The following is a 56,279-nucleotide window of genomic DNA, read 5'->3' on the forward strand; positions in this document are numbered from 1 at the left end:
CAGACGTTAACATCATGCAACCGTCCCCGCCGTCAGGCTACAGCCGGTAAGCCGGCCGCCCCCTATTTTCGACCCCCACGGCGCGGCAGCGCCCCTGGACCGCTGAAAACGGCTTCCCGGGCCCGCGAACGCGCAGCCCACGCCCGTGCCGTTGCTGGTGCTAAGGGAAAAGGATCGGCCGGCCAGCGTGGTCGATCCAGCGAAACTAGCCCTACGCCGCACACCTTCGCGACCAGGAGGATGTGTCCATCTCCGAGATCGTCAAAGCTACGGGTATCACCCGCTCCAGCCTCTACCGTCACCTGCCGCCCCGGCCCCCAGAAACGCTGACCGCCGAGCACCAGCAGAACGCCTAAGAGAACGGCCCCAGCGTCCGGATCGGTTGGTGCACGCGACTTCGAACAAAACGACGGCCGGTGCAGACGACTTCGAGTGCTTCCGTGTCCGGAGTCGCCTGCACCAGTCCCGTACTTCCGCAGGAGCCAGTGCAGACGACTTCTGAAACTGACAAGTCGGCTGGTTTGTAGCGAATACGGTCCTTTCTGGACCAGGTAATCCCGGTGGGTTGTTGAGAGCCCCGGGCACCGGGGGCATACTGGAAGGCACGAGCGGCGAAAGCGGGTCTGCGATGGTTGACCGTGATGCGGTGCGGCAGGTCGCCGTGGCGGCGGCGTTGGGCGGGGGATTTCTTGCCGGGATCTCCGGCGACTACGGGAGTGCCGCCCGGAGTCCGAGTCTGGTGCTGCCCGCTGATTACTCTTTCGCTATTTGGGCGCCGATCTATGCTGGCGTGCTGAGTCATGCCATTTATCAGATTCTGCCGTCCCGGCGGCAGGACCCGGTGCTGCGCCGCACAGGATGGGCGACAGCGTCAGCGGTAGGACTGTCCGGGACGTGGGTGTGGGTACAGGACATCCCGGTGTTGCAGTTCCCTCTGAATGCGGCCACTGCCGCGGCTGCCGGCCGGGCATATCTGCAGGCGGCACCGGTGGACGAGATGGAACGAGCCTCGGTGGGCGGGCGGTGGCTGGTGCGGGCGCCGTTGGGATTGTTCGCTGGGTGGATCACGTTGGCTTCGGTTGCGGCCACCACGGAAATCCTGATCACCATTGGGGTGAAAGCCCCGTGGCCTGGCCCGGAGGCTTGGAGTGCGGTGGCGCTGACAGGTGTGGTCGGGGCCGTGGCCGCGGTGGCCTGGTGGCGGCCGGTGTCCTTGGGCTATCCCTTGGCTGTGGCCTGGGGGCTCGCGGGAGTCGCGGCCCGAATCCTGCCTTCACACCGGCTCCCGGGGGTGACGGCTGTACTTGGGGCGGCCGCCGTAGCCTTCGCCGGCCGGGGCGGGGCCCCACGGGCGCAGTCCCGCCGCGGACATATATTTGGATGATGTCCTCCCGAGTAAGAGTCCTGCGCTCCGTCCTGCAGAAGTACCTGATGATCCCCAGGCTCATCAGCCTGTCCCGCGCCGCGCCCAAGAATCGGAACGTGGCCTGGGATAGGTACTGGGCCGGAATCGACCACACAGGCGCCCAAGGTGAGGTCCTGTGGGACGCCGGGAACGACCAGGAACTCATGGGCTACCAGGAGATCCTGCAGCGCCACCTGGACCCTGAGCTTCCGGTGGTGGATATTGGGTGCGGCCACGGCAGCTTCACCCGGGCACTGGCCGCATTCTTTCCCCAGGTCCTGGGAGTTGATGTCTCCGCCCATGCCGTGGCGCGGGCAACGGCCGAATCCGCCGGAATGGAAAACATCAGCTACTTGGCCCGCGACATGACGGCACCGGGGGCCGGCTCCGGCCTGACCGGCTCAACCGACGCCAACGTCTTCATCCGCGGGGTACTCCACGTTCTGGACAGCGTAGGCCAGGCGGCCCTGGTTGCGAATCTGCGGGAAATCGTCGGAACCCGCGGCACCGTGTTCCTGGTCGAAACCAATTTCCGGAAGAATCCTGTGGAGTACGTGGCACATCTGGGTGCCACAACGCGGGCCATCCCTGCACCGCTTGAACGAGCCATCCGTGAGCTGCCCATGCCCGGCCACTTCGGCCCTTCAGAACGCGCGACGGTGATGCCGCAGGAAGCCTGGGAACTGGCGGATGACGGGCCCACGACCATCCAGACAAACCCTATGACCTCAGCGGCGGGCGCCAGCCTGATCCCCGGATATTACGCCGTGCTGAGAGCCCGGCCAGGGGCACGGCACTAGCGCAGCCACCCCGGAATCGTCCGGCACTCATTGTCGCCGTACTGGTGACAATGTCGAAGGCTACCAGGCAGCACATCCGGTACGGGCCGATGTGTAGCGGCTGATCAGTTGCGTACGCCCGCCGCTGTAAGGCGGTGCAAGAGCAGGGAGAATGCTCATGCGCCGGCCGGTTTCAGTCTCCTTCGCGGATATTCACTGCCCGGTGGCAGAAGCCTCCACTGGCAGAGCGTGCTGGCACAGTTCCTGATCTCGGCCACCGGCCGGATGTTAGCTGTCGGCCGCGAAGGGTGCCTGCTGCGTGTATTGGTGTGTGGTTGCAAAGTCCAACAGGAGTGTCGCCAGTGCTGCCCGGTGCAACGCCGTTCCGTGGGGCGGGGTGTGTGGGTCGATGACGGGTGGTGTGCTGGTTTCGCCGTCGACGAGGCGGGGGACCGGATCAGCGTCCACTGCAGTCCGCTGGAATGCCAGGCCTGGTACTCGCGTTTCCTGTCAGCCGATGCTGCTCCTGCGAGGGTCCGTGCCAGGGCTTCTATGAACCGGTCCCGTGGGCCTTTTTGGTCGCCGGGGACATCGAGGCCGCCCACACTGACGCCGACGAACCGGCTGACGCCCGTGGTTTTAATCGCCGTGATGGTGTTCCTGGCGAGAATGGTATGCAGCTCCTGGTTGCGGCCCCGGGCGCCCACTGCCGAGATCACGGCGTCGGCGCCTTTGATGACGCGGGCGAGGGTTTCCGGGTCGTGGACGTCGCCCTCGACCAGGGTGACGTCTTCGCTGCGGAGGCTCACGAGGCTTTCGGGGTTGCGGGCGAGAGCGGTCACCTGGTGGCCGCGCGCCACGGCTGCGGTGAGGACAGGGCCGCCGGTTCGTCCGGTGGCTCCGAGCAGTGCAATTCTCATGGGGTTTCCTTGCCGGTGAGGGTGGGGTTCCAGGTTTCGCGTTCCCGGTGGGCGAATTCGGCGAAGCTGATCGGGTCCCGGCCCAGTACGTGGTGCACGGTGTCGGTCAGGCTGCCAGCCAGCCCGAGCCGGGCTGTGGTGTAGATGGCGGCCGTGACGATGACCATGCCCCAGGGCATTCCCAGGGTCCGGCGGGCGTGCCGGAGGTAGCGGAAGATGCCGGGCCGGGCATACCGGATGGGGCGGCCGAGCTCGTCAGTCAGGATCTGAGCGATCTGTTCGTACGTTAGCGCTTCGTTCCCGGTCACAGTCCACGCGGTGTCCCGGTGCGCGGCGGGATCCAGCAGCGCTGCGGCGACGACGGCGCCGACGTCTTCGCCGTCAACGAACGCGGTCGCGCCGCGGCCGGCTGGAACCACGATCTCGTCGCGGTCGCGGATGTCGGTCAGGTGGGTGGTTGAGAGGTTTTGGTGGAAGAAGGAGGCCCGCACGAACGTCCAGGAGGCACCGGAGGCGCGGAGCCATGCTTCGATGGCGGCGTGCGGGACGGCCTTGTTCTTCCCAGCACCCTGGAGGGAAAGGAACACCATCTGTTCGACCCCGCAGGCGCGCGCGTACTCGAGGGCAGGAATGATCTGAGTCTTCGGCTTGCCCAGATGCGGCGGGCGCAGCAGAAACATCTGGCGGACCCCGTCTAACACGCCCGGCCAGGTCATCTCATCGGTGAAATCGAGGGAGACGGCCTCAACCCGCTGCCCGAACATCCGCCTTACCGACTCCGTGCTGCGGCCGGCCGCACGGACTCTTCGCCCAGAAGCCAGCAGTTGTTCCACCACGACCCGGCCGATATTGCCTGTGGCCCCGGTAACCAGGATCACCTCACCCGCCATCAAGCGCCTTCCTTTCTGCTGATCCTGAGGCTAACAAACCCACCGTGGTGTCGGCTTGGCCAGCTGGCCGACGTACCACTACCTCATCGTTGGCGGCGTCGTACCTTCGAGGGCTGTTGTCTGTGCTGCGCCAGACATTCGTACTGGGTCCAGGTATGGCCTGAAGCTGACGCCTCGTGAAGAAGAAAAGACGCGCACGGGACGCTAGGGCCGCTTGTGAGCTCGTCGAGGCAGAGGCCGAAAAGGTCCCGGCCAAAACAATCGCCCGCTACGGACGGGTGGATCTGCTCTACATCGGCGAACTCGGATGCATGGAACCGGACAAACGCGGAGCGGAACTTCTCTTCCAGGTCCTCACCGAACGCGAAGAAAAAGCCTCGGTGGCGATCGCCACCAACGAATCCTTCTTCGGATGGACGAAGACCTTCACCGACACGCGCCTGTGCGCCGCGATCTTGGACAGGCTCACGTTCAAAGGAACCAATATCGAAACCGGCGCGGATTCCTACGCCTCGCCCACACCCTGCAACAGCATCCCGGCCGCTAACTGGCTTCCCTGTGGACCTGACCTCTACCTGCTTGAGTGTGCTGTACGGGACACCCGCTCCCTGTAAAGCCCCCTTTTGGATTGGCACCGATCGGCGCAGCTCACGGCACAGGAACAGCGCGGACCGATCGGCTCCCCGCCACCAGACCATCGTAAGGCCGGAACGATCACCCGCCCGGGCCATTGTGGCGCTCCCCGGCCGCGGCTTACACTCAGGAACGCTACCTAGCCCTCTCAACGCGTTCTGATGGAGTCACAGTGAACAGCATCCACTGCAGTCCCCATATCCGAGACACCGCACGATGACAACGCTGCAGCTGTCCCACCTCATCAACGATCCCCGCGGACCGGAAAAGGTCCTCCCCACCCTGACGGCCCAAGAGCTCAGCAAACTCATCGATGCCCTGTACCGGAACCTTGACACACCCTCACCCGCACTCGAGGCAGAGACCTGGTACGAACTCGCGGTCGAGGAAGACCTCCGCAGGTCCACCCCAACCGAAAACGCTACCCGCGGCCTGGCCTAGGCTCGCCAGCCCGGCTTTTCCGACCGACCGGCCGCGCCACTCTTGGCGTGGGAGGCCTCTGCTCTGCGGAGGGTCCTCTTACATACGGCCCGCGACAAGGTCCGGGTCACCCTCGAAATCCGCACTGCCAGCCTCCTGCACAGGTGCCGAGGACGCGGGCCCTTCATCGGGCGTCCTCAAGTACCGCCACACGCCTAACCCGACGATAGCCAGCAAACCGGCGATCCACCACACCTCCGGTGAAGACCTCGTAGTCCCATCCGGCGGCCTCGCAGGCTTCGCGGGTCAGGCCGAACTGGCGCTCCGCGGACCGGACACGGCCTGCCGGCTTAACGTCGACGACCCGGCCCGTGCCGTCCCGCAGCCGGACGAAGAAGTCGGGCGCGTGCCCCCGTGCGCCCTCGGTCCCGCGCGGCCACAGGAACGCGAACGGCTGGGACGCGACCCCAACGACGTCCCGGTCATGGTCCGCCGAGAGCGGGAAGTCGCGCTCCAGCAGGCTCTCGAACCCCACATGGGACCGCACCGTGCTGGACCACCACATGCCCTCGTAGTTCCGCTTGCCCGGCCACGAGAAGAACGCCCGCACCGGAAGCGCCGACTCAAGCGCGAGCGATGCCAGAGCCGCAGAAAGCGGCGCATTCGCCATCCGCCCGTCCAGGCGCGCCAGCACACGGGTCTCGTCCGTCATGTTCGAAGGCATCGACCTCAGCGCGCGTGCAGCATCCATGGTGGCCACATTAACTGAGACAAACCCCAGAAACCCGTAGGTGGCCAGGTAAGTTGCGAAACTCGCCAACTAAATTGAGACAGGACAAGCGGAAGCCCTATCGGAGACCCCTCTTGGCCGCAGGCTTACATAATGTAGATTATCGGCGTTATTTGAGCGGTTGGAGCGGCCAACGTTAAGCCGACGTTAAGCGGTGGCATTCCGGGCCTCCGTCCGATATTGCCGCAGATCAGGTCCGGCGTGCCGCTCGTACGGCTAAATCCCCGGTTCAAGCCGCCTGGAGGCGACACGCCAGGGATTGGCCTGTTCCGCGCCGCGCAAGGTAACGTTTAGGTCACCGGTCGGCGCACACGCCGAAAAGATCGCCCCAAATGCTCTTGCGTGTGGTAAGTCCCCAGACGGCAACGCCATTGCGTTTCCGCAGACCGTGTCTCCTCCGGGCAGGGCATCTCCCATGGGAATGCCCGTTCCGCACTCCCATGAAGAGGCAATTTTCCATGCGCAGAAATAATCTGCTGGCCGCCGGCATGCTCACGGTTCTACTCGCCACATCGGCCTGTGGCGCCGTCACCGGCGCCCCAAACTCACCGGCTCAGTCTTCGGGCTCGGCCGGCGACGGCGTTGAAGCCAGCTCCAGCACCCAGCCCGACAAATCGTCCGCAGAGGTTGGCGCCTCGCAGCGGGCCGCCGCCGAGAAAGCCGAGGCAGCAGCCGCAGCAAAGGCCGAAGCTGATGCCGCGGCCGCCCAAAAAACAGATGTAGAGTCGCTGGCAGCGAGCCCAGTCCCGGTTGCTGTTCCCGCGCCCGCCGTCGTACCTGCCGTAGTGGCAGCGGCCCCGAAGCCGGCACCGGCACCCGTCCAGCCGGCGTCGTCCTCCGAGCACATTGTCAACACCACGTACACAACGGCGTACACCTGGCATGACAACACGCCGGCGGGCTCGGTTGCCATCAGCCACCCGGTACTGCACCAGACTGCCGGGGGCGCCGGCACCTACGCCGACCCAATCACGATCGCCGTGGGGCATACCCTCGCCACCGGCGAGGACGTGCTCGACTTCCCGGCCGGCACGAAGATCTACCTTCCGGACGTCCGCCGCTACTTTATCGTCGAAGACACCTGCGGCGACGGCAACGATCACCAGGGCGGCCCGTGTCACCAGGGTGTTAATGCCAACGGCACCAACTCGACCATCTGGATCGACATGTGGATCGGCGGCCAGAGCATGAGTGCTGACGGTGCTGGTAACTGTGCCAGCTAGGTGACAGACGTCCAGACCGCCGTCTTCAACCCGGCAAGCAACTACGCAGTAGCACCGGGGGCAGGTGTCATCCATGACGGCAAGTGCGATGCCGGCTATGGCAACTCGCTCCTGAAGCAGTAAGTAGCAGGGAACTGGCCGCCGGATACAACCGGAGGCCAGGAGGGGGCCGGCGATAATTCGCCGGCCCCCTCTTTTTTGCGTCCGGAACACCTGCCGGCGGCATAGGAACCGGCGGCCCGCCAGCCGGGCCATTGTCTAATCCCGCGTGCTCGCCAAGAATGAACCAATGACGGTCTACCTGCGTTCACTTGAAACTGCTGTTCCGCCGACTGTACTTGTCCAGGCCGAAGCCCGTGATGTTTTTGCGGCCCAGCCGGGCCTGACAAGGTTGGGCTCACGGCTGGTGAGCACCTGCTTCGAGTCAGCCGCCATCGATACCCGCCATACCGCTGTCGAAGAAATGACCATGGCGTTCCGCTCGGACGATCCGCAGTTCTTTGATCCCGCCACGGGCCTGCTCCTGAACCCCACCACCAAGGTGCGCAACGAGATCTTCGCCCGGGAAGTCACCAAGCTTTTCATCGAGTCCGCGCAGGCTGCCGTGGACGCCTGCCCGGATCTCTCCGTGCTTGACATAACCCACGTCATTACCGTCTCCTGCACCGGGTTCTTCAACCCCGGCCCTGACTATAAGATCGTCCGCGCGTTGGGGTTGGACCCGGCCGTCCAGCGTTATCACCTCGGATTCATGGGCTGCTATGCCGCCTTTCCGGCACTGCGGGCCGCCAAATCCTTCTGCGAAGCAGATCCGCAAGCGGTGGTCCTGGTGGTCTGTGCCGAGCTGTGCTCCCTGCACGTACGGACATCCAATGATCCGGACACCATCATGGGTTCGGCACTTTTCGCCGACGGCGCGGCGGCAGCCATCATTACGGCCCGGAACGATCCGGACGCACCTGCCCTGATGCGGCTGGACCACTTCGAAACCGTCCTTACGCCTGTGGGCGAGGAATCCATGGCCTGGAACATCGGCGACCACGGCTTTGAGATGGTGCTGGGCAACTACGTCCCCCACATCATCGACGATCACATCATCGGCGCCCTCACGCCGCTGCTGGCCCGGGATCCCTCGTTGCGTGGACTCCCCTACCGGGACATCCGCCATTGGGCCATCCATCCCGGCGGCCGGAGCATCCTGGACAAGGTCCAGACGCGCCTTGAACTCACGGACCAACAACTCGTTCCGGCACGGGATACCCTGCGGGACTACGGCAACATGAGCAGCGCCACCGTGCTGTTTGTCCTCCGGCACATCCTGGAGCAGCCACCGGTGGAGGGTGAGGAACGCATCTGCTCCATGGCGTTCGGCCCCGGACTCACGGTGGAAACCGGGCTCTTTACCAAACTCCGCCAGGCCGCCACCGAGAAACGGGCGGTGCAGCCCGAGGCGGCCTCGTCACTGGCCTGAACTGTGTCCCTGATGCGGCAACGGGCTGTGGACGCCGTGGAAATGATGGACTTGCCGGACTGCGACCCCACCAAACTGGAGCTCACGTACCAGCAGTTCGGACTGGTGAACCGGCTCTTCTCCGGCTGGCGGCGGCTGTACTGTCGCGAGCTTCGCCCTCTGCTCTCCCACGAAACTGTAACCACGCTCCTCGACATTGGATGCGGCGGAGGTGACCTGGCACGGCAGCTCACCCGCTGGTCCGCCCGGGACAAACTGCTGCTCGACGTCACCGGCATTGACCCGGACGCCAGGGCATACAGCTACTCGTCACGCCGCCCCCACCACGTCTCCATCCGGTTCCGCCAGTCGGACAGTGCCGACCTGGCCCGCGAAGGCCACCGGTTCGACGTCGTGATCTCGAACCACGTCATCCACCACCTCCAACCAGCGGACCTGGTGCAGCTCCTGACAGATTCGCAGGCCCTGGCGCGCCGGCTTTCCCTGCACAATGACCTGCGCCGGAACATCGCGGCCTATGCACTTTTCTCCCTGGCGGCCCTCCCCTTCCGCGGCTCGTTCATTCGTGCAGACGGCCTGACCTCGATCAGGCGCAGCTACACCCCGGCAGAACTCACCGCCGCCGCTCCCCCGGGCTGGCAGGTGGCGCGCCACTCCCCTTTTCACCAAGTCCTCATGCGCCGCCTGGACCATCCCGATGGTTGACGTGGTGATCGTGGGCGGCGGACCCGTGGGCCTCTATCTCGCCGCCCTGCTGCTGCAGGACGGCGTCACGGTGCGGGTCCTTGAACAGCGGCTCCACCGGGAACCTCACTCGCGGGCCATCGGCATCCATCCCCCCGCCCTCGCGGCACTGGACAGAGTGGGTGTGGCCAGCGCCATGGTCGGTGCCGGCGTGCAGATCCGCGGCGGGATTGCAGTCAGCGGCGGGAAGACCGTGGGGTCAATGTCCTTCGCTTCGGTCTCGGAGCGTTTTCCGTTTGTCCTGTCCCTCCCCCAGTTCACAACGGAATCCCTGCTGGAGCAGCGGGTACACGAACTCGATGGCGCAGCGCTCGTCAGGGGCGCCAGGGTGACGGAAATAGCGGACGACGGCGGACTGGTCACCGTCCACGCTGAGGCCACCAAGGCGGGCGGTGCCGGCAGCCGGATTACCTCACGTCTTTTGGTCGCCGCCGACGGCTCGCGGTCCCTGATGCGCAGCCTGCTGGGCATCCAGGTCACGTCCCGAAGTTATCCCGACCACTACGTGATGGGTGATTTCGCAGGTTCCGGCGAAAATCTGCACGAAGCCGTCCTGTACCTCGAAGCCGAAGGGATAGTGGAATCCTTTCCGCTGCCGGGCGGTCTCCGTCGCTGGGTGGTGAGGATTCGCCGGCCCGAACCGGTCCCGGACGCCGTCGAGCTGGCGCGGATGGTCCACCAGCGCACGGGGATCCGGCCGGACCCGGCCACCAACACCATGCTCAGTAGCTTCAGCCCCCGGTCCACGGTGGCGTGCCGATCGGTCGAGGGGCCGGCGGTCCTGATCGGTGATGCCGCCCATGAAATAAGCCCCATCGGCGGCCAAGGCATGAACCTTGGCTGGCTGGACGCCGCGGAACTCGCACCGATCATCTGTGCTGCCTTGGCCGGGAAACCGGTAGGCCGGCGCCTGCGCGCCTATTCCACGCGGCGTCGGAAAGCCGCCTCGGTGGCACGATGGCAGTCCGAAGTGAATATGACGCTGGGACGCCCGCTGGCGCCGTCGTTCCTGGCGTTGAGGAACCGCGCAGTCAGCGCGGCGTCCGGCATTCCGGCCGCCAACAGGCTGGTGGCCCGCCGGTTCACCATGCAGTGACCCCGGGCCGGAGGGCACCGCCGGGTCAGGAGTTCACGAAGTAGCAGTCGTAACTGTCCTGGCTGATGATCAGGCCGTCCCGGACTTCAAAGACCGACGACGTTCGGGCCCGAATGGTCTCCCCGGCATCCCAGTACCGCAGGTCCATCAGCGTCCTCGCCGACCAGTCAGCCTCCACCACAACGCGGCCGCCTTCGCAGGTAGTGCGGCGGATCTCAAACTTCTGGTCCGCCACTACTTCGCCGCTTTGATCGAGGCCGGCCATTGCCTGGCCCCGCGTCCGGGTGGAGCCTTCAGCCGCGAGCAGGTGCGGCGCCTCGACCAGCACGAAGTCCGCAGCGAGGAACGGCCCGATGGCCCCGCCGTCACCGCCGGCTTCCAGGGTCCGGATAAAGTCCAGGACAAGTTCCAGCGCGTTGGGTTCGGACTCCATCAGTTCAGCCATGGCATCGACATTAGCCGACGCGGCCGCCGCCGTGCGGCGTCCGCCGCTAGGCTTTCCGCATGACCGCCGTATCACCGCCCACTTCATTCACTTCTGCACAGCTGAGGGAACGGGTGCAGGAAATCCTGTCCGCAGGATCTCTGCCGCCCATCGTCCAGGCCGGGAATCCCGTACTCCGCCAGCGGGCCGCGGCCTTCGACGGCCAGATCAGCGCCGGCGAGCTGGACCAGTTGATTGCCCTCATGCGCGAAGTGATGCATGAGGCCCCTGGTGTGGGGCTGGCCGCCCCGCAACTCGGAATCCCGCTGCAGCTGGCTGTCCTTAAGGACCAGTACGACGTCGACCCAGAGGCCGCTGCACTGCGGCATCGTACTCCGCTGGAATTCCTCACCATCATCAACCCGCACTGCACCGCCGTCGGAACGGAAACCGCGGCGTTCTTTGAGGGGTGCCTCTCGCTGAGCGGCCTGCAGGCAGTGGTGGTACGCCCTGAACGGGTGCTGCTCCGGTTCGACGCCCCCGGAGGCCTGGCGTCGGAACGGGAGTTCGAGGGGTGGCAGGCGAGGATTGTGCAGCACGAGACCGATCACCTCCATGGCTCCCTGTATGTTGACCGTGCCGAGTTGAGGTCCTTGAGCTCCAACGCCGAGTACGCCGCTAACTGGGCCGAGCCGGGGATTGGAAAGGCCCGCGCCGCCTTGGGATTCCTGCCCGGGAAGCCCTAAAACGCCCACGCGTCATGCGGTACAGCTGCCGGATTCGCGTCGGTCGGGAGGAGCCTGGCCCACCATCGCAGGATGTGCTCGAACCTCTGCCGCCGGTGCTGTGGCCTGCCTGACCGGGAAAGTTCATGGTCCTCACCCGGGAATACCAGCAGCTGGGCTTCCACGCCCATCCGCTTCAGGGCCGTGAAATACCGCTGGCCCTGCTCCAGCGGACACCTGAGATCGTTTTCGCTGTGGATGACCAGCGTCGGAGTCTGCACGTTGCCCACGTGCTCGAACGGGCTTTGGGCGGCGACCTCCACCGCCGAGCCACCGAGGTATTCGCCGCTGAAGTACCAGCCAATGTCGGCCGAGCCCTCGAAACTGACAGGGTCCAGGAATCCACGCTCCACGATGGCTCCCTTGAACCTGTGGTGGTGCGCTATGGTCCAGGCGGTCAGGTATCCGCCGTACGAGCCGCCCATGATGCCCAGCCGGCCCGCGTCCAGCGCCGGAAATTTGGCCAGGGCGCCGTCCAGGAACGCGAGGACATCCGCCATATCATCGGTGCCAAAGCGGCCCTTGATGGCCAGCCCGTGGTCCCTGCCGTAGCCTGCAGAGCCTCGTGGATTGCACATCAGCACGGCGTACCCGGCTGCCGCGTAGACCTGGGCTTCGTCGAACAGGGCAACGGTGAACTGGGCGAAGGGCCCGCCATGGATGTTCAACAGGACCGGGTGCGGACCCTTGCCGGCAGGCCTGACCAGCCAGCCATGGACGGGATACCCATCGGACGCCGCAAACGTCAGTTCCTGCGGAACCACAATGTCCGACTGGGTCCGCAGAACGGCCGAAAAGTCTGTCAGCAGCCGCAACTGCCCGTCGTCGAGCACTGCAACGTCCCCGTGGGTGGACGGATCGCTGAACACCACGAGCAGCGAACCACCCGCCCAGGCAGCCCCCGTCACCACCTTGTCACCGTGCACCAGCAGGGCATGCCCGCCCGTCGCCCCCAGCTCGAGGAGCTCAACAGTGCCCTGCGCATTGTTCAGGACCAGGGCCCGGTCCGGCCCGCGGAGCTCAATCCGTGCACCCGGGGCTGCCACGTCCATCAGATCAGGGTCGGTCAGCTCAACCGGCACGCCGCCGTCGGCCGCGACACAGTACAAAACGGCGTTACGTGCCACGAAGTCCCGGCCCGAGCCGCCCAGGTCCCGGGCAATGTAGAACAGCCAATTGCCGTCCCGGGACTGCCGGACCTCCGTGACGCTTTGAGATGCGGCTGCTCCCGGATCGATCGGGACAGGGTCGCCGCCCGTGACCGGTACCCTGTAGATCAAGGCGGCCAGGTCGTCGTCGTTCTCCGGCGGTCCTGAAACAAAGTAGACGGACGATCCGTCGGCACTGAAAACCCCGGAGCTGGCGTCCGTGGCGAGCGATGTCAGCTGCCGGGCTGCCGGCAGCGACGGAGCCGCCGGCGGTGTCTGCGGCTCGCCACCAAGTTCCGGGACGTCCACGATGAACAGTTGCTGTGGTTTGTCGCGCGTGTAGCCAACGCCGTTCAGCCTGTACTGGTAGGAGGAGATCAACCGTGGCTCCTCCGCCTCCGCAGTGACGGCTTCGCTGCTGCCGTACCGTCCGGGGTCGGGCTCGCGGGAGCTGAAGACTATCCGGTGCGAATCGGGAGACCAGGCGAAGGACTCCACTCCGAGCAGCCTGTCGGTTATGACTTGGGGTTCGCCGCCGCCGGCCTCCACCACAACCAGCTGCGCTTTCGACGACGGTCCGCCCGTCCGGAGGAAGGCGAGGACCAGCCCGTCAGGAGAGAAGGCAGGGGCGGTGTCCCGAAAGCCCCTGGTAATTCGCCGCGGCAGCTGTTCGTGGTTCAGCGGGATGTTCCACAGCTGGCCCACGTAGGAATCAGTGTTGAAATCCGGCCTGGTTACCGACACAACAGCACGGCTGCCGTCCGGGTGAACGGCCGGCGCGGAGACGGAATTGAGCAGTGGGAGGTGTTCTGGCTTCACCCACGTGAGCCTAACGTGCGGCTTTCCCCCAGGCGAACACCCGGCCTGAACACTGGCGCGGCCGCAGCCGGGGCCCGCTCCCCGCCCTAAGATAGTCCGTATGCCATCAAGCCCTCGCCCTCCGCTGCGCTGCCCGTTGTGCGGCGCCGCACTGAATGCCCAGGGCGGCGCAGCTGACGCTGCCCGCAAGGCCCTGGTCTGCGGGTCCGGGCACAGTTTCGATGCGGCGAAGCAGGGCTACTTCAACCTGCTGGTGGGTAAGGGGACTGTCTTTGAAGCCGACACCGCCAAGATGGTGGCGGCCCGCTTCGCTTTCCTCGACGGCGGGCACTACCGTCCCCTGGCAGACGCTGTTGCGGCCGCCGTTGTGCCCGGGATAACCCCTGGTGAACCATTCACTGTCCTCGATTCGGGCACGGGTACTGGCCACTATCTCAGGGTGGTGCTGGATGAGGTGCAGCGGACTACCGGCAGTTGCACCGCCGTCGCGCTCGACATCTCCAAGTTCGCGCTTCGGCGCGCCGCGCGCCTCAACCCCGAGGCCATCAGCCTCGCCTGCGATGTGTGGCAGCCGCTTCCGGTGGCCGATGCCGCCGTCGACGCCATTACGGTGATCTTCGCTCCCCGCAATGCCGCCGAATTCGCCAGGGTCCTCCGCCCCGGCGGAAGGCTTGTGGTGGTGACGCCGCGCGCCGGACACTTGGCCGCCGTCGCCGCCGAGGCAGGGATGCTGTCCATCGAGGACGACAAGGACGCGCGGCTCGCAGAATCCCTCTCGGCGCACTTCGTCGCAGAGTCCACGCGGGACCTGGATATCCGGATGATACTTACGCCCAGCGAGGTGGCTGACCTGGTCTTTATGGGTCCGGCCGGGCACCACTTGGACCGCGCGGCCATCGCGGCCAAAATCGGTAACGGCGGGGTGTCCACCGAGGTGGAGGCACGATTCAGGATCACGGTCTTCCGCCTGGCGCTGTCCGCACCGTAACGACTTGGCCACGTTCAACGGACGCCCTTCACGCATCCTGCCGTCCTGCTTTCCGGCGGACTAGGATAATTAGACAGCTACCGGAAGGTCAAGGGGGACGGAATGTTTGAATGGCTCGGCGAAAACTGGTGGGCCCTCTGGCTCACAGCCTTCCTCGCGTTCGCAGTGATCGAAATGATCACCCTTGACCTGTTCTTCATCATGCTCGGCGGCGGAACACTTGCCGCGCTGGTCGCAGATTTTGCCGGCGCTGACCTGTGGCTGCAGATTGTGGTCTTCTGCGTCGTCTCACTGCTGATGATCGCCTTTGTCCGGCCGGTGGCACTAAGCCACCTGAAAAAGGGACCCGCCGACCAGCGCACCAACATCGACCGGCTCATTGGCGAGCAGGCCCTTGTGATGGAAGCAGTCAGCTCCACCGGCGGCCTCGTCAAGATCGGGGGCGATGTCTGGAGCGCCAGGTCCGCCGGCGGCGTCCTTCCTGCCGGCCAGAAGGCAGTGGTCTCCGCCATCGACGGCGCCACGGCAGTTGTCTCCCCACCGCCGGAGCAGTCCACACAGTCCTAAGTACAGCCTAACAATTGGGGAATAGGAGACGTATGGATAACGCAGGAGGAGCCGCCTTGGCCATTGTGCTGGTGGTCCTGATCGTGTTCGTGATTATTGTTTTGGTCCGCTCAGTGCGGATCATCCCGCAGGCGAGGGCCGGCGTCGTTGAACGGCTCGGCAAATACCAGCGGACCCTCAACCCGGGACTCACCATCCTGATCCCGTTCGTGGATCGGCTCCTGCCGCTCCTGGACCTCAGGGAGCAGGTGGTGTCCTTTCCACCGCAGCCGGTCATCACCGAAGACAACCTGGTGGTGTCCATCGACACCGTGGTGTATTTCCAGGTCACTGATCCGCGCGCCGCCACGTATGAAATTGCCAACTACATCCAGGCCGTGGAGCAGCTCACCACTACCACCCTGCGTAACGTCGTGGGCGGCCTGAACCTGGAAGAGGCACTCACCTCCCGCGACCAGATCAACGGCCAGCTGCGCGGCGTATTGGACGAGGCAACCGGCCGCTGGGGCATCCGCGTCTCGCGCGTGGAACTCAAGGCCATTGACCCGCCCCACTCCATCCAGGACTCGATGGAGAAGCAGATGCGGGCCGAGCGCGACCGCCGCGCTGCGATCCTCACCGCCGAAGGCACCAAGCAGTCTGCCATCCTCACGGCCGAGGGCCAGCGGCAAGCATCGATCCTTGCGGCCGAGGGCGACGCCAAGGCAGCCATCCTCCGTGCAGACGGTGAGGCACAGGCCATCCAGAAGGTCTTCGATGCCATCCACAAGGGCAACCCCGACCAGAAGCTGTTGGCCTACCAGTACCTGCAGACGCTTCCGAAGATCGCAGAGGGATCATCGAACAAGCTCTGGATCATTCCCAGCGAAATTGGTGAGGCACTCAAGGGCATCGGCCAGGCACTCGGCGGCAGCAATCCTGACCCGAGCGCGGGCGGCAGCGGGCTGTTCGACGAGGAACCCGCGAAACAGCCTGGGTCCTGACACGGATCTGCCTCATACAGGCCGGGAGGGGATTCGCGATTCGTCGCGGGTCCCCCTCCCGTTTTGCGGCTTGGCCCCACGCCGGTATAATTGGGTATTTGTCCGGTCGGACCAGATCCGCTGGAACAAGAATGCTTCGCAATGCGTTGAATCTTATGATGCAGCACAGTGCACACAGTAGTCCGGGGCGGTTATGCTGCACCGGCTTGCGTGGAGTCCTGCTCCGCGAACCGACCAGAGGGAGAAAACATGAGCGATCGCAGCCTGCGGGGTATGCGCCTTGGCGCGCAGAGCATGGAGACCGAGTCCGGCGTTGAGCCGGCTCCGCGCCAGCGTGTCGAATACCGGTGCGAGGACGGCGAGCAGGTCTTCGTGACGTTCTCTTCAGAGGCTGAAATTCCTCCTGTGTGGGTTTCAAAGACCGGCAAGGAAGCGCTCCTCGTTGATGGCGAACGTCCGGACACCAGCAACGAAAAGGCTGTCCGAACCCACTGGGACATGCTCCTGGAGCGCCGTTCCCTTCCGGAACTGGAGCAGATCCTCAAGGACCGGCTGACTATCCTGCGCGAACGCCGTGGCGAACGGCGCACTGCCTGATCCACTGGCGGCCAGAGTCTGGCTGACTGAGGTTTTCTGAACCAATTGATAAGGGCCGGTCAGGTAACGTGATCACGTTGCCTGACCGGCCCTTGTCATAAGCGTTTACTTCCGCTGCCCTTGCGGCGGATGTTAGCCCTGTGCCGGATCCTTCTTGCCCGTGAGCTTGTTCCAGCGTGCCTGCAGGCCCCACCTGGTGACGTTGACCATGGCCTCAACAACGATGTTGCCGCTCATCTTTGAAGCGCCGAGCTCGCGCTCCACGAACGTAATGGGGCGTTCCTCGATCCTGAGGCCCAGTTTGGCCACGCGCCACGCCAAGTCAACCTGGAAGCCGTAACCCACCGAGTCGACCTGATCGAGGTTCAGCTTTTCCAGGGTGGTCCGCCGGAAGGCGCGATAGCCGCCGGTGACATCCTTGATCTTCAGGCCCAGCATCAGCCGGGCGTACGTGCTGCCAATGCGTGAAATCGCCTGCCGGTACAGCGGCCAGTTGACCACGCTGCCACCGGGAACCCAGCGGGATCCCATGGCAAGGTCTGCCCCCTGTTCAACGGCTTCCAGCAACTGGGGAAGTTGTTCGGGCTGGTGGGAGCCGTCCGCATCCATTTCCACCAGGACGTCGTAGCCCGCTTCGAGTCCCCATTTGAACCCTGCGATGTAGGCGGCTCCCAGGCCTGCCTTGCCTTTGCGGTGCAGCACGTGGACCTGCGGATCCTCGGCGGCAAAGCCGTCCGCAAGCTGTCCGGTGCCGTCCGGGCTGTTGTCGTCCACCACCAGTACGTCCGAGGCAGGTACGGCTGCCCGGAGGCGTTGAAGAGTCTTGGGCAGCGATTCCAGCTCGTTGTAAGTAGGAATAATGGTGAGGACGCGCACAAAGGGCCTTCCTGGACGGGAGCGGTCGGAGCGGCTGATCTGAAGCGGAGTAGCTGGCGGTCAGGCGCAACTACCTATTATAGGGCGCTTTAGAGCGGCGCCGGCCGGTGTGTCCTGTCAGGACCGCAGTGCCGGACTGGAATACAGCTCGATGCCATCCTTCACGGTTTGCAGGCACACCGGGTCCACGCCGGTGTCCAGTGCCGGGAGAAGGGGCGTCCGGGCGCGCGGATCCGTGCTCCAGGACTGGACGCGTCCGTCAGCCACCTGGACCATCAGCTCCTCAACGTCCCAGACGGCGAAACTGGCTGGTGCGCCGGGAACCAATTGCCCGGCCATCGGGTTGTGGTACTTGGCTGCCCGCCACCCCGCGCGGGTGTGGCCAAGGAATGCTGCCCGGGCCGAGATGCGTTCAGCGTGGTTGTGGTGTTCCAGGCAGGCGCGGACGCTGGACCACGGGCGAAGCGGTGTTACGGGGCTGTCGCTGCCGAAGCAGATAGGGACCCCGGCAGCGTAGAACGAGGCAAACGGGTTCATGGACCGGCTCCGGCTCCCCAGGCGCTGCTCATACATTCCGCCTTCGTTCCCCCACGCAGCGTCGAAGCGCGGCTGGGCGCTGACGGTGACGGCGTAGCGGGCCAGCTGCTGCACAGCGTTGGCGTCTGCCAGTTCCACATGCTCGAAGCGGTGGCCGGCGGCACGGATCCGCTGCTCACCCACTTCGGCGGCCGCGAGTTCCAGGGCCTCAAGCGCGGCGTCCAGTCCCGCGTCGCCGATGACGTGGAAGCCGCCCTGGATGCCCAGCAGAGAGCAGGCCGCCAGGTGGGCGGCGGCCTGTTCTGCCGAAAGGTAGAGGCTGCCCCGGTCCCCCGCCGCGTCGGTGTAACCGGACCTCAAGGCTGCTGTCCGGGAGCCGATGGAACCGTCAATGTTCAGATCGCCTGCCAGACCGCGCACAGAGACGCCCAGTTCGTCCAGCAGCGCCCGGGCCTGATCCTCCGAGGTCGCCAGCTCGCCCCAATAGGCCAGGACCTCCGGGACAGCCGCTGGCATTGCCTCGTCGGCGGATGTGTTCCACGCGGCAGCAAGGCGAAGGTCGGAGACTCCGCCGATATGCGGCGCGGCCATCTCCGCCAGTGCCACGTAACCGTTTTCGGCCGCCTCGGTCAGAGCGCGCCGCTGATAGGCCAGGAGACTGGCCTCCGGGAGCCGCCGCGCTTCCTGACGCGCCGCCGTATGGGCAGCCCGCTTCACCTGTGACCCGGTGGTGTAGCCGTCGAGCCCGCCAAGCCCGGCGGCGGCAGCCAACGAGGACGAGACCAACGCCGAATGCGCATCCACCCTGGCCAGGAACACGGGCCTGCCCCCGGCCGCCTGCTCGAGTTCCTCGGCCGCCGGCAGGGCAGGGTCCTCCCACGTGGATTCATCCCAGCCGTGCCCCAGCAGCGGGCCGTCGCCTTTGGATGCAGCGACGGCATCGAGCAACTGCCGTGCGGAACGGATCCCGCCCAGCTGAAGGGAACCCAGCGCGATGCCGGTTTCCGTGAGGTGGACGTGGGAGTCAACAAACCCCGGCGCTACAAGGGCCCCGCGGAGGTCAATGATCTCCATGGAGCTGTCGGCAATGGATGATGCCGCCTGCTCGGAGCCGACCCAGGCAACGGTGTCTCCGTCAACTAGCATGGCGGTGGCAAAGGGGTCCGCTGCCGTGTAGACCGAGCCGTTGCGGTACAGGACCACCTTCCGCTCGTGCGGCGCGGGTGTGGTGGAACGTTCAATGGACATACGGGCGAAGCTCCTGGGGCTAGGGGGAAGAAGGCAGGCTGCCGGCACACCAGTGCCGGTACGTCAGAGTACGGAAGAGTAGGCCACGACGCCGCGGCGGATAAGCGATATGGCTTCTGAGCAAAGCCTGGACACGCGCGGATCCAGGCCGGGAATTTTGGCGAGCTGGTCCAGGAGGTCGATGACCTGTTTGACCCAGCGGACGAAGTCGCCCGCCGCCAGGTCCGTGCCGTTAAGCACCTCCTGGAGGTGCCGTCCCTTGGCCCATTTGTACATGGGCCAGACGAGACCCAGCTCGGGTTCGCCAGTCAGCGGAAGTTTGTTGGCCTCTTCCACGTCCTCCAGGGCCGACCATTCCCGGATCACCACATCCACTGACGATTCAAGCGAGACGCTGGGCATCCGCGGGCGGAGGCCCCTGTCCTCGCGTTTGGCCTGGTAGACCAGGACGCTGGCCAAGGCTGCTACTTCGACGGCGTCCAGGTCGTTAAGTGCGCCCAGCCGCAATGCTTGCGAAATCAGCAGGTCTTTCTCGCCATAGATCCGGCGGAGCCGCTGGCCGTCTGCGCTGATCGCCAGGCGCCCGTCAGCCCCCGCTTCCAGGTAGCCGTAGGCGGAAAGGACATCGCAGACACGATCGAAGGTCTTGGCAATGGTGTTGGTCCTGCCCTGGATCTGCCGGACCAGGGCATCCGTCTCCCGGCGCAGCTTCCACCACCGCTCAGACCAGCGCGCGTGGTCTTCACGCTCGCTGCAGCCGTGGCAGGGGTGGGCCCGGAGCGCCCTGCGAAGCTCTGTGATGCGTTTCTCCTGATGGGGCAAAACGGATCCCAGACCAAAATCGGTGCTGCGCCCGGGGGCCGGCGGGCGGTTCTCGCGCAGCGCATTCCGGGCCGACGATGCGAGGTCGCGCCGGGACTTGGGGACCTTTGCATTGAACGACTTCGGAATCCGGATCCGCGTCAGGGGCGCGATGGGGCCTTCAAGATCCTCCGTGCCGATGCGCCTGAGCTGGTTGTCGAGTGTCAGGATGGCGGGCCGCGGCTCCCTGCCGCCGTGGTCCGAACTCAGCACAATCGCCGGCCCGGGCGCCCGCCCTCCCGGGACGTCCACCACATCGCCCGGCATCAGCCGCGCCAGCGAGTCTTCATTCAGGGACTTGTGGGCCCGGGACTTGCTGCGCGAGGTGACATTTTCGGCGTCGGACAGTTCACGGCGCAACCGGGCATACTCGGTGAATTCTCCGAGGTGGCAGGTCATGGATTTCGCGTATCCCGCGAGGGACTCTTCGCGGCTGCGCACCTGCTTCGCAAGACCAACAACGGACCGGTCCGCCTGGAACTGCGCGAAGGACGATTCAAGGATTTCCCGGGCACGGGCGCGGCCAAACTGCGCCAATAGGTTGATGCTCATGTTGTACGTCGGCCGGAAGCTTGAGTTCAGCGGATACGTACGCCGCGAGGCGAGGCCGGCAACGGCGGCAGGGTCCGTGCCGGGTTGCCAGAGGACAACGGCGTGGCCTTCGACGTCGATGCCACGGCGGCCGGCGCGGCCGGTCAGCTGCGTGTACTCCCCCGCGGTGATGTCCACATGGGCTTCGCCATTAAACTTTTCGAGCTTTTCCAGGACCACGGAGCGGGCAGGCATGTTGACGCCCAAGGCCAAGGTTTCGGTGGCGAACACAGCTTTGACCAAGCCCTCGACAAAAAGTTTCTCCACCACTTCCTTGAAGGTGGGCAGCATGCCGGCATGATGGGCCGCGAAACCACGGAGGAGGCCGTCCCGCCACGTCCAGAAGCCCAGGACGTCCAGGTCCTCCGACGGGATGTCCTGCCCGGCCTCGTCCACGCGCTGGGCAATGATCTGCTGCTCCTTCTCCGTGGTCATCCAGAGTCCGGACGAAACACACTGGGCAACGGCGGCGTCGCAGCCTGCCCGCGAGAAGATAAACGTGATGGCAGGCAGGAGGTCCTGCCGGTCCAGGCTCGCGATGACCTGCGGCCGGCTGGCCTTACGCACTACGCCGGGCTGGGCGCCCTGCCTGGGGCGGTCCTCTGTCCGTTGCCGGTGCTGCCGGCGCTGGCTTCGTCCGCCGTGGCCGAAGCGTCCGGCGAAACTTTGCTGGCCTTCGCTGCGGGCCATCTTGAGCAGGTCCGGATTGACCTCGAACCCTTGGCGGTCGGCGTCAGTGGCGGCCGCGGTGAGCCGCTCCTGGACCGGTATCGGGGCTCCGGTCTTCGCATCCGCAGGTGGCGCGATTTCGTCAAAGGTGGTTTCTCCGGCGAACAGGTCCACGATGTCCCGGCCCACCATAACGTGCTGCCACAGGGGAACCGGACGGTGCTCGGAGACGATGATGTCGGTGTCGCCGCGCACGGTATCGAGCCAGGCGCCGAATTCTTCTGCGTTTGAAACTGTGGCGCTGAGCGACGCTACCTGGACTTCGCTGGGGAGGTGGATGATGACTTCCTCCCAGACGGCACCGCGGAAGCGGTCCGCGAGGTAGTGGACTTCGTCCATGACCACAAAGCCGAGGTCATCCAGGGTGTCCGAGTCTGCGTAGAGCATGTTCCGGAGGACTTCCGTGGTCATGACCACCACGGGGGCGTCGCCGTTGATGCTGGTGTCTCCGGTCAGGAGGCCGACGTTTTCCGCCCCGTACTTTTCGGAAAGCTCCGTGAATTTCTGGTTGCTCAGTGCCTTGATCGGGGTGGTGTAGAAGGCCTTGAGGTTTCGTTCCAATGCGAGGTAGATGGCAAATTCGCCCACGATGGTCTTGCCGGCACCGGTGGGGGCAGCCACCAGCACGCCCTTGCCCTCCTGGAGGGAACGGCAGGCGAGGCGCTGGAATTCGTCAAGTTCAAAATCCAGGGTGCGGACAAACCCGCCGAGGTAGGTGCCCGCTTCGGCCGTGCGTTCCGCGCTGGCCCGGTAGCTTTCAGAGGGCGAGAGTGGCCCGGAAATGGAGGACATGCCTCAAGCCTAGTGCGCCGCGCGCTACAGGTTCTTCAGTTCGCTGCCGGGCGTCGCGATGTCGGCTGTCGCGTCCGTCTCAGCAGCCTGTTTGGCCACGCGCTTGTCACGGCGCTTGTCGTTGAAGATACAGAGCCCGATCGCCGCGAAGAAGAGAATCAGCAGCGGTGCAGCAAGCAGGAACATGGACAACGCGTCTGTGCCGGGGGCGGCCAGGGCGGCCAGGACAAAGACCAGGAAGACGATTATCCGCCACGCTTTGAGGATGGTCCGGCCCCTGACCACACCAGCCATGTTGATGCCGACCAGGATCACGGGGACCAGGAAAGAGATCCCGAGGATGAGCAACATCTGGGTGGCGAAGGTCAGGTAGTCGGTGGCCGAGATGTTGTTGGCGCCGGTGGCGGGCGTAAACTGCAGCAGCGCCCTGACCACGGTGGGAAATACAAGCCAGGCTACAAACACGCCGGCCAGGAACAGGGGCACAGCGGCCGCCATAAAGCCGAGCGTGTAGCCGCGTTCCTTCTTGGTCAGCCCCGGTGTGATAAATGCCCACACCTGGTAGATCCAGACAGGGCTGGAGATAACCAGCCCTATCTGGATGGCAATCTGAATCTTGAAGGCAAACGGATCGGCGATGGTCGCAAAGTTCAGGACCGCGGTGCGCCCCGTATCCCGGGCAATGGAAATCAGCGGGTCCGACAGGCTGGTCACTACTGGATCGTAAAGGAACCAGCCGCCCACGCCGGCAAGCAGCACAGCAATTGCCGATTTGATCAGCCGGTTCTTGAGCTCCTTGAGGTGGTCCCAAAGAGCCATCCGCCCCTCAGGGTTGGACTTACGGCCCCGCGTCAGTGCCACTTCGGGTTAAGCGCGGGTCGACGGCGGAACGTCAGTGCCGTCGGTCGGCTCACCGGGCTTCGCCGGTGGGTGGTTAACGATCTTGCCTTCCACCGGGCCGGAAGCCGTGTCGGTGGAGTCGGTTTTGCCGTCGTTCTTCATTTCCTTGACCTCGGACTTGATGATCCGCATCGACTGGCCAAGGCTGCGCGCCATGCCAGGGAGTCTGGGCGCGGCGAAAAGCAGCAGCGCAACGACGATGATAATGACAATTGGCCAAGGGCCTTCAAAGAGTCTTCCCACGGGAAATCCTTTCCTCTAACAACATCCTACGTCTAACTGAGATTGAGATCGCGAAGTGACTGGGGCTGGCCCCGGTCGCGCCTCCGCTGGATCCGCCTCTGGCGGCGGTCCTCCCGGCGGGATAACTTGGATGCGTCGTAATCATGACGCATCTGCGCCGGTGAGGCAAAAACAGCCGCACCGGGCTGAATCGATCCTGGCGGCTGTAAGCCGTCATCGACGATGGCCGCTGCCGGTGCCAAGTGTGCCACTTTGGTTCCGGCGGCGCCCAGGTCCTTCATCACCGTCATGAACTGGCGGTACAGCCGGATGCCCAGGAGGACATAAAAGAGCAGGGAGAGCGCAATAAGCGCAATCCAGATCAGAATCCAGGACCACCAAGGCATGCTGACGAGTCTAGCCGCCGTACCGGGCCAGGGCCGCCTCGATCCAGTCCAACGCCGCCGTCCCAAGCTCGGACGGTTCAAGGATCCGGGCGGACCCGCCGTGCTGGGCCACGAACATGGGCAGCCAGGCTGTGCTGCCGAACCGGATCTCGGCGATGAGGCCGCCCTCGGGAAGGGGTGCCACACGTTCGGCGTAGTAGTCGTCCGCCAGGCCCGCGCCCTGCCTGGTGAGCTGCACGAGGACCGTGGTGTCGTCGTCATTTGGGGTGAACAGCTTCGCCGGGAAGCCTTCCCCGGCCCGGACCTGCGTGGATGCGGGACTTCCGTTCGGGTGGACCTCCTGCACCCTGTCCAGCCTGAAGTTCCGCAGCCCCTGGGCCGAATGGCAGTAGGCCTCGAAGTACCAGGTGTTGTCCAGGGAATACAGGCGGAGCGGGTCAACGTCGCGTTCTGAGACCTGATCGCGCTGGGCGGAGAAGTAAACGAGCCGCAGTTGGGACCGCTCCGGGATGGCCTCACGGACAACGTCAAGGACGGCTGAGTCCGCGGGTCCCACCTCCGGACCGGCAAGGGAACCGGCCCGCAGCCCTTCTTCGCCGGCTGCTGCCATCAGCTTGAGGGTCACTGACTCCAATGCGCCGCCCTCGGCAAGTTCGGGAAGCCCGTTGAGCGTCTCAAGCCCGGTCAGCAGCGCACAGGCCTCGTCCACAGTAAACCGCACCGGCCTCTTGAGATCCAGGTCCTGAGTGATGTAAACGTGGCCCTCTTCCCAATGGATGTCCAGGAGGTCGTCGGGGTATCCACCGGGAAGTCCGGAGCAGATGAGGATCCGCAGGTCGCTTTCCAGCTCCCCGGGCGTGACACCAAAGCGTGCCGCGACGTCCTGGATGTGCAGGCCCTGGTTATGGACCAGGAACGGAACCAGTTGCAGCATGCGCTTGAGCTGGTCCTCAGAGGTGCGTTTGCGGACGGTCCGGCCCCGCGTTGCGTCGGGAAACAGATAGGCAGGGCTGGGAGCGGCGCAGAAGGCGGCCGCGTTGCGCAGCCGGTGGCGCACGGCTGCCACGAGCTCTTCGGGGGCATGTGCCACAGCGTCGGGGCCATAGGAGGCAAGCTCCTCGGCCAACACCTCAACGTCCCTGAAGTTGACCTCCAGCCGTTCGTAGCCGGCGTCGGGCGTTCCCGCACTCCCGGCGGGAACCGGCGTGGCGCGCCGGCGCAGGCCAAGGAGGCGGCCCTCCCGGACGTCCACGACGGCGGTCCGGAGCGGGAGTTCCGGAAGCCGGTCCAGTTCTGCGCGGACATTGAAGTTCGGCGGCGCCGAGTACGTTTCCTTCTCCAACACCGTGACGGGGCCCGTGAACCGGGAAAGCCTGAAGTGGCGCGGCGCCTTGCGCGAGCGGTCGTAGCCGGTCAGATACCACTGGGCAAAGCGGCTGCCGAGGCCCCACGGCTCCACCGTCCGTTGCTCTTCCTTGCCGGTGGTGCCTGCCAGGTAAGGGAAGCTGACGGGGTGCTGGGCGTGCATGGCTGCCACAACATCGTCAAAGGCCTGGCCCGCCGGCCGGATCCGCGGCTGCACGCCAACGGGAAGTTCGACGTCGGACAGGGTACCGGAGGCCTGGAGCTTGCGGAGGGCGTTGGCGGCGGCTGTTCCCAAGGCGGCACGCTCCCACAGCTGGGACGCCAGCAGGAGGACGGTCCACTCCCCCGGGCTGAGCTGCACATCGGGCAGCCGGTTCGATTCCTTGCCGATGCGGTAGCGGGTGGTGGCCGGGTCATCTTCGCTCCAGCCGTGGTCCGTCACGGTTTCCACATCGAAGCCGAACTGACGGAGATCATTCTTGTCCCGCTCAAACATCCTGCCAAAGGCCACGTCGTTGCCGGACGTGTCGTGGTAGACCTTCGCCCGCAACTCTGCACGGCGCAGGCCGTATTTGGTGTTCAGGAGGGCGATCAGGAGGTTCAGCAGGCGTTCAGTACGGGAGACGGACACGCTGGCTACGTTACTAAACTCCCCGCGGAAAGCAGAAAGCGCGGCAACAACAGGAAAACAGAACCCTGATTGTTACCGCGCCTTCCGGCCCTACAACGCTTCGGTCAGCGGACGCCCACGAGGTCCACCACGAAGATCAGCGCTTCGTTGGGGCCGATGGCTCCGCCGGCGCCGCGGGAGCCGTATGCCAGTTCGGAAGGAATCTCCAGGCGACGGCGGCCGCCCACCTTCATGCCCAGCAGGCCCTGGTCCCAGCCCTGGATGACCTGGCCCACGCCCACGCGGAAGTCCAGCGGGGCGCCGCGGCCCCAGGAAGCGTCGAACTCTTCGCCGGTGGACCAGGCCACGCCGACGTAGTGGGTGGAGACGGTGTCGCCCTTTTTGGCCTCGGCACCATCACCCTCAATGAGGTCGGTGATAACCAGCTCGGTGGGGACATCGCCTTGCGGGAAGTCAATTTCCGGCTTCTGGCGGTCGAAATCGCGCTGACCAAATGACATGGTTGCTCCTTTGTATATTTGGGGGGGTGATGTGTTGCTGTTTATTTGACGCCGAGGATGTCCACAACGAAGACAAGGTCACCCTTGGCTTCACCCTGGCCGGCATCACCGTACGCGAGGTCCTTGGGGACAACCAGGAGGACCCGGGAGCCCACAGTCTTGCCCGCCAGTCCCTGGGTCCAGCCCGGAATGACGCCGGTCAACGGGAAGCTGGCCGGCTCGCCGCGGTCAAAGCTTGAATCGAATTTGGTGCCGCCCACGAGGTTCACGCCCACATAATTGACGGTCAACGTGTCGGTTTCCTTAACCGCCGCGCCGGTGCCCTTGATCAGGTCCTGGGCTACCAGAGCGGTCGGGGCCGGGGCTCCGTCGATGGAGATCTCAGGGATGCCCTTGTCATTTTCCTTCACGGTCGGCAGGCCGGCCGGCGGGGTGACAGTCTCGCCTTCGGGCTTTTCGAGAGGAGCGACAGACGGCGGGACATCCTTGGTGGAGAGCACCTTGATCAGGAGAAGCTGCGTTGGCTGGGCGGCGGCGCCTTCGGCGGTTGCGGCCTGGCCGGGGATGGCCAGGGCAAGGCTCGAGCCGACCTTAGTGCCAACAAACGCGCTGTAGATGACCGGGCTTCCGGTCTTCAGTTCGTCGTTCAACTCCAGCGGTTCGGGCTCGCCGGGGAAGGTGTCCTCCAGCGTGGATCCGTCCGCACCGCTGAGCGCGAGGATGGAGATGTTTGCGACCTGGTTCTCTTTGACCCGGTCGCCGTCACCTTCGGTGACCACCTTGATGGTGGGTTCGGTGACCTCGAGGGGCTTGGAGAACTCGACACCGGGAGCTTTCTTGTCCCCGTTGTCCGTCAGTTTCAGGGAGTCGAACTTGGCAGTGTCACCGGCAGACTGGCTGGTGGGTTCCGGTGCTGCGGGCGAACCGCCACAAGCGGTAAGCAGCAGCAGGCCGGGGATCAGGATTGCTAGGAGTCGGCGCACGTAAGAGAACTTTCGTCGGGGCAGGGTGGACGCGGTGCCGGAATCAGGCGCTCGGCACCGCTTCAAGGCCAAGGAACGGCCCCATCAAGGATAGCCCGTGAACCTGAACGTCAGCCCATAGAGCCCAGAAGGGCATCCACCCGCTCATCCACGCTCCGGAAGGGATCCTTGCACAGGATGGTCTGGTGCGCGCGGTCGTTCAGTTTCAGGTGCACCCAGTCAACCGTGTAGTCCCTGCCCAGTTCCTGGGCCCGGCGGACGAAGTCGCCCCGCAGCTTGGCCCGGGTGGACTGAGGCGGCACGTCCACGGCGTCTTTGATCACGGTATCGTCCACAACCCGGCGAACCGCACCCCTGGACTGCAGGATGTAGTACAGCCCGCGGCTCCGAGAAATGTCATGGTACGTAAGATCCAACTGGGCAATCCTGGGTGCGTCCAGCCCCAGGCCGTGCCGCTGCCGGTAGTTGTCCATCAATTTTTTCTTGATGGCCCAGTCGATTTCCGTTTCGATGGTGCTGGTGTCACCGCTTTCGATCGCGTTCAGAGTCCGTTGCCACAGATCGAGGATGAACGGAACGTGGGGATTGTGGGCCCCATGTTCCTGGACAAAGGCCGTGACCTTGGTCAGGTACTCCTGCTGGATTTCCAGGGCCGTGAGCTGGCGGCCGTTGGCCAGGCGGACCAGGGCCCTTCCACTGAGGTCGTGGGAAATCTCACGGATGCTGCGGATGGGGTTTTCCATCCTCATGTCGCGCATGATCACCCCCGCCTCGATCATGCGCAGGATGAGGTCCACGGTTCCGACCTTGAGCAAGGCCGTGGTTTCGGACATGTTGGAGTCGCCCACAATGACATGGAGCCGGCGGAAGAACTCGGCGTCGGCGTGCGGTTCGTCGCGGGTGTTGATAATAGGCCGTGAGCGGGTGGTGGCAGAGGAAACGCCCTCCCAGATATGGTCTGCCCGCTGGGAAAACGCATACGTGGCCCCGTGCGGAGTCTTCAGGATCTTTCCTGCCCCGGCGATCAGCTGGCGGGTCACCAGGAAGGGGATCAGGATCTCCGCGAGCCGGGAGAATTCGCCGCGGCGCGGGATCAGGTAGTTTTCATGGCTGCCGTAGGAGTTGCCGGCCGAATCGGTGTTGTTCTTGAACAGGTAGACCGTGCCGTTGAAACCTTCCGCGGCCAGCCTTGCCTGGGCCTCGTCCACGAGGTCGTCCAGGATCAGCTCGCCAGCGCGGTCGTGCGCAATGAGCTGGGCCAGGTCATCGCATTCGGCCGTGGCGTACTCAGGGTGTGAGCCGACGTCGAGGTACAGCCGGGAACCGTTGGTCAGGAACACGTTGGATGACCGCCCCCAGCTGACCACCTTGCGGAACAGGTAGCGGGCCACCTCTTCCGGGGCCAATGGCCTCGAATCGGGGCTCGAATACGAGATTCCGAACTCGGTCTCGATACCGAAGATCCTCTTGTCCATCTCAGTTCTCCTCAGCAAGCAGCGCCGTTATATCAGCATCGTTGAGCCGCCGGAAGGCCCTGCGGAAACCCCTGGAGGTCTCCGACTGCCTGTCCAGGACGGCAACCTCCACTGCCTTTGCAGGAAGGGTTCCTCCCGCTTCGCCCTGGTCAGCGGCCTGGTCAGCGCCGCTGGACAGGCCGCTGGTAGCCAGCCGAACAGCGCCGGCGAACTGCAGTGACGGTCGCCAGCCCTCGGCGATGACCGCAGAGACACGATCCGCCTGGCCGCCCATCACAATGAAACCGTGCTCGTCAGCGATGGACCCGTCGAAGGTGAGCCGGTAGAGGTGGTCCATCTCCGGCGTGGGGCCAACTTCGGCGACCGCCAGTTCCACTTCAAAGGGTTTCTGTTCGGCGGTGAAAACGGCACCCAGGCTTTGCGCATAGACGCTGGCGAGCCCGCGCGCTGTGACGTCCTCGCGGTCGTAGGAGTAACCACGGACATCCGCGTACCGCACCCCGGCCTGGCGCAGGCTTTCGAATTCGTTGTACTTGCCGACGGCGGCAAAGGCGATCTTGTCGTAAATCTCGCCGATTTTGTGCAGTGAGGGGGAAGGGTTTTCAGCTACCAGGGCGATGCCGTCCTGGCAGCTGATGACCACCACGGACCTGCCGCGGGCGATGCCTTTCCGTGCGAAGTCCGCACGGTCCTTCATCAGTTGTTCAGGCGAGACATAGAACTGCTGCGTCATCTCAGGCCTCCCGCCGCTCGGCGGACCTGGCTTCGATAATCCTGCCCGCCACAGCGGCGAGCTCGGATTCGGGGATGCGCCGGGCGCCATCCCTGTTCACGGTGTACACCACCGGCCACAATTGGCGGACGGGATCCGGACCACCCGTGGCGGAGTCGTCGTCGGCCGCGTCGTAAAGGGACTCGACCGCCACGGAGACTGCCTCGGCTTCAGCGAGGTTGGGCCGCCAAAGCTTCTTCAGCGCGCCGCGGGCAAACACGGAACCGGAGCCGACGGTGTGGTGTTCGCGTTCCTCGTACCTGCCGCCGGTGACGTCGTAAGAGAAGAGTCGGCCCACGCCGGCGGTCGTATCGAAGCCCGCGAACAGCGGCACAACGGCGAGTCCCTGCAGGGCCATCGGCAGGTTCCCGCGGATCATGGCGCCCAGCCGGTTGGCTTTGCCGTCGAGGCTCAGCAGGGTGCCCTCGATCTTTTCATAGTGCTCCAGCTCCACCTGGAAGAGCCGCGTGAGGTCAATCGCGATGCCGGCGGTGCCGGCGATCCCCAGCACCGAATACCTGTCGGCCGGGAACACTTTTTCGATGTGCCGGCTGGCAATGACGTTGCCCATGGTGGCCCTCCGGTCACCGGCCATCAGGACTCCGCCGCCATAACTCATCGCCACGATCGTGGTGGCATGGGGCACCTGCAGCGGAGTAGCCGCCGCCGCTGCAGCAGGCATGGCACGGTTGTACGGAAGCAGGTCCGGCCGGTCGCGCTGCAGATGCTCGGTGAATGAGGATGTCGCGTTGCCGGCTACCTGGTTGGCGGTTGTTTCCTGCACTGATGCACTCCTTGTACGTGGTCCTTCAACGTCGGTACAGATTCCGGCCGGACGCGGCTTCCGCCACCCATCCGGATCCGGGTTACTGGCCGCCCTTTTGGACGAAGGCGCGGACGAACTCCTCGGCGTTGGACTCCAGGACGCCGTCGATTTCATCAAGGAGGTCATCGACGCCTTGAGTGGCAGCCGATGCCTGGGCCTCGGGGGCCGCCGGAGGTGCCTCCGGGATCTCGTCCTCGACCTGGCTGTCGTGTGATTGTGGCTTCTGTTGCTCCTGGCCTGCCATGGTGATCTCTCCTCTAAAAATCCTCGGATCCGGGTGGATCTGCTGATACGCCCATATTGCCACGCTGTCCGCCCGACGGCGCGGTTTACGCCGCAGGCGGAGCGGTGTTATGCCCCAAAAGTTCGGCGAGGAACGGGCCTGCCGTCCGGTGGCGGGCAAAGAGCCCTCCCGTGAGGGCCTTGGTACCGCGCAGGGGTTCCCGGGTTGGCACGCGCTGAAGCCGGCCGTAGCCCGGCACATCAAAGATGACCGAGTCCCAGCTGGCCCCCACCACGTCCTTGCCGAAGCTGCTGATGCACCGTCCGCGGAAGAAAGCCCGCGTGTCCGACGGCGGTTCGGTCATCGCTGCGGCGATTGCACCGTCGTCTACGATCCGCTGCATGCGGCTCCGTGCCAGGAAACGGTAGTACAGTCCCTTCTCCGGCCTGATGTCTGCCCACTGGAGGTCCACAAGGCCGAGCCTTGCGTCACCCCAGGCAAGGTTGTCGCGGTTCCGGTAACCCTCGAGGAGGGAGAGTTTGGCCAGCCATTCCACGGAGGTGGCCGCCGCGTTCCTGTCGGAATCGAGCTGGGTCAACGTGGCAGCCCAGCGCTCCAGCACATCGTGCGTATGGCCGTCCCCGTCCACGGCATCGGAAACGCCGGTGTCCTGTGCCAGTTTTGCTGCCGCCTCGTGGTAAATCCATTGCAGGTCCAGGGCCGTCACGCGGCGCCCGTCCAGCAGCCTGAGTTTGGCTGTCAGCGACGTATCGTGGCTGACTGTCTGGAGGGCTGCGACGGGTTCGTGGACCTCCACCTTGGGCGCCAGCCCGGCTTCGATCAGGCTCAGGACCATGGCCGTGGTGCCGAACTTGAGGTAGTTCGAGGATTGGCTCAGGTTGGCGTCACCGATGATCACATGCAGGCGCCGGTATTTGTCGGCGGTGGCGTGCGGCTCATCCCGGGTGTTGATGATGGGACGCCGGATGGTGGTTTCCAGGCCCACCTCGGCCTCGAAGAAATCTGCCCGCTGGCTGATCTGGTACCCGGGCGTGGAGCTGTCCTGCCCCAAGCCCACCCGCCCGGCGCCGCACATGATCTGGCGCGTGACGAAGAACGGTGTCAGCCCCCGCACGATGTCCCCGAAGGGCACCGAGCGCGGCATGAGGTAGTTCTCATGGGAGCCGTAGGAGACGGACTTGTTGTCCGTGTTGTTTTTGTACAGGTTGACCGGGGGCAGCTCAGGATCCGCGGCCAGGCGACGAACGGCCGCCAGCGCTACGAGGTCCCCGGCCGCATCCCAGATCACCGCATCGCGCGGGTTGGTCACCTCGGCACTGGAATACTCCGGATGGGCATGATCCACGTACAGACGGGCTCCGTTGCCCAACACCATATTCATCAGGAGGCTGCCGGACTCGTCCTCGCCGTCCAGTTCCAATTCCTCGCGGCCGTAGGCAAGCGCCACCGCTTCCGCGTCCAGTACCGGCGGCTGGTCTGTCAGCTGGCTGGGGTGGGCCGAGGCCCGTTCCAGGGTCCAGCCGCGGGCATCGTGAAGGGGCTCCTCGTCCGTGTAATCCCAGCGGGTCTCCGCCCCTCCGGCTGCCCTTTGCCGCGTGACCTGCGCATAAGCCTGGACAACGCGGGCGGACATCATGGTGGCGTTCGCTCCGGGCGCGGACGGGGCGTGGATGCCGTATTCCGTTTCCGCCCCCATGACGCGCATGGCCCCGCCGGCCGGGAGCCCTCCCCCGCCGGCGCGTTCCGGGGCTGCCGTCACAGGTATTGTCCCGTGTTCGGCATCGTCTCGATGGACTTGCCGGGCTCCTGGCCCGCCTTACCCTGCACGATGGTGCGGATGTAGGTGATCCGCTCCCCCTTCTTGCCTGAGATCCTGGCCCAGTCGTCCGGGTTGGTGGTGTTCGGCATGTCCTCGTGCTCGCGGAATTCATCCACCACGGCACGCAGCAGGTGCTCGATCCGAAGACCCTTCTGGTGCAGTGTCAGGAGATCCTTAATGGCGTACTTCTTGGCCCGGTCCACAACGTTCTGGACAACGGCGCCTGAATTGAAGTCCTTGAAGTAGAGCATCTCCGTATCGCCGTTGGCGTAGGTGACCTCCAGGTATTCGTTGGATTTCTCCGTGGAGTACATGGCTTCGACCGTGCGCTGGACCATGGCGTCCACCGTCGCCTGGACGTCGCCGCTGTGTTCGGCGAGGTCGGACTCGTGGAACGGCAGGTCCGTGGTGATGTATTTGTTGAAGATGTCCGCAGCGGCCTCGGCATCGGGGCGCTGGATCTTCACTTTCACGTCCAGGCGGCCGGGACGGAGGATGGCGGGGTCGATCATGTCCTCGCGGTTGGACGCGCCGATCACAATGACGTTGTCCAGCCGCTCCACGCCGTCGATCTCACTCAGCAGTTGCGGGACGATGGTGGTCTCGACGTCGGAGGAGATCCCGGTTCCGCGCGTACGGAACAGTGAGTCCATTTCATCAAAGAAAACCACCACGGGGCTGCCGTCGGAGGCCTTCTCACGGGCCCGGGCGAAGATCAGGCGGATGTGGCGCTCCGTCTCGCCTACGTACTTGTCCAGCAGCTCCGGACCCTTGATGTTGAGGAAATAGCTCTTCAGGTCCACATTGCCGGACCGTTCCGCTGCGCGGGCGGCGAGGGAGTTGGCAACAGCCTTCGCGATCAGGGTCTTTCCACACCCTGGCGGGCCATAGAGGAGAATGCCCTTCGGGGCTTTCAGTCCATGCTCGCGGTAGAGGTCCGGGTGCAGGAACGGCAGTTCCACAGCGTCCCGGATCTGCTCGATCTGCGGACCGAGGCCGCCGATGTCCTCGTAGGTGATGTCGGGGACTTCTTCGAGGACCAGGTTCTCCACTTCGGAGCGGGGCACCTTTTCGAGGGCGTAACCGGTACGCGAGTCGATGGACAGGGCATCCCCCACCCTGAGCTTCTCGGCGAGCAGGGCTCCGGAGAGCCTGATGACACGCTCCTCGTCGGCCCGCCCCACCACCAATGCGCGGTCCGTTCCGAGCATTTCCTTAAGGGTTGCGAGTTCACCAGCGCGTTCATAGCCGAGGCCGGCAACAATAAGCAGAGCCTCGTTGAGGAGGACCTCCTGGCCCACCGCCAGCTGGTTGATGTTGACCAGGGGGCTGATGCCCACCCGCATCTTCCGGCCGGCGTTGAAAATATCCGCTGATTCCTCCGTGGCAGCCTGGCCGCTGCTGCCCGGTGACGGCAGCCGCCTGGGATTGAGCTGCAGGACGGTGCCGAAGCTGTACGGGGGCTGCCCCTCCTGGTCCAGGGCATTCTTCAGCCGCAGGATCTCGGCCTTGGCCGCTTCCAGCATGCTGACCAGCTTCGCGTTGTTCTGCGTTGCGGCTGCCAGCTGGCGGTCAATGTGCCTGAGTTTGTCGCGGAGGACATTGGCCTGCCGGTCCGCAGCCGACAGTTCGTTGGCGGCGGACTGCTCCGCCGGTATACGTCCGGAGTCCTGGTTCGGCATCTCCATGGTGCATCAGCCCCTTCCTGCTCTTCTTCTTAAGACCTTAGCCCCAAGTTGGCAGGTACTGCTGGAGACTCCCGAAATGTGGACTAGTTCGTAATCTCCGGTTCGTCCTTGACGTTGGTGCCGGCAATGGCATCGCGCGCGGCGCGGCGGAGCTTCTTGTCGGAAACCAGGCGTTCGCCGACGGCACCGGGCGTCCAGGCGTTGACGTCTTCTTCGTTGAAGCCGGTCTTCGAGGGACGGCGCTTGACGGAGATGCCGGTGACGCCGTCGGCAAGGCGGCGGGTGACCAGCAGGAAGCCGGTGTGGGCAACCATACGGTGGTCCGGGCGGACGGCGAGGCCCTCAAGGTGCCAGCCGCGGACCATGGACTCCCAGGCGTCGGGTTCGGTGAAGCGCCCGTCAGCCCTGATGGCCTCCGCGGTCCGGGACAGCTGGGTAACCGTGGCCACGTAGTTGATCCAGACGCCGCCGGGTGCGAGGACGGTGGCAACGGCGTCGAGGCATTCCCAGGGTGCCAGCATGTCCAGCACTACACGGTCCACGGACCCCGGCGCCTCGGTGCGGACTACTTCCTCCTGGAAGTCACCGAGGGAAATCTTCCACGCCGGGTGCGGGCCGCCAAAGATGGTTTCCACGTTCCCCCGGGCAATGTCCGCAAATTCCTCACGGCGTTCGAAGGAGTGCAGGTAGCCGTTGTCGCCAACGGCCCGGAGCAGCGAGATGGACAGCGCTCCCGAGCCAACGCCAGCTTCAACAACCCTTGCGCCGGGGAAAATATCGGCCATGGTGACGATCTGGCCGGCGTCCTTCGGGTAGACCACTGCGGCGCCACGCGGCATGGAGAGGACAAAATCCGAGAGGAGCGGGCGCAGCGTCTGGTACTGCTGGCCGACGTTGTTCACAACCACTGAGCCATCAGCTTTTCCGATGATCTCGTCGTGGTTCAGGAAGCCGCGGTGCGTGTGGAAGGCTCCGCCGCTTTCAAGGGAGATGGTGTTCATGCGGCCGCGCTCGTCGGTTAGCTGGACCCGTTCCCCTTCACGGAACGGTCCGCGGCGCCGGGCAGCTCCCACCGGCTGGGTGCCATTGGCGGCAACACCGGTGGTGGATGGTGCTGCGGCTTCGGCGACAGATTCACTGCTCATGGATTTTCCTCGCTCCTGTAAAACTGTGGGGCCACGCATCGAAATAGGTCCGCCCGGTGCGGCGCAGGCCTCCGGGCGGCCACGCGGCGGCAATGCACGGCCGGCACGTAACTCTACCGGCTTTGACCCTGCGGATGCCTATTTGACCGGTCAGCCTTGCCGGTGATGGCGGCCACTACCGTGTTCTGCGCCAAAAGGCCGGTGACCGCTCCATGATGGTCCACCACTGCATATTCGTGACCCTCAAGCTGGGAAAGGTACTGGATCAGCTCCTGCCCCTGGGACGACTCCGGCACGTATGCCCCCGCGGCGAGGGCATAGGACACTGCCGTGGCAGGCGTGGAGCCGGCCGCGTCGTCAGGAACCGCGGCGAGGGCACCGGAGTCCACAACACCCTGCGGGCGTCCGTCCGGCCCGCAGACCACCACGGCCCGTGAGCCGTCCGGTGACAGCCTGCGGATGTCTGCCACCATGGCGGTGGCTGGAATTCCGACGGCGGGAGCCGCCAGGGCAGCGGCGCTGACGAGGTGCATCCTTCCGCGCAGTGTGCCCTGCTGGATTGACGCGCTGGCACCCATCCAGAGGAAACCGCCGACGAGGATGGTGATCATCAGGAGGCTGAAATCAGGTGTCTCACCGGCCAGCAGCGGCCGGGCAATGAACCAGAAGCCCAGCGCCACCACGATGACACGGCCGGCCCAGCCGGCAGCGACGGTGCCTTTGGCCTGGCTCCCGGTTGCTTTCCACACGGCCGATTCCACGATCCTGCCGCCGTCCAGCGGAAGTCCGGGCAGGACATTGAAGATGCCGATGACGAAGTTGGCCCACATAAAGATGTTCGTGAGGATCCCGGCCACGGTGCCCATGCTGGTGGTGGAGATTACCACCCAGGCACCGCCGGCGAGGACCAGGTTGGCCGCCGGGCCTGCCAGGGCCACGATGACCGAACGTGCCGGCGTCGCCGTGAAATTCTCGAACTGGGTGTGGCCGCCCCAGAGGTTCAACACGATCTTCTGCGTGGGCCAGCCGTAGATCTTGGCCGTGAGGGCGTGCGCCAGTTCGTGGACCAGGACGGAGATCAGGAGCAGTAAGGCGTACGCAAATGCCATGTAGTACGCGGAGACGCCCAGTGCCGGATTCTGCTCCAGCAGCAGGGGCCCGTAGACAATGACGGTAAAGGCGGCAATCACAAACCACGAGTACGCCAGAATGACCGGGATTCCGGCGATCCGGCCGAGCGGGATTCCTTCCCGGCGGGCGGGGGCCGGCGCAGAACTCATGACGGACTCCCGGGTACGAGTGCGGCCGGTCCTGCCGCCGTGGCGGCCAGGCTGCCCGCCGCAATGGCCTCCAGCTCAGCAACGGTGCGGCCGGCCAGGGATTCCCAGATGGTGTGCCTGGGATCTTCAGGGATCGGGACAATGTGTGGAATGGCCACAGTGGCGACGCCGGATGCAACAGCGGCAGCCACTCCGGGTGCTGAATCCTCCAGTGCGACGCAGTGGTCCACGGTCAGCTCCGGGTCCGCCTCCTGAAGCAGCTCCACTGCCGTCAGGTACGCTTCCGGATGCGGCTTTCCTTGGGTGACGGTGTCCCCGGTGACCAGGAATTCGAAGTATGGCTTGGGCAGGCTTTCCACAATTTCGCGGGCCAACGGCTCCTCTGACATGGTCACCAGCGCACACCGCACACCGGCGCGGTGCAGGTCATCCAGGAGTTCCCTCGCCCCGGGACGCCAGGGAACAGCGCGCCGGACGCTCCTGATGACCTCAGCTGTCAGGGTGTCGATGATCTCCCGGCGCTCCAGCCGGACGCCGGACGCTTGCAGGATTCCGGCCGAATATGTCAGTGACTGTCCCACGAGCTGCATGGCCTGCCCGTGGGACCAGGTGCCGCCGTGGGCTTCCACCAGGGCGTGCTCCGCGGCAATCCAATAGCGTTCCGTGTCCACAATGGTGCCGTCCATATCCCAAAGAACGGCTCTGAGCGGGGAAACGGGGGGTGAGGATTGCATGGTTTCAGTCTACGGGGCGCACCTGAACGCAGGCCGTGGGATACGCCCTCGGCGAATATCAGCATTGCCTTCGGGCGCCCGCGTGCCCCGGCGCACTTTTTGGCCCTTCATGCAATGCGTCCCGTCGGTTCTTGGACGTAGGGTGATGGGATGAATAGCTTCGACGGAGACACCACGGAACCGGGTGCCGCACCTGAACCGGAGCAGTTCCTGCTGCCAGTGGCGGACGGGGAGCGCATCACTGTGATGCTGGCCGCATTCGAAGGCTGGAACGATGCCGGCGAAGCCGCAAGTGACTCGTTGCGCTATCTGAACAGGGTCTGGGGCGGTAAGAAGGTCGCGTCCATTGACGCCGACGAATACTACGATTTCCAGTTCACCCGTCCCACGGTCCGCAGGAACGCCTCGGGGGAACGCAAGATCAAGTGGCCATCCACGCGGATCTACAAGGCCAGTGCGCCGGATTCGAATGTGGACGTCATCTTCGTCCAGGGCATTGAGCCGTCCTACAAGTGGCGGGCCTATACGGCGGAGCTGCTGGTCCACGCAGAAGCGCTGAAGGTGGACTATGTGGTCCTGGTGGGGGCACTTCTTGCAGACGTTCCGCACAGCAGGCCGATTCCGGTCAGCACATCCTCGGACGACGCCGTGTTGCGGGAGCGCCTCAACCTTGAAGCCTCCCAGTATGAAGGTCCCGTCGGCATTGTGGGTGTCCTGTCCGAAGTGTCCCTCCTGGCAGGCCTTCCCACGGTGTCCCTCTGGGCCGCAGTCCCGCATTACGTGGCCCAGGCCCCGTCACCCAAGGCGCAGCTGGCTCTGTTGCACCGCGTGGAGGAGCTGATCCAGGTCCCGCTGGACACCCACGAACTGGCCGAAGAGGCCGCCGCGTGGGAGCGCGGCGTCGATGAGCTGGCTACCGAGGACCCGGAGATCGCCGCGTACGTCCGGCAGCTGGAAGAGGCAAAGGACACTGCCGACCTCCCGGAGGCGAGCGGGGAGTCCATCGCACGGGAGTTTGAGCGCTACCTCAAGCGTCGCGGCCGGGACAAACCCTAAAGCACGACGCCGAGCAAGGCGTCCACCGCGTCACTGACCAGCGCCTGATCATGCTGGCTGCCCGCTGCCGCGGCGGCGTCTGCCGAGGCGGCCCAGCGGTCAACAGCGTCCACGGCGGCCGGCGCGTTCAGGTCAGCTGCCAGGGCGGCCCGCATTTCCGCGATCAGGCCGGACGCCGATCCTTCCGGCGCGGTGGCGAGTGCGCGGCGCCACGCAGCCAGCCGGTCCTTTGCCGCAGCAAACCCTTCCGCGGTCCAGGACCAGTCTGAACGGTAATGGTGGGCCAGGATGGCCAGGCGGATGGCGGCCGGATCCTCTCCCGCGGCCCGAAGTTTCGACACCAGGACCAGGTTGCCCTTGGACTTGCTCATCTTTTCGCCGTCCAGCCCCACCATGCCGGCGTGGGCATAGTGATGCGCCAGCGGCACCTCGGTGAGGGAATAAGCGTGACCGGCGCCCATCTCGTGGTGGGGGAAGATGAGGTCCGAGCCGCCGCCCTGGACAGTGAAGGGAGCCGGCAGGTACCGCTGGGCGATGACCGTGCACTCGATGTGCCAGCCCGGCCTGCCCTGGCCCAGTTCGCCGCCCGGCCAGCTGGGCTCACCGTCGCGGGCAACCCGCCAGAGCAGGGGGTCCAGCGCCTGCCGCTTGCCGGCCCGGCCGGGGTCGCCGCCGCGTTCGGCGAACAGTTCAAGCATTTCGGCTTCACCGAGGCGGGAGATGGAGCCCAGCGTCCAGGCGTCAGGGGCAACCGTCCGCTTACCGGCAGCTTCGACGTCGTAGTAGACGTCGCCGTCGGGCTCCCCTGCAGTACCAGGCACGCGGTAGGCCAGCCCCAGGCGGACCAGCCGTTCGATGGCAGGAACAATGATGTCAACTGACTCGACGGCACCCACATAGTGGTCCGGCGCCAGGACGTTCAGCGCCTCCATGTCGGTCTGGAAGAGTTCAATCTGGCTCGCAGCGAGGTCCCGCCAGTCCACGCCGGTGGCAGTCGCGCGCTCCAGCAGGGGGTCGTCGACGTCGGTGACGTTCTGGACGTAGGAAACCTCCTGGCCGGCGTCACGCCAGGCCCTGTTCAGGAGGTCAAACGCCACGTAGCTGGCCGCATGGCCCATGTGGGTCGCGTCATAGGGGGTAATCCCGCAGACGTACATGGACTGCTCGCCCCCGGCCCGGAGCATGACTTCACTGCCCTTTGCGGTGTCGAACAGGCGGATGTCAGGCATGGCGCCAGGCAGCACAGGGACAGGGCGGGAGATCCAGGATTTCACAGCCTAAGCCTACGGCTAGGCATCGATGACATTGAAACCGAGCAAAAGGTACAGGGCCAGGCCCAGGAAGATCCGATACCAGACGAAGAGCCGGTAGCTTCGGGTGGAAATGAACTTGAGGAACCATCCGATGATCACGTAACCCACCACAAGGGCGATGACGGTGGCCAGCGCCGTCTCCGGAAGGCCGTAAGGGCCGGTGATGCCGTCCTTGGAGACCACTTTGTACAGCTGGTAAAGGCCGCTGCCGAACACCGCCGGGATAGCCAGGAGGAACGAATACCGGGCGGCGGCTTCGCGTGTGTAGCCCATCAGGAGACCCGCGGTGATGGTGCCGCCGGATCGCGACACTCCGGGAATAAGAGCCAGCGCCTGGGCGAAGCCGTACAAAATACCGTGCTTGTAGGTGAGCTGGGTGAGGTCCCGGTCCTGCTTTCCGACGGTGTCGGCCACGGCCAGAAAGAGCCCAAAGACGATCAGCATGGTGGCTACGAGCCACAGGCTCCTCAGCACCGACTCAATCTGGTCCTGGAACAGCAGGCCCAGCACGATGATGGGGAGGCTGCCCAGGATCACCAGCCAGCCCATGCGGGCATCCGGGTCCTGCCGGGAGACCTTCCCCGTAAGCGATCCCGCCCACGCCCTGACAATCCGCACTATGTCGCGCCAGAAGTAGATCACCACCGCCGTTTCGGTACCAAGCTGCGTGATGGCAGTAAACGCCGCCCCTGGATCGGATGCGTTGGGCAGGAACTGCCCCACAATCCGCAGGTGCGCGCTTGATGAAATCGGTAGAAATTCGGTCAGTCCCTGCACAAGGCCCAGCAGGGCCGCCTCAAACCAGTTCACGCTAAGACCCTACGTCATGGACCCTGGTGATTCCCCGTAAGCTTGCAGCTATGCAGCAGCGTTACGTCGGCAACAGTGGATTGCGAATCTCCGCCCTTTCCCTCGGCACCATGTCCTGGTCCGGAGATACCGACGAACAGGACGCCTCGGAGATATTGCGGACGTTTATCGATAGTGGCGGAAAACTCATAGATACCGCGGCGTCATACGCCGACGGCCGCGCAGAGGCGATGATCGGGTCCCTCTTGGGCGACGTTGTCTCCCGCACTGAAGTCTGCATTTCCACCAAAGCGGGGATGTCGACGTCGGATGGCCGGCGCACCGTGGACACGTCCCGCAATGCGATGCTCTCCGGCCTGGACGCCAGCCTGGCGAGGCTGGGCACTGACTACGTGGATATCTGGTTTGCCCAGGCATGGGACGGCAACGTCCCGCTGGAGGAGACACTGTCCGCGCTTGAATTTGCACTCCGGAGCGGCCGTGCCCGCTATGCGGGCATCTCCAACTTCAACGGCTGGCAGAGCGCCAAAGCAGCGGCAGTGGCCGGGTTTCCGCTCGTAGCCGCGCAGGCTGAATATTCACTGGTGCAGCGTAAGGCGGAAGTGGAACTGGTTCCTGCCGTCGAGGATGCCGGCCTGGGGCTGATGGCCTGGGCGCCGCTGGGACGCGGCGTCCTGACCGGCAAGTACCGCGGCGCCATTCCCGCCGATTCCCGGGCGGCGGGCACAGACTCAGCACCCTACGTGGAGCCGTACCTGGGGGCGCAGCCGTCCAGCGTTGTGGAAGCCGTGGCGATGGCTGCCAAGGGCCTGGGCCGGACACCGCTGGATGTGTCGCTGAGCTGGCTGTTGTCCCAGCATGGCGTGGCCACTGCCATCATCGGGCCAAGGACTCCGGTGCAGGCCAAAGAAATCATGGCCGCCCAACTGACCCGGTTGCCGCCCGAAATTGCCCGCGCGCTCGAGGATGTTTCCATGCCCGGCTGACACGCCGTTCAGGGCCGCCGGGTTATGGCGTTGCCCGGCGTTGGCGGCGTGCTGCTCTCAGTCCTTAAGGATCTCCAGGTCCTCGTCATCGTCGATGCCGGCTTCATCGTCCTCATCTTCTTCATCATCGAAGACCTGAAGGGGCGTAACTTCGCTGTAAGCCTCGTAGAGTGCGTCTTCATAAACCTCGAACGCGTCCGCGACCGCAAAAAAAGACGCTTCGACCGCGGGATCGCCATCGCCACGCCGGTTGGATGCTGCTATAAGGTGTTCTTCCAAAGCGGTTGTCAAGGACTGAAGCGCGACACGCGGATCGATGCTCATGACTTCACGTTAGCCGGAAAAGGACGAAAATGGAGAGCAATGAAGGAACATTTTCTCACCAGCTCGGTCCAACGGGAACGGGACATTCTGAGGCAGTACGAGTACCTCGTTCTGACGGTCAGCCCTGACGATTCACTGCCTGACGCCAGGCGCCGGCTTGTGGAGCACTCCGAGTATGGCAAGTGGGAGCTGGAACGCAGCAAGCTTTATTTAGGCGGCGGCAGGCGCTTCTGGCTCCGCCGCCGGGTGATGCAGGTCCAGCGGACCGTGTAGGGATTCACCGGCCACCGGCGGGCGCCCGCTCAGGTCTCCAACGGACCCAGCCAGGCGTTCGCCACGGTGTTGTGGGCCGACTCATCGTCCGACGGGTGGAACATCCCCGCCAGCACGTCCCGGTACAGGCGTTCAAGTTCGGACCCACGAAAGTAGCTGGAGCCGCCACTCACCCTGATGGCCAGGTCCACAACACGACGGGCCGTTTCTGTTGCGTTGACCTTCAGCCCCACAAGTTTGGGGAACCACTGCGGTCCGTGTTCAATGAGCGCATCAACATCGCGGGTTACGGCCAGCAGTTGGGGGTAGAGGTTATCCATGGCCATGGCGGCCTCCGCGATCTTCCAGCGTATGTCCGGATCCTGCGCATAACTTCGGCCGGCATTCTTGAACGACGTCCGGCGCTTGACAGCCTCAACACCCAGGTTCAGGGCACGCTCGCCGATGCCGGTGTACACGGCTGCCAGCAACGACTCGAAGCAGGCGAAGATCGCGAAAATGAGCGGATCGGCGTTTGGTTGCACCGGGAGTTTGCGGAAGATCCGGTCCGGGCGGACCTCGACGCCGTCCAGGACGGTGGTGTTTGACTGGCTGGCCCGCATGCCCAGGGTGTTCCAGTCATCCAGGACGGAGTAGCCGGCTGCGCCGCGCTCGATGAATCCGTGCACCAGCTCGCCTTCGCCTCCCCTGGCGAGGGCGTCCTTGCCGAAGATGCCCAGCCGGGTCCAGGCAGGCGAAAGGCTGGTGAAGATCTTAGTACCGGTGAAGCTGTACCCGCCGCCCGGCAAGGGGGCGGCTGCCGTTTTTGAATCAAAGAGGACCGAATCGTTGCCTGCTTCGGAATTGCCGAAGGCAAAGATCTCGCCGCTGGCAGTCTCCTGCAGGACGAAGTCAAGGGAATGCTCACCCCTTGCGGCCAGGACGTGGGCGACGCCGGTCCAGACCAGATGCATGTTGATGGCCAAGGCGGTGGCCGGGGCCGCCGTTGCCAGCCGCCGCTGGCACTGCGCTGCGGCCTCGAGCCCAAGCCCCAGGCCGCCGTCGGACGCCGGCACAAAGAGCTTGAGGTAGCCGGCGGCGGTCAGCTCCTCGAGGTCCTCAAAGAAGAAGGTGTTGTCCCGGTCATAGCCCGCAGCACGGCCGCGGATGGCCTCGAGCAAGGGCTCCGGCAGGACTTCCTCGGGAGTCATGTGCAGGCCGCTCAGTAGTTCGTGAGGAGCGTGTTGAGCACCCGGGCGCCGAACTTCAGCGAGTCCACCGGGACCCGCTCGTCCACGCCGTGGAACATCCCGGTGAAATCGAGGTCGTCGGGGAGCTGGAGGGGAGCGAAGCCGTAGCCGGTGATACCAAGCCGGCTCAACGATTTGTTGTCCGTGCCGCCGGAGAGCGTATAGGGAAGTACTTTCGCCCCCGGGTCCTCGGTGTGCAAGGCGTCAATCATGGAATCCACCAGGTTTCCGGCGAAGGGGACCTCGAGCGAGACGTCGTTGTGCACGTAGCTGACCTCGACGCCTGAACCGGCAAGCTCCCGCACCACCTCCAGCACGTGGTCCTGCTGGCCCGGGAGCGTCCGGCAGTCCACCAGGGCCTCAGCCGATTCCGGGATGACGTTGTGCTTGTAGCCGCCCTTCAGCAGCGTGGGGTTGGTGGTGTTCTGCAGGGTTGCCCCCACAAAGCGCGCCACCGTGCCGAGCTGGTCCAGCAGGCGGTCCGGATTGTCCGGATCGAATTCCACCCCTGTGAGTTCGGTCACGCCGTCCAGGAACTGCCGCGTGGTGGGCGTCAGCTCAATCGGCCACTTGTACTCGCCAATCCGGGTGACCGCGGCAGCCAGCCGGGTGACGGCGTTGTCCGTGTTGATCTGGGAACCGTGGCCTGCCCGGCCGTGCGCGACCAGGCGGAGCCAGGAGATGCCCTTCTCGGCCGTTTGGAGGAGGTACGTGCGCTGCCCTCCGATGGTTGCCGAGAAGCCGCCTACTTCCGAGATGGCTTCCGTTGCGCCTTCGAAGAGCTCGGGACGCTTGTCGACGGCGTAGCGGGCACCGTACTCACCGCCGGCTTCCTCGTCGGCGAAGAAGGCAAAGATAATGTCGCGTTTGGGCTTCCGCCCGGATTTGGCCAGATCCCGCATCACGGCAAGGATCATGGCGTCCATGTCCTTCATGTCCACGGCTCCGCGGCCCCAGATGAGTCCGTCCTTGAGTTCGGCGCCAAAGGGATCCACCGACCACTGTTCGCGCAGGGCGGGAACAACATCAAGGTGCCCGTGCACCACCAAGGCGCTGGCGGACGGATCTTCACCGGTCATCCGGGTGACAACGCTTGCCCGGCCGGGCACCGACTCGAAGATCTCGGCAGAGAGGCCCACTTCCTCGATCAGCCCGGCCGTGTATTCGGCGGCCACCCGCTCCCCCGGCCCGGAACCGTCACCGTAGTTCGAGGTATCTATCCGGATGAGTTCCTGGCAGATCCGGACAACTTCATCCTCGGCACGGATGTTAGACATAGAAACTCCTTGGGCAGTGGGAAGGCTGCAAACAACCTGCGTTCTCGTGTGCCTTCAGCCTACTCATCCGCCCCGATTCCATGTTTCCGGAAAGTTCGTGTTAGAGTTTTTCTCGCTGCTTCGGAGAAAAGCGAAACGCTGAAAGGCGTAGACGTTGTCCGAATTACCACCTGCGCGGGTGGCGGAATGGCAGACGCGCTAGCTTGAGGTGCTAGTCCTCGAAAGGGGGTGGGGGTTCAAGTCCCCCTCCGCGCACAAGGGAAAACCCCTGGAATCCAAGGATTCCAGGGGTTTTTTTCTGTCTCCACCCACGCGAACTTCGTTTTCGCCCACGCGGACGCGGAAAAGCGACACCCGCCGGCCGGACCGCCGCATAGTGTTTTTATGGCTCACATCGAAGATAGAAAACGCAAAGACGGCTCCATCACCTACTACGTGCGGTGGATCGACCCGGAGACAAGACAGCGCGAGACACAAAAGATGGAATCGGAAGAGAGCGCTGAGTTGCTCCTCACAGTCTTGAAGGCGTGCGGGAACAATATCGACACGGCGTTGGAGAGAACCAAGGCTCACTACCGGGGTGTCTACACCGTCTCCCGCATGATCGAGAACCACATCTCGCTGCTGATGGTCGGCGGGTATACAATCCGACGCTACCGAGGGATGCTTAACGGCCACATTGCTGGCGGCCTCGGTACGCTGGACGCCACCAAAGTCGAGTACAGAGACATTGTCTCCTGGGTCAAAGGCATGCAATCCAAAGGACTGGCATCCAAGACGATCGCAAACGTCCACGGCTTGATTTCGGCCTCATTCAAGACGATGGTCAGAGAAAAGCAACGCACAGACAACCCCTGCCAGGGGATTTCATTGCCGAAGAGCGCGGACACGGAGGAAAGGGCCACCTTCCTTACGCCGGACGAGTGGCGTCTGGTCCGGGCAGAACTCACTGAGCCGTATGTGTCGTTCTTCACTTTCCTGATCCAGACAGGTTTGAGGTACTCGGAAGCCACCGCGCTGAAGGCAAGGGACTTTGAGACGACGCCCTCCGGTACGCACGTTGTCAAAGTGGTCCGAGCATGGACGAAGGACGAAGACAACGTTTCGCACATCGGGCCCCCGAAGACGCCGCAGTCCAAGCGGACGGTCGGGCTGAGAAGTAGCCTATTGTCCGATTTGGGGCCGCTGCTTAGCATCGCCGCCGAGAGCAATTCGTTTGTGTTTGTCAACACTGCTGGAACTCATATGCCGCACAATCGAACCTGGGACGCGTGGAATCTGGCAGTTAAGAAAGCGCAGGCCAACGGGCTCACGAAGCGGCCGAGGATACACGATCTGCGACATTCAAACGCCTCCTGGCTGTTGCAGCATGAACTTAACATTTTCCAGCTGCAGAAGCATCTGGGGCACAAATCCATCACCACCACACTGGACCGCTATTCTCACCTCCTGCCAGAAGGATTGCGTGACACGGTCGCTGCAATGGACCGGGCCTTCGGTACAGGCGGCTAGCCCTCCCCATGGAAATTCGACGGATAATGGTGGGTACCTCTGACCAGGAGTCGAGGCGACGCTGTTTGACCATCTCGGATCCTTGACCAAACCGAGCATGCCAGCGTTCGAATATCAGCCCAAGCGCGGTCGTTAAGGCTAAATCAGGAATGATCGCAGCCCTGAGACTTATCAAGTAGCCTGTCGGACTACCCACGCTATTGTCACTGTTCTCCCCCAACCCGCTGCCCCGTGCCTGCTCAGCAGGACGGGTGGCCCTGTTGGCGAAAATGCGCTTTCGCGTTCTTCGGTCCGCCGTTAAGGTCATCCCCGAGCTGAACCCCCGCGGCCCACCCGCGGATAGATTCCCCATAAGCATCTGCCGACATATTTTTGGGGAACAGCCATGAGCGAAGCACTCGTCCATATCGAGAATTTCAGGATGGATTTCGGGGACAAGACGGTCATCCGAGACCTGTCTTTCGACGTGGCACGGGGTGAGACGTTCGGGTTCCTGGGCAGCAACGGGTCCGGGAAGACGACAACGATCCGGGCCCTGCTGGGCATCTACCAGCCCACCGGCGGGACCCTTCACATCAACAGCAGATGGACGAACGGAGTCCGGTGAAGTGTCCCCAAAGCTGGTTGAAGCGCTGCAGCAACGGTAATAGTGGAACGATCCGTGCGCCGAACGAACGACGCGGTCAATCGGATGCTGCCTCATTCATCGGAAGATTCCGAGCCCTGAAGGGTGTCCCGCACCGGGCCTCTTCACTGGTCCGGCCTTCCAGGACGATAGTCTTCGGAACGACTCGCGTTATCCCGCTGGATGTCCTCTGACGACGAGGCGTAGCTGACGGCAGCACGTTTTCGATCCGCCTGGCGTCATTCATGGCGATCTGACCGGAAACGTCTTGTTCGATTCCGCTCTTCCACCCGCCGTTATCGATCTGACCGTCTATTGGCGTCCCGTCGACTACTCAGTTGCTGTGATCGCTATTGACGTAATCTGCTTCGAGGGCGCGCCGCTTTTGCTATTCGAAGCGATCAGCCAGGCGCGGTTCTTTCCGCAGTACCTCGTCCGCGCTTTGCTGTTTCGGCTCGTGGCCGACTGCCTTAATGGCCGTCCTGAGTCTGAATATGGCGTCTACGAGAGCGCCGTTGGTCGCGTGCTTGAACTCGCGGAGGGACAGGAGCTCGGATGATCGATGACCCTAGCCTGTGGGGATAGTTCGAGAATGGCGCCCCGGTTGATGGCTAAGACCTGGCCGGTCCTGCGGTAGGCAATGGAGCCTAGTTCAATGGACGAGTTGGCTCCGGACCTGGAGATGAGTTCCAGGGAGGCTGCGGCATACCTTAGTGGACCCGTGGGGTACACCCTGAGCGCGGATTTTCTGCGAAGTCTGAGGTACGTCGGGCGGGGTCCGCTCGTTGAGAAACGAGGGGCCAGGCTTGTCTACCGTAAGGCGACCCTGGATGCGTTCCTGCTGGAGCGTGGTACTGATCCTGCCGCTTGGTATGCGGGGATCTGGCGGGACTTGGCGGAGGAGATCCGCGTTGTTTCCGCGGCTACCGGCGTGGGCGGTTTCGAGCCGTTGATTGAGACGTTGGAGAAGCGTGACCCGGAGGACTGGGACCCAGACCAGGCGAAGTAACAGTGTCGGTCCTTGGTGCCACCGCCTACCACTTCGGAAGTTTTTTCTTCCAAGGGTGCTCATCCGGTAGGCCGACTCTCGGGTCGGCGGCGAGTCCGCGGTAATGTTCCGGCAGCATCACAGGCACTTTGTCTGTCTGCGTCCCGAGCAGGTCCCAGCGGTCCTCGTAGCCCAGAAATGTCTCAATCGCTACGCGGGACTCGTCCATGCTCGAGTTGCGCGTCCCGGGAGGCACGCTTTGGTCGGTGAGGTAGTGCTTGTGTCCTATCCACGCCGCGGCCGCCACATGGTCCCTCGGGACAATGAAGCTCCGGGGAGCTTTCGTATGCATTTGAGGATCGAGCATGACCAGCGCGAACCACTCATGCCGGGATTCTGCCGGCAGCTGCGACGTTAGACCGAGCTTCCATCTCCCTCTGTCACCCATCCATCTGGTTGACTTCACCTGCACCTCGATGGTCTGTCGCTGCCCAGGCACGTGTGTCTGAACGGCGAGGATGTCGGTCCGTTCCAGCCCGTCGCGCGTCAGCGCCGCCGCCCAGTCGTACCGAGCCAGCACCGAGCACACCCAGTGCTCCCCCGCGCTCTTCGTCATCTTCGTGTCGACCATATTCTGGAGCGTAACAGCGTCCCTGGGACCTGTTCGCTGTTCCGGTGAACCTCGACGTCCTGGACACGAACCACACGCCCTACTGTGTGGGCAGCCCCAATGAGGAACTAAACAATGTGCTCACTAAAGAGTGGCCCCACGAGATTCTCGCGGAACTTCCCTCTGGCCGGAATGGTCATCGCTGACAAGGCTTCTCTCCCGTACGATGAACGCGTCTTATCATTCTGGTTTTTGGGGGAATCTTGAGCTATCCGGAATACCCGCAGCAGCAACAGCCACGCGTCTTCGATACTTCATTCGACTACAAGACGGACACCCCTTCGAGGACCAATCCCGACGCCGACAAGGACAGTCAGATGCTCCGGTGGGACCACGAGCTGCTGTGGACCAAGGAACTGCGTCCCGGCGTCCTTTTCGCCCCGAAGGTGACAACCAGACGGAGCGAGTACCTCATCTTCACGGACGCCAATAAAAAGAGGCATTGCTACGGCAGTGACGCCATCACCAGCTCCTACACCAGATGGGTAAAGTCGAAGAAGCCGAGGTCGAGGGCCCTTGTCGACGCCATAGCGGGCCTGACCGAGGAGCAGAAGCTCCGCTACTTGAACACTCCGTACACCATTGGCAGCGCGATGATCTGGCCAGTCCGAACGAAGGACTACTGGACCATGAACAGGGCTCGAGGGATGAGTCTGCTCATCGCCGACCGCATGGATCTCACCCTTGAATGCATCCGGCGGCACTACGCCAGAGAACCGGGGAGCCCTCTCGCCAAGTCCACCACCGCCTACCCGGACTTTTCGAACTCTTCGTCACCTTCAAGGGGTTCGTGGACTTCTTCCACTTTCAAGACCTCATAACGCCCGGCTCCGACTACCAGAAAATCGAGTACTTCCTGAGGCCGAACAACTTCAAGCGTTCCGGAACACTGGCCACAACCTTGGAGTACATCGAATACAGGGAGAACGTGCTGGCGTTCATCGAAAACGGAACAGTCGGATGGCCAAGTGGGTCACGAAGTACCACCCCGAGATTGAGGTTCGCCATACAGACTGACTACCCGGCGACGTCGCAGGGTCAGCCAGGGTCATAGCCCGCGCATTGAAGCCATAGGGGGACTTCATGGAACTACCAGTCATCCTGAAAGACGAGAACGTCGAAGCCGCAGCCGAGCTGCTCAGACGCTACTACCTCGAACCGTCCACGACGACGGGACTGCTCAGTACTGGCAGTTACTTTGATGAATGGGCGAACCGCGGCGACGGCCCTGATGTTAGGGACAGGATCACCGACAGCGACGCCGTCGCCGTGTCCATGCTCAGCGTCAAAGTGCCGGCCCAGGCCATCATCGGGCTGCAGGAACAACCCTTGGCAGCCCATATACAGCGACTCCTGGCCTTGATTCCCACCGACGTGAAGATGAGCGACCTCACGGCCGGGGAAGCTCAAGCGAGGCTCGGGGAGGGCAGCCCGGCATGGCTGCTCTGGAAGGAGCTACGGCGCACACCCAAAACGCGCTGGGATGTAGGGGCCACCATCGCCAGCAAGATCCTTGCAAGGAAGCGACCGCAACTCATCCCAATCTGGGACAAAGTAATCGGGACAGTCGTGGGCAAACGCACCGCCAAGGACCAATGGCTGAACTGGCACAACCTCTTTATGGAAGACCCAGACCTTGCTGGCCGGTTGGCGCGCATTCACCAGATCTCCACGGTCCAGACACCCATTTCCGAACTGCGCATCATGGACGCCATCCTGTGGCGCTACGGCAAGGACCAGGGCATCACGGGCGGGCGATCGAGCACACCCGGAATCACTAGCTGAAGCGGTCAGCGAAGCCACGACAACCATGGTCGAATTTATGCCGTTGCCCGTTCGACGCCGTAGCCGGCGGACTTCGCGAGGCTCGTCGCGCAAGGATCGCCTCTCCAGATCCAGAAGGCCAGCTACTCTGCTGGTTTACGAAGATTTCCAGACAAGTGATTAGATGAATCCACCCGGTGCGTCACCGTTGCATCGTGCGGGGTTTCACATGGGGTGAAGCAACGGAGCTAGGAGCACACACGTGTCAACATCTGCTGTCGCGGCACCGCCGTTGCCGGAGCCCGGTCAGGTCGTCGAGGTCCGAGGGTCAACATGGGCTGTGGCCAACGTCCAGGCGCAGGGACTGCCCCGAAGCCCGGCCGACGAATCAGTGGCGCAGCTTTCGCATGTGGTGGATCTGCAGTCCCTTGACGAGGACCGTCTCGGGCAGCAGCTTTCGGTGGTCTGGGAGCTGGAAGTTGGTCACACAGTCACCCCTGCTCAGGGACTGCCGGAGACGATCTACGCCGAGCAGTTTGATGACCCGACGACGCTGGCGGGCTTTGTGGACGCGATGCGATGGGGTGCGGTTACGAGTGCCGACCCGAACCGCTATCAGGCTCCGTTCTGGTCGGGCGCGAACGTCGAGGCATACCAGCTTGAGCCGCTGCGCCGCGCCCTCGGCGCACCTCGCACCAACCTGCTGCTCGCCGATGACGTGGGCTTGGGAAAGACCATCGAGGCGGGTCTGGTGATCCAGGAACTGCTTCTGCGGCACCGTGCCCGGACCGCGGTGATCGTGTGCCCTCCAAGCTTGTCCCTGAAGTGGCAGGACGAGATGCGGGACAAGTTCGGGCTCGACTTCACGATCGTCAACTCTGAACTGATGGCGCAGGTGCGCCGCACCCACGGGCTGCACGCCAACCCGTTCCTGATGTTCCCGCGTGTCATTGTGAGCATGGCGTGGCTGCCGCACGTCCGCTCCCAGCGGCTGCTGCGCGACGTGTATTCCCAAGTGAAAAGCCCAAAGACGGCGAAACGCTTCGCATTCGACATCCTCGTCGTCGACGAGGCCCACCACGTTGCCCCTTCCAGTCCCCCGGCAATCGCGGGTGGACGCGGATACGCGGTGGATACGCAGCGCACCATCGCGGTGAGGGAGCTCGCGGAAAGGTGCGAACACCGGCTCTTCCTCTCGGCGACCCCACACAACGGGCACCCGGAATCATTCACTGCTCTGATGGAGATGATCGATTCCAGGCGCTTCTCCCGCGGGGCGCTCCTGGATTCGAAGGCGCTCAAGGATGTGACGGTCCGTCGCCTCAAGAGTGACCTGACAAGCAAGGACTTTAAGAAGCGCAAGGTCAGCGCGCTGTCCTTCACCCCGCGAGATGACGAGCAGGAGATGTTCGAGCTCCTGGACCAGATCGTCGTCAAGAGTGCCAAGGCCAACGGCACCAAACCCAGCGGTGACATTGTCACCATGCTGCTGAAGAAGCGGTTCCTGTCCAGCCCGTTCGCGTTCGGACAGACGCTCTCGCGCTACATCAGCTCCAAAGCTGGCCGCGGCCTGGCAGACGACTACGATGACGTCTTCGGCGAGGGGCAGTCGGATGAGGAAGAGGGCCTGTGGGAGCAGGACGAGGCCGAGCGGTTGCGCGAGTCGAAGGGCTCCGACCCGCTGGTCGCCGCCGAACCCCACCAGCTGAATGCCCTTATGGAATGGGGCCTGAGTTACGAGTCCCGTGCAGACTCCCGGCTCGATGAATTACTGAAGTTCCTCGAATCGGTGTGCCGTCCTGACGGCACTGATTTTTCGACCGACCGCGTCGTCGTATTCACCGAGTACGCCCACACGGTCGACTGGCTCACCCGTGTGCTGACCCAGCGCGGATACGGGGACAGGCTCGCCGTAATCCAGGGCTCCACCCCGCCCGAGGACCGCGAGTACATCCGCTCACAGTTCACCGAGGACCCGGAGAAAGAACCGGTGCGGGTTCTGCTCGCCACGGATGCTGCTGGCGAGGGTATCGATCTCCAGACGTACTGCCACCGGCTGGTGAATTTCGACATCCCGTTCAACCCGTCGCGTCTGGAGCAGCGCATCGGCCGAATCGACCGGTACGGCCAGAAACAGGAACCGCTGGTCTTCCACTTCGCCCCCGCCACTGAATCCTCCATCTACGCGGCGGATGCCTCCTTCATGGCCCGCGTCGCGAAGAAGGTCGCAAACGTCGAGCAGGACCTCGGCTCGGTTAACCAAGTGATTGGTGATGAGATCCAGCGCCACTTCGGCAAGCGGGCACCTGCGCGCTCCAAGGCCAAGGGGATAGACACGAACGACGTCATCAACACAGCCCTCGCCGGCGGCATGGAGCTCAACGCGCGGCTGACACAGCTTGAACAGGGCTACGAGGCCTCACGCACGGAGCCCCAGCGACCTGTGGGCTGCAACTCCGATCGACCGCTGTGAGGCACTGCTGCGCGAAAACAGGGTCGAAATCGGCATCGTGACCGACGGCCGCTGGTGGGGCCTCGTCTGCGCTCGGCCGGGCACCATGGTTGCCTCCGGCATCGTAGATTCGCTCACCTGGATTGAAGAGCCCCGCGCCCGCGACGCGTTCCTCACTCTGGTCGGGAGGCAGCACATCATCGGTGGTGACCCGGCCGAGCGTCTCCCCGTCCTTTTCGAGGAATCCATCGCCGCAGCTGAGGAGATCACCGAGGCTCTCGGCGCGCAGGTGCGCCGAGCCGTCGAACTGCTCATACAGTCGTTCTCAGAGTCTGCTGCCGAGACAGAACGTCGTGGCTTGCCCTACCCGCTTCCCGACCCTTCCCACGACATCTACGAGGCCGCCGTCACGGTAATGATGCGGGCGGTGTTCCTGCTGTTCGCCGAAGAGCGCGGCCTGCTTCCTGGGGGGGAGCTTTTCGAGCAGGGCTACGGTATCGCCGGCGAACTTGACCGGCTCACTGCCCGGAAGAACGACGAGAGCGAGGAAGCCCTCGATGCCACCTCGCTGACCTGGCACCGACTTCTCGCAACCAGCCAGGCTCTCTACAAAGGGGCATCATTTGAGAACCTGCGCATGCCCGCCTACGGCGGATCGCTGTTTGACCCGGCACGGTTCCACTTCCTCACAGGTACAAATGAACAGGGCGCTCTGGCCGTCACGGTCTCCGACCGGGTAATGCTCCACGTCCTGCGCTCCATTCAGGTGGCCTACGTAAAAGGGGAAAGCCGGCAGATTTCGTTCCGTGACATCGACGTCGAGCAGATCGGCTACATCTACGAAGGCCTGCTCGGCTATACATCGACACGCGTCAGTGAGCCCACTCTCGGCATCATCGGAACCACCGGAGCCGAGCCCGAGATTCCGCTGGCCATACTTGAAGACCTGGCGACTACCCACGTCGACCCGAAGAAGCTCGCCGCGGCGGTACGCGAATGGGTTGAGAAAGACCAGCCCTCCGCTAGCCCGTCGTCATCTGCGGCGATCGCCAAAGCCATCACCGCACCGGCCGACCCGAGTGCAGTCAGTGCCCTCACTCAGACCGTTGGCGGCGACAACACGCTGCGCGACCGCATCAAGCCATGGCTTGGGCTCATCCGACCGGACTTGCGCGGCCATCCGTTTGTTGTCGTGACCGGTGGGCTGGTCGTGAAAGAGACCCCTTCACGAAAGAACGCCGGCGCCCACTACACTCCGAAATCCCTGGCCGAAGAGGTCGTTCTCCATGCTCTCCAGCCGCTGTGCTACTCCCCCGGCCCGCATCAGACCGCTGCCAGCCAGCAATGGGAGCTGAAGTCCTCCAACGAGCTGCTCGGCCTCAAGGTAGCTGACATCGCATGTGGCTCCGGTGCGTTCCTCGTTGCAGCCGCGCGCTACCTCGCTGACCGTGTGGTCGAGGCGTGGAGCAACGAAGACCCTGCTAACTGCCACCGCAAGGACCTGTATGGGCGTGCCATCCGGCAGGTCGTTGCGAACTGCCTCTACGGGGCAGACATCAACGACATGGCCGTTGAGATGTGCAAGCTCTCCCTCTGGCTCGTCTCCCTCGACCGATAGGCCTTGATTGCGAAACTGCAAAACCAGTTTCGCCTTGATCTTCCGTACCATTGCCGGTAATCCTTCCGCCACGTGGCCCTCACGTGGTGGAAGGAGCTTTACAGATGGCGCTCACCCACACCGACACTGGCGCTCACCCACGCCAATCGGGATTCCGACCACGGCGCTCACCCGCACCACCTCTGGACCCCCTGAAGGCCAATATTCAGACGGGAAATGGGTCCCCAGGTCCGCCGCGGTCGGCAGGGTGAATTCCTCGCGGATGCTGTCCCAGATATGCTCCGGCACAGCCGGCCAGAACCGCTCAGCCTTCACATTCGACGCAGTAGGCATGGCCGTCCTTCTCGCGCGCCTTCTGCGAACGGTGGCGGACCAGGAAGCAGGACCAGCAGGTGAACTCATCGTCAGCCTGCGGGATGATCTGAACGACGAGCTCTTCGGCGATGAACTCGCCACCAGGGGTCAGGCCGTCCAGGGCGTCAGCCTCGTCGAGCTCCTGAACCACGGATTGCGCGTCCGGAGCCTTGGCGGACTTTAGTGAAGACTCTTCCCCGTTTCAGGCCACCGGTTTGATGTTCTGGTTGATATGGAACAGGTTGCCGGGATCGTACTTCGCCTTGATCTGGGCCAACCGGGCGTAGTTGCCTGCGTAGTTGTCCTCGATGCGAGGCTGGTCGTCAGCATCAAGGAAATTGACATAGCCCGCTCCGGCCCCATAAGGATGCAGGGCCTGGTAGTAGTCTCTGACCCACTTCGTGTTGGCGTCGTTGTCCGCCGGTGACTCCCACATTCCGGCGATGGCTACCGAGAAGTTGGCGTCCCGATAAGGAAAGGCTGTCTCATCCTGTCCTACGCGTTGGGCCGCGCCATTAATGGGATAGAAATGATTGGCCGTTTGGGGACTGGGCACGCCGGCTCCGAATTTCTGGGCAACGCCGATCACATCGTCGCTTAGCTCTGGAAGGAACTCCGCCTTCCAATATGCTTGGAGGCCTTTAGGGAGAAGGGGGTCGAACAGAGTGTTGAGCATCGGGTAAGGGAGGGGCCCGACAAATGACCCAGCAACTGGGGCGACATCCAGGAATTGCTGCCACTGCCGCTCGCCTTCATCGTGGGGACCGGTCCAGCCACCCACCACAACCACCACGGGTTTGCCGTGGTGCTCCTCCGGCAGGAAGGGGACCGGCGGGCCCTGGTGGAATCCGAGGAAGATTCCCATGTCTTCCGGAGCCGTGGCAATGTAGTCCCGGTACAGCTGGGCAACAGCCTCAGCGTGCTCGAGCAGATAGATGACCACACCGCCGTACACCACGTCGACGGGATGCAGGTCGAATTCCAGGGAAGTGACGACGCCGAAGTTTCCTGTGCCGCCACGTAACGCCCAGAAGAGATCGTCATTCTCGGTTGCGCTGGCTGTGAGGAACTTCCCCTCTGCGGTAACCACATCCGCGGATTTGAGGTTGTCGCAGGACAGGCCATACTTACGGGCGAGGTAGCCGATGCCGCCGCCGAGCGTCAGGCCAGCAACACCCGTGGATCCGATAATGCCGCCGGTTGTTGCGAGCCCGAAGGCGTTTGTTGCGTGGTTGAAGTCGGCCCAGGTGGTGCCTGCTTCAGCCCGGGCCGTTGCGGCAGTAGGATCTACCCGGACGCCCCTGCGGTCGGCGAAGTCGAGCACGAGGCCCCCGTCGCAGGTCCCGAATCCGGGCGCACTGTGCCCACCACCTCTAAGCGCCAGGTCCAGGCCCTCGTCGCGGGCAAAGTTGACTCCCGCGATGACGTCCGCAACTTGCGAAACACGCAATATGGCTGCGGGATGTTTGTCAATCATGCCGTTATAGACGGTCCGTGAGGCGTCGTAGAGGGGGTGGTCGGAAGTGATGACCTGGCCGCGTACTTTGTCCTGCAGGGCCTGAAATCCGTTGTTGTCCATGGTGACTCCCATTCCCCCTGAGCATGCCTTCACGATCAGGGACTCGGCACAGCCACCCTCCCGGCCGTGCGGGACATTCATGATGCAGCCACTGCGGGCCGGAGGAGAGCCCGGGAGCAGACCGACAGGCCTGCTCCAGCGG

Annotated in this window: 53 protein-coding genes, 1 tRNA gene and 4 pseudogenes; 27 read left to right on the forward strand and 31 right to left on the reverse strand. The window is 64.1% G+C overall.

What is annotated here, in order from left to right; all coding sequences use genetic code 11:
* Window positions 1–242: 242 nt before the first annotated feature.
* The 3 genes from AC50YA_RS17880 to AC50YA_RS17890 all read left to right on the forward strand — a co-directional run bounded on the left by AC50YA_RS17880 (window position 243) and on the right by AC50YA_RS17890 (window position 2,205).
* Window positions 243–356 carry a helix-turn-helix domain-containing protein gene (locus AC50YA_RS17880; RefSeq protein WP_494983571.1) on the forward strand — a complete coding sequence of 38 codons (114 nt, stop codon included), beginning with the start codon at window positions 243–245 and terminating at the stop codon, window positions 354–356.
* Window positions 357–628: 272 nt separating this feature from the next.
* A complete protein-coding gene (locus AC50YA_RS17885) occupies window positions 629–1,384 on the forward strand; it encodes a TspO-related membrane protein (RefSeq protein ID WP_494983572.1) in 756 nt (251 codons plus the stop codon).
* Entirely contained in the window at window positions 1,384–2,205 is an 822-nt protein-coding gene (locus tag AC50YA_RS17890; protein WP_494983573.1) for a class I SAM-dependent methyltransferase, read from the forward strand. Before AC50YA_RS17885 ends, AC50YA_RS17890 begins: the two co-directional genes overlap by 1 nt.
* A gap of 155 nt (window positions 2,206–2,360) precedes the next feature.
* On the opposite strand, the gene AC50YA_RS17895 is transcribed toward AC50YA_RS17890, so the two are convergent.
* Entirely contained in the window at window positions 2,361–3,104 is a 744-nt protein-coding gene (locus AC50YA_RS17895; protein WP_494983574.1) for an NAD(P)-dependent oxidoreductase, read from the reverse strand.
* Window positions 3,101–3,994 (reverse strand): NmrA family NAD(P)-binding protein, encoded by an 894-nt coding sequence (locus tag AC50YA_RS17900; RefSeq protein ID WP_494983575.1) that lies wholly within the window; start codon window positions 3,992–3,994, stop codon window positions 3,101–3,103. Before AC50YA_RS17900 ends, AC50YA_RS17895 begins: the two co-directional genes overlap by 4 nt.
* Window positions 3,995–4,200: 206 nt before the next feature.
* Here AC50YA_RS17900 and AC50YA_RS17905 point away from each other — a divergent pair.
* Window positions 4,201–4,541, forward strand: a pseudogene (locus AC50YA_RS17905) (ATP-binding protein); the annotation flags it as partial.
* 302 nt (window positions 4,542–4,843) lie between these two features.
* Entirely contained in the window at window positions 4,844–5,068 is a 225-nt protein-coding gene (locus tag AC50YA_RS17910) for a hypothetical protein (protein ID WP_494983576.1), read from the forward strand.
* Between the two features lie 163 nt (window positions 5,069–5,231).
* Here AC50YA_RS17910 and AC50YA_RS17915 read toward each other — a convergent pair whose 3' ends face one another.
* On the reverse strand, window positions 5,232–5,798 hold the full coding sequence (locus tag AC50YA_RS17915) for a TnsA-like heteromeric transposase endonuclease subunit (protein WP_494983577.1): 567 nt from the start codon (window positions 5,796–5,798) through the stop codon (window positions 5,232–5,234).
* 497 nt (window positions 5,799–6,295) lie between these two features.
* Between AC50YA_RS17915 and AC50YA_RS17920 the strand changes: the two genes are divergently transcribed.
* From AC50YA_RS17920 to AC50YA_RS17940, 5 genes are all read left to right on the forward strand, one after another.
* Complete coding sequence (locus AC50YA_RS17920) at window positions 6,296–7,060, forward strand: hypothetical protein (RefSeq protein WP_494983578.1); 765 nt, start codon at window positions 6,296–6,298, stop codon at window positions 7,058–7,060.
* A complete protein-coding gene (locus AC50YA_RS17925; RefSeq protein WP_494983579.1) occupies window positions 7,061–7,183 on the forward strand; it encodes a hypothetical protein in 123 nt (40 codons plus the stop codon).
* A 166-nt stretch (window positions 7,184–7,349) separates the two neighbouring features.
* Window positions 7,350–8,531 carry a type III polyketide synthase gene (locus tag AC50YA_RS17930; RefSeq protein ID WP_494983580.1) on the forward strand — a complete coding sequence of 394 codons (1,182 nt, stop codon included), beginning with the start codon at window positions 7,350–7,352 and terminating at the stop codon, window positions 8,529–8,531.
* 12 nt (window positions 8,532–8,543) lie between these two features.
* Complete coding sequence (locus tag AC50YA_RS17935) at window positions 8,544–9,236, forward strand: class I SAM-dependent methyltransferase (protein WP_494983581.1); 693 nt, start codon at window positions 8,544–8,546, stop codon at window positions 9,234–9,236.
* Window positions 9,229–10,371 (forward strand): FAD-dependent oxidoreductase, encoded by a 1,143-nt coding sequence (locus AC50YA_RS17940; protein WP_494983582.1) that lies wholly within the window; start codon window positions 9,229–9,231, stop codon window positions 10,369–10,371. The genes AC50YA_RS17935 and AC50YA_RS17940 overlap by 8 nt, the downstream gene beginning before the upstream one ends.
* Before the next feature lie 25 nt (window positions 10,372–10,396).
* On the opposite strand, the gene AC50YA_RS17945 is transcribed toward AC50YA_RS17940, so the two are convergent.
* Complete coding sequence (locus tag AC50YA_RS17945) at window positions 10,397–10,816, reverse strand: nuclear transport factor 2 family protein (protein ID WP_494983583.1); 420 nt, start codon at window positions 10,814–10,816, stop codon at window positions 10,397–10,399.
* Window positions 10,817–10,875: 59 nt separating this feature from the next.
* Here AC50YA_RS17945 and AC50YA_RS17950 point away from each other — a divergent pair, with 59 nt between their 5' ends.
* The gene (locus AC50YA_RS17950) at window positions 10,876–11,541 is read left to right on the forward strand and encodes a peptide deformylase (RefSeq protein WP_494983584.1); all 666 of its coding nucleotides are present in this window, start codon (window positions 10,876–10,878) and stop codon (window positions 11,539–11,541) included.
* Here the strand turns inward: AC50YA_RS17950 and AC50YA_RS17955 are convergent.
* Complete coding sequence (locus AC50YA_RS17955) at window positions 11,538–13,547, reverse strand: S9 family peptidase (protein ID WP_494983585.1); 2,010 nt, start codon at window positions 13,545–13,547, stop codon at window positions 11,538–11,540. The two genes, AC50YA_RS17950 and AC50YA_RS17955, sit on opposite strands and share 4 nt — an antisense overlap.
* A 100-nt stretch (window positions 13,548–13,647) precedes the next feature.
* On the opposite strand from AC50YA_RS17955, the gene AC50YA_RS17960 reads away from it, so the two are divergent.
* From AC50YA_RS17960 to AC50YA_RS17975, 4 genes are all read left to right on the forward strand, one after another.
* The gene (locus AC50YA_RS17960) at window positions 13,648–14,535 is read left to right on the forward strand and encodes a methyltransferase domain-containing protein (RefSeq protein ID WP_494983586.1); all 888 of its coding nucleotides are present in this window, start codon (window positions 13,648–13,650) and stop codon (window positions 14,533–14,535) included.
* A gap of 102 nt (window positions 14,536–14,637) precedes the next feature.
* Window positions 14,638–15,102: an NfeD family protein gene (locus AC50YA_RS17965; protein WP_494983587.1), complete on the forward strand. Its 465-nt coding sequence runs from the start codon at window positions 14,638–14,640 to the stop codon at window positions 15,100–15,102.
* Window positions 15,103–15,134: 32 nt separating this feature from the next.
* Entirely contained in the window at window positions 15,135–16,085 is a 951-nt protein-coding gene (locus tag AC50YA_RS17970; protein WP_494983588.1) for an SPFH domain-containing protein, read from the forward strand.
* A gap of 249 nt (window positions 16,086–16,334) precedes the next feature.
* A complete protein-coding gene (locus AC50YA_RS17975; protein WP_494983589.1) occupies window positions 16,335–16,682 on the forward strand; it encodes an RNA polymerase-binding protein RbpA in 348 nt (115 codons plus the stop codon).
* A gap of 132 nt (window positions 16,683–16,814) precedes the next feature.
* Here AC50YA_RS17975 and AC50YA_RS17980 read toward each other — a convergent pair whose 3' ends face one another.
* The 18 genes from AC50YA_RS17980 to AC50YA_RS18065 all read right to left on the reverse strand — a co-directional run bounded on the left by AC50YA_RS17980 (window position 16,815) and on the right by AC50YA_RS18065 (window position 37,259).
* A complete protein-coding gene (locus AC50YA_RS17980) occupies window positions 16,815–17,558 on the reverse strand; it encodes a polyprenol monophosphomannose synthase (RefSeq protein WP_494983590.1) in 744 nt (247 codons plus the stop codon).
* A 117-nt stretch (window positions 17,559–17,675) separates the two neighbouring features.
* A complete protein-coding gene (locus AC50YA_RS17985; RefSeq protein ID WP_494983591.1) occupies window positions 17,676–19,343 on the reverse strand; it encodes an amidohydrolase in 1,668 nt (555 codons plus the stop codon).
* A gap of 63 nt (window positions 19,344–19,406) precedes the next feature.
* Window positions 19,407–22,316, reverse strand: a complete 2,910-nt coding sequence (locus AC50YA_RS17990; protein ID WP_494983592.1) for a DEAD/DEAH box helicase — start codon at window positions 22,314–22,316, stop codon at window positions 19,407–19,409.
* A 24-nt stretch (window positions 22,317–22,340) separates the two neighbouring features.
* Window positions 22,341–23,135 carry a twin-arginine translocase subunit TatC gene (tatC, locus tag AC50YA_RS17995; protein ID WP_494983593.1) on the reverse strand — a complete coding sequence of 265 codons (795 nt, stop codon included), beginning with the start codon at window positions 23,133–23,135 and terminating at the stop codon, window positions 22,341–22,343.
* Between the two features lie 48 nt (window positions 23,136–23,183).
* Window positions 23,184–23,459 (reverse strand): Sec-independent protein translocase subunit TatA, encoded by a 276-nt coding sequence (gene tatA, locus AC50YA_RS18000; protein WP_494983594.1) that lies wholly within the window; start codon window positions 23,457–23,459, stop codon window positions 23,184–23,186.
* 32 nt (window positions 23,460–23,491) lie between these two features.
* Window positions 23,492–23,845, reverse strand: coding sequence for a hypothetical protein (locus AC50YA_RS18005; protein ID WP_494983595.1), 354 nt, complete (start codon window positions 23,843–23,845; stop codon window positions 23,492–23,494).
* Window positions 23,846–23,855: 10 nt separating this feature from the next.
* Window positions 23,856–25,841: a helix-turn-helix transcriptional regulator gene (locus tag AC50YA_RS18010; protein WP_494983596.1), complete on the reverse strand. Its 1,986-nt coding sequence runs from the start codon at window positions 25,839–25,841 to the stop codon at window positions 23,856–23,858.
* A 104-nt stretch (window positions 25,842–25,945) separates the two neighbouring features.
* The gene (locus AC50YA_RS18015) at window positions 25,946–26,341 is read right to left on the reverse strand and encodes an FKBP-type peptidyl-prolyl cis-trans isomerase (protein WP_056340002.1); all 396 of its coding nucleotides are present in this window, start codon (window positions 26,339–26,341) and stop codon (window positions 25,946–25,948) included.
* Window positions 26,342–26,382: 41 nt separating this feature from the next.
* Complete coding sequence (locus AC50YA_RS18020; RefSeq protein WP_494983597.1) at window positions 26,383–27,324, reverse strand: FKBP-type peptidyl-prolyl cis-trans isomerase; 942 nt, start codon at window positions 27,322–27,324, stop codon at window positions 26,383–26,385.
* 110 nt (window positions 27,325–27,434) lie between these two features.
* Entirely contained in the window at window positions 27,435–28,799 is a 1,365-nt protein-coding gene (pafA, locus tag AC50YA_RS18025) for a Pup--protein ligase (protein WP_494983598.1), read from the reverse strand.
* 1 nt (window position 28,800) lies between these two features.
* Complete coding sequence (prcA, locus tag AC50YA_RS18030; protein ID WP_494983599.1) at window positions 28,801–29,532, reverse strand: proteasome subunit alpha; 732 nt, start codon at window positions 29,530–29,532, stop codon at window positions 28,801–28,803.
* Between the two features lies 1 nt (window position 29,533).
* Window positions 29,534–30,355 carry a proteasome subunit beta gene (prcB, locus tag AC50YA_RS18035; RefSeq protein ID WP_494983600.1) on the reverse strand — a complete coding sequence of 274 codons (822 nt, stop codon included), beginning with the start codon at window positions 30,353–30,355 and terminating at the stop codon, window positions 29,534–29,536.
* 82 nt (window positions 30,356–30,437) lie between these two features.
* Window positions 30,438–30,641, reverse strand: a complete 204-nt coding sequence (locus AC50YA_RS18040) for a ubiquitin-like protein Pup (RefSeq protein ID WP_056339984.1) — start codon at window positions 30,639–30,641, stop codon at window positions 30,438–30,440.
* A gap of 85 nt (window positions 30,642–30,726) precedes the next feature.
* On the reverse strand, window positions 30,727–32,400 hold the full coding sequence (gene dop, locus AC50YA_RS18045; RefSeq protein ID WP_494983601.1) for a depupylase/deamidase Dop: 1,674 nt from the start codon (window positions 32,398–32,400) through the stop codon (window positions 30,727–30,729).
* A complete protein-coding gene (gene arc, locus AC50YA_RS18050; RefSeq protein WP_494983602.1) occupies window positions 32,397–34,148 on the reverse strand; it encodes a proteasome ATPase in 1,752 nt (583 codons plus the stop codon). The genes dop and arc overlap by 4 nt, the downstream gene beginning before the upstream one ends.
* An 83-nt stretch (window positions 34,149–34,231) precedes the next feature.
* On the reverse strand, window positions 34,232–35,293 hold the full coding sequence (locus tag AC50YA_RS18055) for a tRNA (adenine-N1)-methyltransferase (RefSeq protein ID WP_160670965.1): 1,062 nt from the start codon (window positions 35,291–35,293) through the stop codon (window positions 34,232–34,234).
* Between the two features lie 113 nt (window positions 35,294–35,406).
* Complete coding sequence (locus AC50YA_RS18060; RefSeq protein ID WP_494983603.1) at window positions 35,407–36,573, reverse strand: site-2 protease family protein; 1,167 nt, start codon at window positions 36,571–36,573, stop codon at window positions 35,407–35,409.
* On the reverse strand, window positions 36,570–37,259 hold the full coding sequence (locus AC50YA_RS18065; RefSeq protein WP_494983644.1) for an HAD family hydrolase: 690 nt from the start codon (window positions 37,257–37,259) through the stop codon (window positions 36,570–36,572). Before AC50YA_RS18065 ends, AC50YA_RS18060 begins: the two co-directional genes overlap by 4 nt.
* Window positions 37,260–37,457: 198 nt before the next feature.
* Between AC50YA_RS18065 and AC50YA_RS18070 the strand changes: the two genes are divergently transcribed.
* The gene (locus AC50YA_RS18070) at window positions 37,458–38,363 is read left to right on the forward strand and encodes a PAC2 family protein (RefSeq protein ID WP_160670956.1); all 906 of its coding nucleotides are present in this window, start codon (window positions 37,458–37,460) and stop codon (window positions 38,361–38,363) included.
* Here the strand turns inward: AC50YA_RS18070 and mshC are convergent.
* Complete coding sequence (gene mshC, locus AC50YA_RS18075) at window positions 38,360–39,637, reverse strand: cysteine--1-D-myo-inosityl 2-amino-2-deoxy-alpha-D-glucopyranoside ligase (RefSeq protein WP_494983604.1); 1,278 nt, start codon at window positions 39,635–39,637, stop codon at window positions 38,360–38,362. The two genes, AC50YA_RS18070 and mshC, sit on opposite strands and share 4 nt — an antisense overlap.
* A gap of 15 nt (window positions 39,638–39,652) precedes the next feature.
* Complete coding sequence (locus AC50YA_RS18080) at window positions 39,653–40,486, reverse strand: undecaprenyl-diphosphate phosphatase (RefSeq protein ID WP_494983605.1); 834 nt, start codon at window positions 40,484–40,486, stop codon at window positions 39,653–39,655.
* A gap of 50 nt (window positions 40,487–40,536) precedes the next feature.
* Between AC50YA_RS18080 and AC50YA_RS18085 the strand changes: the two genes are divergently transcribed.
* Complete coding sequence (locus AC50YA_RS18085; protein WP_494983606.1) at window positions 40,537–41,472, forward strand: aldo/keto reductase; 936 nt, start codon at window positions 40,537–40,539, stop codon at window positions 41,470–41,472.
* A 57-nt stretch (window positions 41,473–41,529) separates the two neighbouring features.
* Here AC50YA_RS18085 and AC50YA_RS18090 read toward each other — a convergent pair whose 3' ends face one another.
* The gene (locus AC50YA_RS18090) at window positions 41,530–41,796 is read right to left on the reverse strand and encodes a hypothetical protein (RefSeq protein WP_494983607.1); all 267 of its coding nucleotides are present in this window, start codon (window positions 41,794–41,796) and stop codon (window positions 41,530–41,532) included.
* A 39-nt stretch (window positions 41,797–41,835) separates the two neighbouring features.
* On the opposite strand from AC50YA_RS18090, the gene AC50YA_RS18095 reads away from it, so the two are divergent.
* The gene (locus AC50YA_RS18095) at window positions 41,836–42,069 is read left to right on the forward strand and encodes a DUF5703 family protein (RefSeq protein WP_056339951.1); all 234 of its coding nucleotides are present in this window, start codon (window positions 41,836–41,838) and stop codon (window positions 42,067–42,069) included.
* Between the two features lie 29 nt (window positions 42,070–42,098).
* Here AC50YA_RS18095 and AC50YA_RS18100 read toward each other — a convergent pair whose 3' ends face one another.
* Window positions 42,099–43,259 carry an acyl-CoA dehydrogenase family protein gene (locus tag AC50YA_RS18100; protein WP_494983608.1) on the reverse strand — a complete coding sequence of 387 codons (1,161 nt, stop codon included), beginning with the start codon at window positions 43,257–43,259 and terminating at the stop codon, window positions 42,099–42,101.
* A gap of 11 nt (window positions 43,260–43,270) precedes the next feature.
* Window positions 43,271–44,575, reverse strand: a complete 1,305-nt coding sequence (locus AC50YA_RS18105; protein WP_494983609.1) for a M20/M25/M40 family metallo-hydrolase — start codon at window positions 44,573–44,575, stop codon at window positions 43,271–43,273.
* A 172-nt stretch (window positions 44,576–44,747) separates the two neighbouring features.
* Here AC50YA_RS18105 and AC50YA_RS18110 point away from each other — a divergent pair.
* From AC50YA_RS18110 to AC50YA_RS18130, 5 genes and pseudogenes are all read left to right on the forward strand, one after another.
* Window positions 44,748–44,830: transfer RNA gene (locus AC50YA_RS18110), tRNA-Leu, on the forward strand.
* A gap of 129 nt (window positions 44,831–44,959) precedes the next feature.
* Window positions 44,960–46,087, forward strand: coding sequence for a tyrosine-type recombinase/integrase (locus AC50YA_RS18115; RefSeq protein WP_494983610.1), 1,128 nt, complete (start codon window positions 44,960–44,962; stop codon window positions 46,085–46,087).
* Between the two features lie 385 nt (window positions 46,088–46,472).
* A pseudogene (locus AC50YA_RS18120) lies at window positions 46,473–46,673 on the forward strand (ATP-binding cassette domain-containing protein); the annotation flags it as partial.
* A gap of 307 nt (window positions 46,674–46,980) precedes the next feature.
* Window positions 46,981–47,271, forward strand: a complete 291-nt coding sequence (locus AC50YA_RS18125; RefSeq protein WP_494983611.1) for a hypothetical protein — start codon at window positions 46,981–46,983, stop codon at window positions 47,269–47,271.
* 96 nt (window positions 47,272–47,367) lie between these two features.
* Window positions 47,368–47,721: a hypothetical protein gene (locus AC50YA_RS18130; RefSeq protein WP_494983612.1), complete on the forward strand. Its 354-nt coding sequence runs from the start codon at window positions 47,368–47,370 to the stop codon at window positions 47,719–47,721.
* A 25-nt stretch (window positions 47,722–47,746) separates the two neighbouring features.
* Here AC50YA_RS18130 and AC50YA_RS18135 read toward each other — a convergent pair whose 3' ends face one another.
* Window positions 47,747–48,331, reverse strand: a complete 585-nt coding sequence (locus AC50YA_RS18135; protein ID WP_494983613.1) for a hypothetical protein — start codon at window positions 48,329–48,331, stop codon at window positions 47,747–47,749.
* 242 nt (window positions 48,332–48,573) lie between these two features.
* Here AC50YA_RS18135 and AC50YA_RS18140 point away from each other — a divergent pair.
* From AC50YA_RS18140 to AC50YA_RS18155, 4 genes and pseudogenes are all read left to right on the forward strand, one after another.
* Window positions 48,574–49,424 (forward strand): annotated as a pseudogene (locus AC50YA_RS18140) (DUF6994 family protein).
* Window positions 49,425–49,453: 29 nt separating this feature from the next.
* Complete coding sequence (locus tag AC50YA_RS18145) at window positions 49,454–50,155, forward strand: DUF6308 family protein (RefSeq protein WP_494983614.1); 702 nt, start codon at window positions 49,454–49,456, stop codon at window positions 50,153–50,155.
* A gap of 241 nt (window positions 50,156–50,396) precedes the next feature.
* Window positions 50,397–52,607 carry a DISARM system SNF2-like helicase DrmD gene (gene drmD / locus AC50YA_RS18150; RefSeq protein WP_494983615.1) on the forward strand — a complete coding sequence of 737 codons (2,211 nt, stop codon included), beginning with the start codon at window positions 50,397–50,399 and terminating at the stop codon, window positions 52,605–52,607.
* Between the two features lie 37 nt (window positions 52,608–52,644).
* On the forward strand, window positions 52,645–54,204 hold the full coding sequence (locus tag AC50YA_RS18155; RefSeq protein ID WP_494983616.1) for a DNA methyltransferase: 1,560 nt from the start codon (window positions 52,645–52,647) through the stop codon (window positions 54,202–54,204).
* 304 nt (window positions 54,205–54,508) lie between these two features.
* Here the strand turns inward: AC50YA_RS18155 and AC50YA_RS18160 are convergent.
* Both AC50YA_RS18160 and AC50YA_RS18165 read right to left on the reverse strand, forming a co-directional pair.
* Window positions 54,509–54,745, reverse strand: a pseudogene (locus AC50YA_RS18160) (DUF4193 family protein); the annotation flags it as partial.
* A gap of 15 nt (window positions 54,746–54,760) precedes the next feature.
* On the reverse strand, window positions 54,761–56,218 hold the full coding sequence (locus AC50YA_RS18165) for an FAD-binding oxidoreductase (protein ID WP_494983617.1): 1,458 nt from the start codon (window positions 56,216–56,218) through the stop codon (window positions 54,761–54,763).
* Between the last annotated feature and the right edge of the window lie 61 nt (window positions 56,219–56,279).

It is taken from the genome of Pseudarthrobacter sp. RHLT3-21 (assembly GCF_059383495.1).

What these genes read in the sequence shown, in the direction of transcription:
- AC50YA_RS17885 (WP_494983572.1), top strand. Translation starts at nt 629, where the DNA reads ATGGTTGACCGTGATGCGGTGCGGCAGGTCGCCGTGGCGGCGGCGTTG.
- AC50YA_RS17890 (WP_494983573.1), top strand. Translation starts at nt 1,384, where the DNA reads ATGTCCTCCCGAGTAAGAGTCCTGCGCTCCGTCCTGCAGAAGTACCTG.
- AC50YA_RS17895 (WP_494983574.1), bottom strand. Translation starts at nt 3,104, where the DNA reads ATGAGAATTGCACTGCTCGGAGCCACCGGACGAACCGGCGGCCCTGTC.
- AC50YA_RS17900 (WP_494983575.1), bottom strand. Translation starts at nt 3,994, where the DNA reads ATGGCGGGTGAGGTGATCCTGGTTACCGGGGCCACAGGCAATATCGGC.
- AC50YA_RS17910 (WP_494983576.1), top strand. Translation starts at nt 4,844, where the DNA reads ATGACAACGCTGCAGCTGTCCCACCTCATCAACGATCCCCGCGGACCG.
- AC50YA_RS17915 (WP_494983577.1), bottom strand. Translation starts at nt 5,798, where the DNA reads ATGGATGCTGCACGCGCGCTGAGGTCGATGCCTTCGAACATGACGGAC.
- AC50YA_RS17920 (WP_494983578.1), top strand. Translation starts at nt 6,296, where the DNA reads ATGCGCAGAAATAATCTGCTGGCCGCCGGCATGCTCACGGTTCTACTC.
- AC50YA_RS17930 (WP_494983580.1), top strand. Translation starts at nt 7,350, where the DNA reads ATGACGGTCTACCTGCGTTCACTTGAAACTGCTGTTCCGCCGACTGTA.
- AC50YA_RS17935 (WP_494983581.1), top strand. Translation starts at nt 8,544, where the DNA reads ATGCGGCAACGGGCTGTGGACGCCGTGGAAATGATGGACTTGCCGGAC.
- AC50YA_RS17940 (WP_494983582.1), top strand. Translation starts at nt 9,229, where the DNA reads ATGGTTGACGTGGTGATCGTGGGCGGCGGACCCGTGGGCCTCTATCTC.
- AC50YA_RS17945 (WP_494983583.1), bottom strand. Translation starts at nt 10,816, where the DNA reads ATGGCTGAACTGATGGAGTCCGAACCCAACGCGCTGGAACTTGTCCTG.
- AC50YA_RS17950 (WP_494983584.1), top strand. Translation starts at nt 10,876, where the DNA reads ATGACCGCCGTATCACCGCCCACTTCATTCACTTCTGCACAGCTGAGG.
- AC50YA_RS17960 (WP_494983586.1), top strand. Translation starts at nt 13,648, where the DNA reads ATGCCATCAAGCCCTCGCCCTCCGCTGCGCTGCCCGTTGTGCGGCGCC.
- AC50YA_RS17965 (WP_494983587.1), top strand. Translation starts at nt 14,638, where the DNA reads ATGTTTGAATGGCTCGGCGAAAACTGGTGGGCCCTCTGGCTCACAGCC.
- AC50YA_RS17970 (WP_494983588.1), top strand. Translation starts at nt 15,135, where the DNA reads ATGGATAACGCAGGAGGAGCCGCCTTGGCCATTGTGCTGGTGGTCCTG.
- AC50YA_RS17975 (WP_494983589.1), top strand. Translation starts at nt 16,335, where the DNA reads ATGAGCGATCGCAGCCTGCGGGGTATGCGCCTTGGCGCGCAGAGCATG.
- AC50YA_RS17985 (WP_494983591.1), bottom strand. Translation starts at nt 19,343, where the DNA reads ATGTCCATTGAACGTTCCACCACACCCGCGCCGCACGAGCGGAAGGTG.
- AC50YA_RS17990 (WP_494983592.1), bottom strand. Translation starts at nt 22,316, where the DNA reads ATGTCCTCCATTTCCGGGCCACTCTCGCCCTCTGAAAGCTACCGGGCC.
- tatC (WP_494983593.1), bottom strand. Translation starts at nt 23,135, where the DNA reads ATGGCTCTTTGGGACCACCTCAAGGAGCTCAAGAACCGGCTGATCAAA.
- AC50YA_RS18005 (WP_494983595.1), bottom strand. Translation starts at nt 23,845, where the DNA reads ATGCCTTGGTGGTCCTGGATTCTGATCTGGATTGCGCTTATTGCGCTC.
- AC50YA_RS18015 (WP_056340002.1), bottom strand. Translation starts at nt 26,341, where the DNA reads ATGTCATTTGGTCAGCGCGATTTCGACCGCCAGAAGCCGGAAATTGAC.
- pafA (WP_494983598.1), bottom strand. Translation starts at nt 28,799, where the DNA reads ATGGACAAGAGGATCTTCGGTATCGAGACCGAGTTCGGAATCTCGTAT.
- prcA (WP_494983599.1), bottom strand. Translation starts at nt 29,532, where the DNA reads ATGACGCAGCAGTTCTATGTCTCGCCTGAACAACTGATGAAGGACCGT.
- AC50YA_RS18040 (WP_056339984.1), bottom strand. Translation starts at nt 30,641, where the DNA reads ATGGCAGGCCAGGAGCAACAGAAGCCACAATCACACGACAGCCAGGTC.
- arc (WP_494983602.1), bottom strand. Translation starts at nt 34,148, where the DNA reads ATGGAGATGCCGAACCAGGACTCCGGACGTATACCGGCGGAGCAGTCC.
- AC50YA_RS18055 (WP_160670965.1), bottom strand. Translation starts at nt 35,293, where the DNA reads ATGAGCAGTGAATCTGTCGCCGAAGCCGCAGCACCATCCACCACCGGT.
- AC50YA_RS18060 (WP_494983603.1), bottom strand. Translation starts at nt 36,573, where the DNA reads ATGAGTTCTGCGCCGGCCCCCGCCCGCCGGGAAGGAATCCCGCTCGGC.
- AC50YA_RS18065 (WP_494983644.1), bottom strand. Translation starts at nt 37,259, where the DNA reads ATGGACGGCACCATTGTGGACACGGAACGCTATTGGATTGCCGCGGAG.
- AC50YA_RS18070 (WP_160670956.1), top strand. Translation starts at nt 37,458, where the DNA reads ATGAATAGCTTCGACGGAGACACCACGGAACCGGGTGCCGCACCTGAA.
- AC50YA_RS18085 (WP_494983606.1), top strand. Translation starts at nt 40,537, where the DNA reads ATGCAGCAGCGTTACGTCGGCAACAGTGGATTGCGAATCTCCGCCCTT.
- AC50YA_RS18090 (WP_494983607.1), bottom strand. Translation starts at nt 41,796, where the DNA reads ATGAGCATCGATCCGCGTGTCGCGCTTCAGTCCTTGACAACCGCTTTG.
- AC50YA_RS18095 (WP_056339951.1), top strand. Translation starts at nt 41,836, where the DNA reads ATGAAGGAACATTTTCTCACCAGCTCGGTCCAACGGGAACGGGACATT.
- AC50YA_RS18100 (WP_494983608.1), bottom strand. Translation starts at nt 43,259, where the DNA reads ATGACTCCCGAGGAAGTCCTGCCGGAGCCCTTGCTCGAGGCCATCCGC.
- AC50YA_RS18105 (WP_494983609.1), bottom strand. Translation starts at nt 44,575, where the DNA reads ATGTCTAACATCCGTGCCGAGGATGAAGTTGTCCGGATCTGCCAGGAA.
- AC50YA_RS18115 (WP_494983610.1), top strand. Translation starts at nt 44,960, where the DNA reads ATGGCTCACATCGAAGATAGAAAACGCAAAGACGGCTCCATCACCTAC.
- AC50YA_RS18130 (WP_494983612.1), top strand. Translation starts at nt 47,368, where the DNA reads ATGGACGAGTTGGCTCCGGACCTGGAGATGAGTTCCAGGGAGGCTGCG.
- AC50YA_RS18135 (WP_494983613.1), bottom strand. Translation starts at nt 48,331, where the DNA reads ATGGTCGACACGAAGATGACGAAGAGCGCGGGGGAGCACTGGGTGTGC.
- AC50YA_RS18145 (WP_494983614.1), top strand. Translation starts at nt 49,454, where the DNA reads ATGGAACTACCAGTCATCCTGAAAGACGAGAACGTCGAAGCCGCAGCC.
- AC50YA_RS18165 (WP_494983617.1), bottom strand. Translation starts at nt 56,218, where the DNA reads ATGAATGTCCCGCACGGCCGGGAGGGTGGCTGTGCCGAGTCCCTGATC.